The following is a 57,671-nucleotide window of genomic DNA, read 5'->3' as shown; positions in this document are numbered from 1 at the left end:
AACGCCAATTCCCCGCACCCTCTATATGGCTCTGTCGGGGGTTCGAGAAATGAGTCTAATCACCACACCACCCCCCTCGCGGCGCCCGATTCAAACCCACCTTGCTCCCTATGACCCAGAAACGGTGCGCAGTGCGATTCGCCAAGAATTGGATCGGGGGGGTCAAGTTTTCTATGTTGTGCCGCGGGTTGCGGGAATTGAGGAGGTGGCGGCAAAGCTGCAAGGGATGGTGCCCAGTGCCCGTATTCTCATTGCTCACGGCCAGATGGCAGAAGGAGAACTGGAATCCACGATGCTTGCCTTTAGCAATGGTGAAGCCAATATTCTGGTGTGTACGACCATCATTGAGTCCGGCTTAGATATTCCCCGTGTGAATACGATTTTGGTGGAGGATGCGCAGCGGTTTGGCTTGGCACAGCTTTATCAACTGCGGGGTCGGGTTGGCCGAGCGGGCATTCAAGCCCATGCGTGGTTGTTTTATCCCCGTCAAGAGGTGCTGACTGAGGCGGCACGCCAACGGCTGCGGGCTATTCAGGAGTTTACCCAACTGGGATCGGGCTACCAACTGGCAATGCGAGACATGGAAATTCGCGGTGTGGGCAATCTCCTAGGGGCGGAGCAGCACGGTCAACTGGACAGTGTTGGCTTTGATTTGTACGTGGAACTGCTCGAGGAGGCGATCGCTGAAATTCGTGGCCAAGAGATTCCCGCCGTTGACGATACCCAAGTGGATCTCAATGTCACTGCCTTTATTCCCGCTGACTATATGCCCGATTTGGAGCAAAAGATGGCCGCCTACCGCGCGGTGTCCGCTGCAACGACAAAAGAAGACTTGAGGCAATTGGCAGCAGAGTGGAGCGATCGCTATGGGGCATTGCCCAAATCAGTTCAGCAACTGCTGCGGGTTGTGGAACTCAAACAACTGGCGCGCCAGTGTGGCATTAGCCGCATTCGTCCGGAAGGCAAGCAACATGTGATCTTGGAAACTCCGATGGCTGAACCCGCATGGAAACTGCTCCTAGAGCAACTGCCCACGCATCTCCAAAGTCGGTTTGTCTACAGTCAGGGCAAAATTACCGTGCGGGGTCTAGGGACGCAACCGGTGGAGAAACAACTGGAGCAACTCATTGACTGGTTCAGCCAAATGAAAACAACCGTTGCGACACCCCCCTAAAGCACGGATTGCGGATCTAGTTGGTCTAAAAGGGGCTGAAGAACCGCTTCCCATGAGGGGAGGGAAGTCCCCAAAACCGCCTCCAACTTCTCGCAGGTCAGGGTAGAAAAGGCGGGTCGCTTGGCCGGTGTCGGATACTCACTGCTGGGAATCGCCTCTAGGGTGGCAGTTGCATAGCCTTTGGCACGCAGGTGATCAAAAATTTTTACCGCAAAGCCATACCAACTGGTACTGCCGCGGGGCGTCAGGTGATAGAGACCGCTCAGGGAGGGATCCGCCTGCCAGCGTTCCAACAGTTGATAGGTGACTTGGGCAATGAAGGGGGCAGCCGTGGGCGTGCCGATTTGATCGGCAACGACCCGAACGAGAGGACGGGTTTGGGCAAGGCGAACCATGGTGCGCAAAAAGTTCTTGCCCCGCAGGTCATACACCCAACTGGTGCGCAAGATTAGATGGGCGGGGTGATGGGTGGCGATCGCCTGCTCTCCTAGCCACTTACTATAGCCATAGGCATTGAGGGGGGCAGGGGCATCGGTTTCGCGATAGGGTCGCGATTGAGTACCAGCAAACACATAATCCGTCGAGTAGTGAATCAACAGCCCACCCAAGGCGGCCATCGTTTCTGCCAAAAGACCCACGGCAGTGCCATTCATCCGCTGTGCCCGTTCCGGTTCCTGTTCCGCCTGATCTACAGCAGTGTAGGCCGCCGCATTGATGACCACATCGGGGCAAAGGGTTTTTACCAGGTTGGGAATGGCCTCTAAATCTTCCAAGTCCAGCGTTACGGCAGTGCCTTGGCGAGCAATGGGAATGACTTCAACGCCGGGGGGTGCCTGCTGCACCAATTGCCAGCCCACCTGCCCCGTTGCCCCCAAAATGACTAGGCGCATTTTCCGCCCTCCTTGAGGATGAACTGATTGTTAAAATACTTTAAGAGTTTGCGCGACTGCCCATGAATACGGCAATTGTCCCCAGTGATTCCGCGCCCCAAGAGATTGCGATCGCGGCTGAAACCCTTCCCAATGATCCGGAGACCTTTCAACCCTACGATCCCGTGGCCATTGATGCCTACTATCGGCAGCGGCCTTTACTCGTCTTGAGTCGCTGGTTGCGGATTCTCTGGCCAGTGTTTTGGTTGCTCTTTAACCGTTGGTGGGACAGGGTCACAGGCCAAAGTAAACAAAATCAACACCAGCGAGCGATCGCCCTGCGGGAAACCCTCACCCGCCTTGGCCCTGCCTATATCAAAGTGGGACAAGCCCTCTCCACCCGCCCGGATCTGCTGCCCGCCGTCTATCTGGAGGAATTGACCAAACTCCAAGATCAGTTGCCCCCCTTTCCCAATGAAGTGGCCTTTCAGTTTATTGAGGAGGAATTGGGCGCCCCCCCCAGTGAGCTTTTTGCTGAACTGAGTGATCATCCCATTGCGGCTGCCTCCTTGGGACAGGTGTATCGCGGCAAACTCCACAGTGGCGAAGAGGTGGCCATTAAAGTGCAGCGCCCCGGCTTGGCGGAAAGTATTACCCTAGACATTTATATTCTGCGGGGGGTGGCCTATTGGGCAAAACGCCTGATCAAGGAGATTCGCAGTGATTTAGTGGCCATTCTCGATGAATTTGCTGGTCGCCTCTTTGAGGAAATGGATTATACCCAAGAGGGACGGAATGCCGAACGCTTTGCCCGTCTCTATGGCCACTTAACCGATGTCTATATTCCCAAGATTTACTGGAATTATACGCGGCGGCGGGTGCTCACCATGGAGTGGGTGACGGGGGTGAAACTCAACCAACCGCAGCAAATTCAGGCCTTGGGGATTGATCCGCGCTACATGGTGTATGTGGGGGTGCAGTGCTCCCTGCGGCAGTTGCTCGAACATGGGTTTTTCCATGCTGATCCCCATCCGGGAAATCTGCTGGCCATGCCCAGCGGCAAATTGGCCTATCTCGACTTTGGCATGATGAGTGAGATTGCCCCAGAGCAACGCTATGGCTTGCTGAATGCCATTGTCCACATTGTTAACCGTGAGTACGAAAGCCTTGCCTACGACTATGTTCATTTAGGGTTCCTAACCCCCGATACAGATCTGGAACCAATTATTCCGGCGCTGGCCTTGGTCTTTGAGGATGCCTTGGGGGCAAGTGTCTCGGAACTAAATATCCAACGCATTTTCGATCGCCTGTCAGAGGTGATGTATGAGTATCCTTTTCAGGTGCCCGCCTATTATGCCTTGATTGTGCGATCGCTCCTGACCATGGAAGGGATTGCCATGGGCGTTGACCCCAACTTTAAGGTACTCAGTGCCGCCTATCCTTACATTGCCAAACGACTGCTCACGGATCCTGCCCCAGAGCTGCGCACGAGTCTCACGAACCTGCTCCTCAAGGATGGTCAATTTCGCTGGACGCGCCTAGAAAATCTGCTGCGCAATGCCCGCGAGAGCCGTGACTATGACTTTAATGTGGTGCTGGAGCAGGCTTTAGATTTTCTCTTTTCGGAGCGGGGAGCGGAGTATCGCGATCGCCTAGCGGATGAAATTGTCAAGAGCCTTGATACTTGGGCACGGACAACAATGGGGCAATGGAACCTTGTGCAACTCTTACCCCTCGTCACCCGTCCCGTACCGGCAACGCCAAGTTCCAGCATCGTCAGTGAAGCCAATGCCCTAGAGCATTTGCGCCGCATTTTCAGCATTTTGCAGGATACCCCCGGCTTTGACTGGGGCAAGGTGATTCCGGCAATCTTGCGGATCATTGTGCGGCCAGAGGTGCAGCAAATGGGTCAGCGTATTGTCAATGGCCTCCTGCAACGGGCGATCGCCCGCTTTATTCGGGAGATGTTGCTGGCGGACTCGCAGCCGGCGCTTCAGACGACGAGTTTGTCTCGCTAGGTTCTGGGGATACGGGCAGTGGCGCTTCTTCAGTGGGTGTGGGTGCTGGTGAGGCTTCACTCGCAGGGGATGGTCTAGCCTCTGGTTTTGGTGTTGGTAGTGGTGTTGCCGGTGCTGGCGTGGCAGGCTGTGGTCTTGGGGTGGCAGCAGGTTGCTGACCTCGGCATACTTCGGGCCGATACTCAAAAGCAAAGGTGAGCGCTAGGGCTTGGTACTGCCCTGTGGCCTCAAAGGATTGCTGACGTACCCGTTCTAGAGCCGCTTGATCCAAGAGTGCCGAGCCACTGCTGCGAATAATTTGGGGATTGCGAGTGAGCAAGCCAGTTTCTGGGGCGGCATTGGCAGGCAGCAATTGCCCTTGGGGAGTGACCACCACCGCAACGGTTGTTTCCCCCTGCAGGCGATCGCCACAGGCCTCTTGGGGATAAAAGTCCGTGATCCGCTGGGCTAAATTCACTTGTAGATTCGTCGTATTGAGGGTCAACCGCGTTTGATTAAACCACCGCGATAACGCTGCCGCTGCTTCCCCCTCTGTGGTTGCTAAGGGTTCTTCAGGGGTGGGTTCAGGCGTAGGTGTCGGTGAGACGAGTTCCGGCGCAATGGCCACATCCTCATTCGGGGTTGTCGGGATAACAGGTAAGGGGCGGGCGGGCGGGGGCAATTGCCATAGCGGCGGCAAAGGTTGCAGCGGTACTGGATTGGGTAGGGGCGGCAGTTCCGTCAGCGGCGGCAAGGGGGGCAGGGGTGCCAAGGGGGCAAAGGAAAGGGGGGGTGGCTCAATGCCTGTAAACGGTAGAGGCGGTGGTGTGGTCGTGGCAAGGGGCGGCAGTTCCGTGGGCAAGAGCGGTTCAATAGAGGGTAAATCCGCTTCTAGTTCGGGAGAAAGGCTGACCAAGGGCACCAGTTGATCACTGGCCAACTCTGGCGGTATGGGTTCGGGCACACGCACAAGGGAAAGAATCACAGCGTGCAGCAGAATTGAACTGGCGATCGCCACCCGTGTTGGTTCCCACACGGGCCACTGGGAAACCCTTTGCCAAATCGGTTGAATTGGTAGCCGCAGCACCCCAGATCCTCCACACCGATATTCATGACAATTGTATCTCGGCTGCTTAAATTTGTAACAAGACTTGCTATAATCATCCACATTTACATTCCCTGTAAATCATGTTCGCCCAATTTCCAGAAGTTGAAGTTATACTCAATCGTTTTTTTGTGAAAAATCTGACTCAACAGGATTTCAAATTTTATGAATACCAATGCCAATTTACTCAAGTGCCAGAACAAGGGAGCGAGCAAAAAGCCCTTTCCAGCGTTTGCTACAAACTAGGCGTAACTGCTGTTCGACTAGGGAGCCTCATTATTACAAGGGAGCGCATTGATACTAGTAGGAGGCAAACTCAGGATTGGCAGTTACAAGAAATAGGATGTAGAGAGCTGAGTTGTCAAAAAGATCACGAAAGGCAAGCACTGGAATCCTTTGAACGCAAAATCCTAGAGTGCAAATTAAAAGAAAAATTTAAGAAAACCAGATTTGAAAAAGATTACGAAGTCGGATTGATTTGGTGGATTTTTGACCAAAAAGGGCTGGAAAAAAGCGGCCATGGCTGGGAAGTACATAGAGGTGGATCAATCAACGTTAGAATTGAGCCAGATGGAAAATTATACTTGGAAATTGATATTCATCATCGCTTTTATACTCCATTTACACTTGAATGGTGGCTCAATGAATATCCCGATATTCAGATCAAGTACGTCAGGAATACCTACAAAGATAAAAACGGAAATCAACAAGTTTGGATTCTTAAAAATTTTTCGAATGAAAATCCAAATGATGTAGAAATAAAAGAACTCGGAATCAGTTTAGCGGCTTACCACCGTCAAAACGGTGCATCTGAGCAAGATATCAATGAGTCACGCGTTGTAACTGTTGAAAAAACTAGTGACTATAAACCTAAGACAGTATATCATCTATCTCAAAGACTATCACCAGTTCTCACAATGGAAATGTTGGCACAAATTGCTGAACAAGGCAGAGAAAAAAGTGAAATTCAAGGTGTGTTTGACTGCATTAGGAAAAACATTAACCTGCGTTTGTCGGAATCCCAAAAAACAGCCGAACTCATTTTCAAACACATCTATAATCTTAGTCGTCAACCAGAGTTGATCAAAGTTAACGGGTTTGTCATGCCTCGCGCAAAACTATTAGCTTGCGATAATAAAGAAATTGACAAAACAGCTAAAATTAGCTCCTTTGGCTGTGCAAAAATTGGTGAAAAGAAATTTGGTTGTCTTAATCTTTTTGATGATAAAACTCAATACCCAGAAAAAGTACGCGAATGCTTACTGCAAATAGCAAAAAGTAGTGACACGCAGATACAAATAGACTCCTATTTTACAAAAAGTGAATATCCGAAAGATGATCTGGATCAACAAACATTCTGGCAGCAATGGGCTAATCAAGGAACTAAAACTGTCTTAGTAGTGATGCCTTGGTCGCCCAATGAAGAAAAACAAAAATTGCGAAATCAAGCATTAAAAGCAGGTATAGCAACTCAGTTTATGGTGCCAGTTAATGTAAATAATTATAAATCTCTCAATGTTTGCCTAGGGCTGCTGTGTAAAGCCAAGTGGCAGCCTGTCTACCTAAAACCATTAGATCATTCTGAAGCTGCTGACTTGGTTATCGGTTTTGACACAGGTACAAATGGAAGACTGTACTATGGTACTTCTGCTTTTGCAGTCTTGGCCAATGGTCAAAGCTTGGGTTGGGAGTTACCAGATGTGCAACGGGGAGAAACTATCTCTGGCCAAGTAATTTGGCAAGTTGTGTCTAGTTTAGTTTTTAAGTTTCAAGTTAAATTTAACCGCTACCCTAAAAAGATATTAATTATGCGCGACGGCCTTATTCAAAAAGGGGAATTTGAGCAAACAATCGAAGAACTAAATAAAAAAGATATTGCTGTCGATATTCTCAGTGTCCGTAAAAGCGGCTCAGGCAGAATGGGACGTGAGATTCGTTCAACTGATAGCAAAGTAACCTATCAGGATGCTGCAGTGGGTACTGTTGTCTTTTTCGAGGAAACGAAATCGTTTATTTTACAAAGTAGCGAGGAGGCAAGCAAGAAAAAATATGGAGGCAGTGCTAGACCGTTGCGCGTTGTGCACACCCATGGCAAGACCCCTTTAGAGCTACTGGCTTTACAGACCTATCATTTGACTCAATTGCATCCTGCTAGCGGATTTTGCTCTTCTCGACTGCCTTGGGTACTGCACCTCGCCGATAAAAGTAGCAAAGAGTTTCAGCGCATCGGTTCGATCAGCGTTTTACAGAGTATTGATCGAGAAAAGTTAATTGCTGTTTGATGAAACAATAGATTTTAGTCTAGCAAAATACGGAGTAGCATTGAAATACTCTATGCAGTCTGCCCAAACGCAGGCGGCTCCCTCTTAATCGAGTAATCGGTCTATGAGAAGATAACTGGTTTTAGATAAAATTCTATGGATTAAGCGATTCGTATTGACGTGTCTTGGGTTGAAAGGGGTGTCAAGGGCTTAGAATTAGATTTGATAATATGAGAAACTAGAAAAGATTATCAATCATTATATTGTCAAAAGAAACCCCTCACCCTATGCTTGTTTTAGAGATAAAAAGACGGTGATTAACGTCACGATAACAATCGACTATCCCGTCATTATTTTCTGTAGCGATCGCTCTGATTGCAACTCTAGCTTTTGTACTGCTTACCCTTATTCTAATTAGGAGAGCTTACTCATGCCAATTGCTGTGGGAATGATTGAAACGCGCGGATTCCCCGCCGTCGTCGAAGCAGCAGACGCAATGGTAAAAGCCGCTCGGGTCACCCTTGTGGGCTACGAAAAAATTGGGAGTGGTCGGGTCACTGTGATTGTGCGGGGTGATGTCTCCGAAGTACAAGCCTCAGTGGCTGCTGGGGTTGATTCTGCCAAACGTGTCAATGGCGGCGAGGTTCTGTCTACGCACATCATTGCTCGTCCCCACGAAAACCTTGAGTACGTATTGCCCATTCGCTATACCGAGGCAGTGGAGCAATTCCGAAACTAAAGGGTTGGGCAGTTTGGTGGAGTTTTCAGTTGCATCGCTTATCGATCCTCTAGTTCTTTTAGTTCTTTACTTGTTTGACGTTTAGGAGTTATTACAATGGCAATTGCCGTCGGTATGATTGAAACCCTTGGTTTCCCCGCAGTGGTGGAAGCCGCAGACGCAATGGTGAAAGCCGCTCGCGTTACCCTCGTGGGCTACGAGAAAATCGGCAGTGGTCGGGTGACCGTAATTGTCCGTGGTGATGTGTCTGAAGTGCAGGCTTCGGTGGCGGCGGGGGTCGAAAACGTGAAGCGTGTGAATGGGGGTCAAGTGCTTTCCACCCACATCATTGCACGTCCCCACGAAAACCTCGAATACGTCCTACCCATTCGCTACACCGAAGCGGTGGAACAATTCCGCGAAAGCGTTAGCGGTATCCGCCCGATGGGTCGCCCATAGTGAAAATCGCGCGAGTGTGCGGCACCGTTACCAGTACTCAAAAAGAAGACACCTTAACGGGAGTCAAGTTTCTCGTCTTGCAATATTTGGGTGAGGACGGCGAATTTTTACCCGACTACGAAGTGGCTGCGGATACGGTTGGTGCAGGACAGGATGAGTGGGTATTGGTAAGCCGAGGCAGTGCCGCCCGCTGTATTATCAATGGCACCGACAAACCCATTGACGCAGCCGTTGTCGCCATTATTGACACCGTAAGTCGGGATAATTATTTGCTCTACAGCAAACGTACCCAGTATTAGCATTGGAGACTTCTCCCTATGGCGGTTCAAAGCTATGCGGCACCTCCGACGCCGTGGTCTAGGGATTTAGCGGAGCCAGAGATTGCCCCCACGGCTTACGTCCACTCCTTTAGTAACCTCATCGGCGATGTCCGCATCAAAGATTATGTTCACATCGCACCCGGCACGTCCATTCGTGCCGATGAAGGAACGCCCTTCCACATTGGCTCCCGCACCAACATTCAAGATGGCGTTGTCATCCACGGCCTCCAGCAGGGACGGGTGATTGGCGATGATGGCCAAGAGTATTCTGTCTGGATTGGTGATAATGCCTCAATTACCCACATGGCCTTGATCCACGGCCCTGCCTACATTGGCGATGGCTGTTTCATTGGCTTTCGTTCGACGGTCTTTAATGCTCGGATTGGCGCAGGCTGTGTGGTGATGATGCATGTCCTCATTCAGGATGTGGAGATTCCACCGGGAAAATATGTGCCTTCAGGAATGGTGATCACGACGCAGCAGCAAGCCGATCGCCTGCCGAATGTGGAAGAGTCGGATATTCACTTTGCCCAGCACGTGGTTGGCATCAATGAAGCACTGCTATCGGGGTACCAGTGTGCTGAGAATATTGCCTGTATTGCCCCGATTCGGAATGAACTCCAGCGTCAAGAAGACCCACTCATCCTACACGTTGAAACGCTCACCGGGGAAAAGAACACCATGACCGCAGATTATGGGACTCATGTCCGCCAATTGTTGCAGCAGGGATACCAAATCAGCTTGGAATATGCCGATGCGCGGCGGTATCGCACTAGCTCTTGGCAGAGTTGCCCGACGTTGACGGGACGGCAGGAGTCTCAAGTGATGGCGGCGATCGCCCAACTCCTCAAGGAACACGAGGGCGAGTATGTGCGCCTGATCGGCGTCGATCCCAAAGCCAAGCGCCGCGTTTTTGAAGAGATCATTCAACGCCCCGGTCAAGCTCCTGTGACCAGTACCAGTCCCTATCGTCCCAGTGCAACCGTGAGTGCAGCCCCAGTGGGTTCCCTCGATGCTTCCGTTGTGGCTCAGGTGCGGCAGTTGCTCCAGCAGGGCTATCAAATTGGCACAGAGCACGCCGATGCCCGCCGCTATCGCACCAGCTCTTGGACCAGTTGTGCTCCGATTCAAGCAAAGCAGGAACGGGAAGTGCTCGCCGCCCTTGAAGCCTGCCTCCAAGAACATGCAGGGGAATATGTGCGCTTGATTGGTATTGATCAAAAGCAAAAGCGGCGCGTCCTTGAGCAAATTATTCAGCGGCCCGATAGCGCGGTGGCGATCGCCACAAAAGCAGCAACCCCAGCGGCTACTAGCCCTGTCTCCGTCAGTTCGGCCAGCAATGAAACCGTTCTCAGTGCCGATCTCCTGAACCAAATTCAAGACCTGTTGCGCCAAGGCTGCCAAGTCACCACCGAGTATGCCGACCAGCGTCGCTTCCGTACGAGTTCTTGGCAAAGCGGCATCAAAATTACCTCAGCGCAGCAGCTCAATGACCTCAGTGCCTTCCTTGCCGAGCACCAGCGGGACTATGTCCGCCTCGTAGGTGTCAATCCCCAAGCCAAACAGCGGGTACTGGAAACGATTATTCACCGCCCCAATAGTAAAGCCGCCAGCAATGGCAGTAGCACCCGTGGTCAAGGGTTCGCACCGCGCCCAACCGCCTCTAGTCAAGGGAGCACTAGCAGCCACAACCTCAGTCAAGAGGTCGTCGAACAAGTACGGCAACTGCTACAACAGGGCTATACCCTCGGCCTAGAACACGTGGATGCCCGTCGCTACCGCACCAACTCTTGGCAAAGTGGCCCCCGCATTGAGGCCAAAAATCTCAATGAAGCCCTTGCTGCGATTCAGGCTTGCCTCCAAGAATACAGTGGCGAGTACGTGCGGCTGATTGGCATTAATCCTGCCGGTAAGCAGCGGGTGGCCGAAATCCTGCTCCAACAGGCTGCTAAGTAGCCCTCCCTGTGAGGTGCCCCAATGCCCCTGCCGCCTTTAGCCCTGCCCCCTTCACCTGCGGTTCGCATTGTTGGTGATGTGGTGGTGGATCCCCAAGCCGTTTTGGCACCCGGGGTGTTGCTTTGGGCAGAAGCAGGGGCTTCAATTCGCATTGCCGCAGGTGTCTGTATTGGTATGGGCAGCGTCATTCATGCCCACGGCGGCACCATTGAAATTGGCGAAGGGGTCAACATTGGCGCGGGCGTGCTGCTGATTGGGGCAGTGACCGTTGAACCCCATGCCTGTATTGGCGCCAGTACCACCGTGATGCAAACAACGATTCCGGCTGGTGCTGTGGTGGCTGCTGGTTCGCTTCTTGGTGATAGTAGTCGCCGTTGGCAGCCCCCCGCAGAAACGAGTCCCCCCCAAGAGAGTGCCGTTTCCTCTGAGGATCCTTGGCAAGAGCCATCAACAACTGCCGATACTGCAGAGAATGCCCCGCCAGAGCAGCAGGAGTCTACAGCCTCTCCCTCTAGCCATCAGGAAAGTCCAGCCGCCGCGCCACCAGAGACAAGCACTTCGCCAACACCTAAGACCAGCGTAGTCTATGGCCAAGCCTACGTTAGCAAGATGTTTGCCAAAATATTTCGCGTAGAGCCCATCCAACCCACTGGGGAGAATCCTGCCCTAGGAAGTAGTCAGTAAAGCAACCGTTTCTACATGGGCTGTTTGCGGAAACATATCGAGGGGCTGAATTTTGGTTAGTTGATAGGCACCGGTAGCGCAGAGGTGAGCCAAATCCCGTGCCAAGGTGGCAGGGTGACAACTGACATAGAGAATGCGCGGCGGACGGTGGCGGAGAATCGCCTCAAGAAGGGGGCGATCGCACCCTTTGCGCGGTGGATCAAGAATTAGCACATCCACGGCCTGATCGGACTGGGGTAGCCACTCTTCTGCTCTGGCGCAGAGAAAGTGAGCATTGTGAATACCATTGTGCTGGGCGTTGGCGATCGCCTGTTGTACCGAGGCAGGATGCACTTCCACACCAATCACTTCAGCGACAGCGCCGGCAAGGGGTAGGCTCAGTGTCCCGACTCCACAGTAGAGATCCAGCAGTCGTTCGTGACCCGTTGGGGCAATCCACTCTCGCAGGGTGCTAACCAGTTGCTCCGCTTGCGCCGTGTTGACTTGAAAAAAGGTGGTCGAGGCAATCTGAAACCTCACCCCTGCCATCTCTTCCCAAAGGTACGATCGCCCCGCCAATACCTGCGTCTCGTCACCAAAGATGCGATTGCCCACTTGATGATTGAAGTTGACACAGACCCCCACCACCCCTTGAAACTGCTGTAACCAACCTTCTGTCTCTGCCTGCAAGCCAGCGGGCAATGTCCCCGCAAGCACGAGGGTAATGAGCTGCTCCCCGGTACGCTGACCAATGCGCAAGCCCAAGTGGCGCAACCCCGGTTCATGGGTCTGCTCGTTGTATATCGGCCAAGGTTGTAACGCTTGCTTCAGGGCAGCCAAGAGCGGATTGAGGCGCGGATCTTGCACGGGACATTGATTCAGGTTCACTAGGTGATGGGAGCCTTTTTGGTAATAGCCCGCAACCACGGTACCATGGCGGCGACCGAGGGGATAGGTTACTTTATTGCGATAGCCAAAGGGGTTAGGGGCAGCCACAATGGGCAGAAAGGTTTGCGGCTCTAGATGAGCAATGCGGGCGATCGCGTCCTTCACCAGTTGTTCTTTGGCCGCCAATTGCGCCCCATAGGCCACCCGCTGCCACTGACAGCCGCCACACTTATCAGCGACAATACAGCTTGGCCGCACCCGCTGTTCTGAGGGCTGCACCACCTCCAAGACCTTGCCGTGGGCATATTGCCGCTTGACATGGGTCAGTCGCACCCGCAGGCGATCGCCCGGAACTGTATCCGCCACAAAGACCACCCGATCCTGCCAGCGTCCTACCCCCTCCCCCGTGTGGCTCAAGGAGTCAATTGTTAGCTGAATGGTGGCACCCTGCTGCCAAACGCTCATCAATTTACGTCTAAGCCTACTAAACGTTAGGGATAAGTTAAGGAGAGCCAGCAAGCTCTATTTTCGCTGCTATACTGCTAGCGGTGCAATCCGACGTTTGTACTGAAGTGATTTTGGAGTCGATCCCCTATGCTGAAGCGTCTTTCGCCTTGGTTACTGGCTCTGGCACTACCCGTGGGTGCCCTTTTCACCACCCCTGCCAAAGCAGCTAACTTTGTCTCCCTCACCTATGGTCCTTTTCAGCGCTCCTTCCCAATGTCGGAGCTAGAGGAATTTGTGTCCACCCAAGAAGCCACGGGAGAATTGCGAGCATTGATGCGGTTCGTTCCCAAAGAAGACCAAGCCAAGCTCCTTGAATTCTTGGGTATGCGGCTGCCCTTCAATGTTGTGCAAACCGATAAAATTTTGGGTAGCCCCATTGGCAAAGATTTACTCAAACAATTTTCTCAGGTCACGATTCGCCGCGATAAAGCCGGTGAAGTGGCTCTCCGTGGTGCCATGCTCACTGCCGCTGCTTCTCCGGAAGGGTTGAGCATGATGTCGTTTTTGAAAAACTATCCTGCTGAAACCATCAACCTTGATTTGCGCAAGCTCAACCAAATGCTCAAGAAACAAGATGGCATTATGAGCATGCTCGGGAAACTGCGCCCATAGTGCTAGACGATTGACGAAGAGTTAAAATTAACGATTCCAGTGCAGGGGCACAGAGGCTCCTGCATTTTTTGGCAATCTACTCCTGCTGTCGCAACCACGTCCACCAGCGATTCAAGGGGGCATAGAGCAAGGGTGCCCAAAGACTACTCATAATGGCTGAACTAAGCGCGACTTGCCGATGGTGCTGCCAAATCTCCTCGAGGGGAAAGCCACTGCCAAGGCTCATTTGGATTGCGATGACCGTTTGTTGCAGGATGGCCATTGCAAAAGTAATCAGGGCAACCGAAATAAAATCCTCAGAAACAAAGCGCTGCTTTTGCATCAGGGCGGTCAACCCCCCCACCAAAGCTAAGCTGACTGCGTGGCTAGGATGAGCACTGACCAAGCCATCTTGAATCCAACCGAGGGCAATACCCGCCAGTATCCCTTGCCCCCACGATCGCTTGACACTCCACACCACCACCCAGATTAAAAACCAGTCTGGCACCAATAGATGCAGGTTGGGTAAGTGAATAAAGCTCAGCAGGGCACAAAGTCCCACAGAGCCAATGGTAATCAGCCCGTTGAGGCTAGTTCGGTGTAAATGTGTCTGTCGGTTCAGCATAGGGAATGACGGTGACCCACTCAAGGCGATCAATCGGTGCGCCCAGAATAACAGTGGCATGGGGGCGGGTGGGATCGCTCAGTTCCACCGATTGCACCTCACCAATGGGAATGCCTGCCGGATAGAGACTACTCAGGGCTGAGGTATAGAGGACATCCCTGGGCTGCACCTTCGGGTCTTTCTCTAAAAACTCGACAATCACCTGCTGGTTGAGTTGTCCCCGCAAAATCCCCATCTGCCGCGTCCGACCCACCACAACCCCCACTCGACTGGCGGGATCCGTGAGCAACATTACCCGACTGGTATTGGGAGTAATGCTTGTAATGCGCCCCACAAGGCCCCCGTTGCCCACCACGACTGAACCAATGGTGAGACCCTGACGACTGCCTTCCCCCAAGAGGAGCGATCGCCACCACTGATCGGAACTGCGACCAATCACCGGAACAATGCGGCCATTCAAATTAGGCAGCATCGGTGCATTCAGCATTTGCCGCAACCGCCGGTTTTCCGCTTGGACGGCGGCCAGTTGCTGCTCCAGTTGCCATGTGCGGGCTTGAATCAGAGCTTGCTGATCCTCCACTGCGCCTTGAAAGGGCAAACTAAGAAGGCGGTACAGCTCGCGAATCGCTGCCCCATTGGTCTCGCGCAAAATCCAAGCACTTGTGAGTACCAAAGCAACAAGGACTAGGCCGCCGGCATATCGTCCCCACCAGCGCAGCAGAAAAGCCATAGCTGCTCATCCTTAACCAATCACTGCTGGTTGTGTGGAAAAGACACGGGCGAGGTCTTTGAAGTTTTCCAGTACCCGACCGGTACCCATGACCACACACCGCAGGGGATCCGCTGCCACGTGAACAACAATGCCCGTTTCATGGCTAATCAGGGTATCGAGACCCCGTAGCAGGGCACCGCCGCCAGCCAGCATAATCCCGCGATCGACAATGTCTGCGGCCAGTTCCGGAGGCGTCCGCTCAAGGGTGCGTTTAATGGCTTCAATAATCGCCGAGAGGGGTTCAGCCATGCTTTCGCGAATCTCTTCTGCTTTGACCACGACTGTGCGTGGTAGGCCAGAGAGTTGGTGCAGCCCCCGCACTTCCATGGATTCGGAGTCATAGCTGTCGTTGGGGTAGGCAGAGCCAATGCGAATCTTGATCTCCTCAGCCGTGCGTTCACCAATGATCAGGTTGTGTACTTTTTTCAAATACTGGACGATCGCCTCAGAAATTTCATCGCCAGCAACGCGGACGGATTCACTCAAAACGGTGCCCTGCAAACTGAGAACCGCCACTTCGGTCGTGCCACCGCCAATGTCCACAATCATGTTGCCCGTCGGTTCTTCCACGGGTAAACCCGCACCAAAGGCGGCGGCGACGGGTTCATCAATCAAATACACTTCCCGTGCCCCAGCACCCCGCGCAGCATCCTCAATGGCACGGCGTTCGACACCGGTCACGCCACTAGGAATCCCAATCACCACACGGGGGGCAAACAAATTCTTACCGCCGTGCACTTGGCGCATAAAGTGCTTGAGCATCAGTTCCGCACGTTCAAAATCAGCAATCACACCATCCCGCAGGGGACGCACGGCCACCACATTGCCCGGTGTCCGCCCCAGCATTCGCTTTGCTTCAACACCAACGGCAAGGGGTTGTTTGGTATTTTGGTCAATAGCAACAACGGAGGGTTCCTCTAAAACCACACCCCGCCCAGACACGTAAACTAGGGTGTTGGCTGTGCCCAAATCAATGCCGATGTCTCGTGATAGGCGACTAAATACTCCCACGATGGTGTACCCCTTCTTTGAATCCTGTTGGTTGTAACAGTGCTGTTACCAAAAAACGTGATGGCAAGATTGTATTACGTTTTGTTTGGAAAATCTCGGTGGGTTCTCCCTCGGTCGAGATTGTTTGATAAAGGGATAACTCCTCATTATCTTGGCTCATAATTTCTTGGCTCATGACCCACCGCAGGCTATTGATTGACAGCATCCTCTTCATCAGGGTCACTCAAGGCCATGCCATTGGCTTCGCGCCGAAAGGTTTGCCGCTGCTGCTGGGTGACTTCGATACCGACGGCGATCGCTTCCTTGAGCCGTTCTAAGGTGGCTTGCCAGCGTTCTTGGGTGGTTTCTGAGAGGCGATCGCGATGTTGCTCAAAACTCGCAGTAATGTCTTCGAGCAGTTCGGGCAGGGCATCAGCGGATTTGCGCAGGAGTTGTCGGGTTTCCTTGCCAGAGCGGGGAGCCATCAGCAGCCCCACGACTGTCCCGATCGCGCTCCCTAGGAGCAGCCCCCCCCAAAAAGCACCACCGCCACCCTGTTGCTGACTCATCGCTTTCTCCTTTGCAGGCGGACACCATATCGCCCTATCCAGCTTATCAAGGTTAAAAACAGACGGAGATTGCGCTGTTGTCGCCGCCATTTGGGCAATTGCGATCGCAAGCCGGCCACCCCCCGCTGGCCAATGATAATCACCTCAGGGGCACCGCCTAAAACCCCGTGGGTACTCCGCTCCGCATCTAGGAGCGCACGGGACACCCCCCGCAGAATCTGGCGCAGCTTGACCAACTGCCACGCCGACCATAATGCAATCAGCGCAATCAGGCAATTGCAGCTAATCACAATCCAGACCATTCGTGGCATAGGGGGCATTGGTGTTCACAATTATTGGTTCATCTTTTCATAGATTGCCACAGCGGAGGGCGATGTGGGGGTGAGGTCGTTAATGCGATTTCCTGAAGCGCGATCGCCCCTCGGTAGCACCCAGTTGCCACTGCTGCATCCAAGACCACCACATACTTAATAAGAATGGGGTTGTACTCCCTAGTTTACTGTGGAGATTGGAGAGCGGGGTTGCTGGCTGGAATTGCAAATTATGGTTAAATCACTCCCAAAACGAAAGCAGCGGCGAGGCATACGGCCTTGGCTGGTGTCGCTGTTGTTGGCGGCACTGATTGTTGGCGGTGGGCTGTTCAGTTGGTACCATTGGCGATCGCCTTCGCCCCTTTACACGCTGACTGTTGAAGCGCCGCCCCAAAGTCCGCAAGAGTTAAAGCAATGGGCAGAGTCTGCGGATCCCCTCAAGCGCGATCGCGCCCGCTATCTTTTGGCCGTAGAAAGCCTGAGTCAACAGCAACCCCAAGCTGCCCTGCAGTGGCTCCAAGATCTTGAGCAGACTTACCGTCCCATGGCCGCACCCATTCTCCTGCTGCGAGCGGAGGCCTATCGCCAACAGGGGGACAACCGCAGGGCCAAGGAAACGTGGGAACAGTTGCTGCGGGAGTATGGCAGTGAACCTGAAGCGGCAGTGGCACTCCTGAGCCTCAATCAACCGCAAAAGGCGATCGAACGCTTTCCACAGCATCCTGCCGTTGTCAACTATGTGGCGCAACAGTTAGAGAAAAATCCCGATCAAGTGCCCTACCTGAAGTTGGTGGCACGCCACGGCCTCTTTCTTAAGGAATACGGCACCTACCTTGAAATTTTGCGGCAGCGCTACGCCGATCAACTGACGCCCGCCGATTGGGAAGCGATCGCCTTTGGCTATTGGGAGAAAATGCAGTATGCTCCGGCAGCAGCGGCCTATGCCAAGGCACCACCAACCCCCTTGAATCTCTATCGGGTGGGCCGGGGACGTCAATTGAGTGAGGACACCTCTGGGGCGATCGCCGCCTATCAAGCCCTGATCAACCGCTTTCCCCAAAGTTCAGAAGCAGCCCTTGCCCAACTGCGCCTTGCCCGTTTAGCCAAAATGCCGGCGGAGCGTCTCCCTTTGCTGGCCAAGTGTCTTCAGTTAGCGAGGCAAAATCAAGCACCCGCGATCGCTGCCGATGCCCTTCTGGCACAGTACCAAGCTTATCAGGAACTAGGCAATACCAAGGGGGCACAACAGAGCCAACAACAACTCTTCAAGACCTATCCCCAAAGCAGCGCCGCAGCGGAACTGCGCTGGCAACTGGCCCAAGGGGCTGCCCAAAAACGGCAGTGGTCTCAGGCACAACAGTGGGTTAGCGAAATTCTCAAATTGAACCCTGAGAGTGAGCTGGCACCGCGAGCCGCCTTTTGGCAAGGAAAATGGCAAGGGGAAGCAGGACAACCCCAAGGGCAACGCCAAACTTGGCAACTGGTCATCGAGCGCTATCCCCACACCTACTATGCTTGGCGAGCCGCCAGTCTGCTCAAGAAACCCGTGGGCACCTTTACAACGCTGCGACAACAGCGACCCTCGGTAGCGAGCGATCGCAAGACCCTCCTCCCCTTGGCCACAGGGAGTGCCACCCTACGTGAACTGTACCTGCTGCGGCAATCTCAGGAGGCTTGGCAGCGCTGGCAGTGGGAGTTCCAAAATCGGGTGACGCCGACAGCGGCAGAACAACTCACTGATGGCCTGATTCGCCTTGGCGTCGGAGAATACCTCGATGGCATCTTTATGCTGCAAAACTTGTTTACGCGGGCCGCCAGTGAACCCGAGGTGGCAACGTTCTTTGCGCCTATTCGCCGCGATGTCCGCTTCTGGTATGCCCTTTACCCCCTGCCCTACTGGGAATTAGTGGAAAAGTGGTCTTTGGCACGCAACTTAAATCCTCTATTGGTGATGGCCTTGATTCGCCAAGAATCTCGCTTTGAAAAGGAGATCCGCTCAGTGGTGGGGGCAACGGGGTTGATGCAGTTGATGCCAGAGACGGCTGCTTGGATTGCCGAAAAGTTGAACCTAGAGAGCTATTCCCTTGTGGATCCAGAGGACAATATCCGCTTGGGCACATGGTACGTTGACTACACCCACAATCAGTACAATCAAAACACGCTCTTAGCCTTGGCCAGTTACAATGCAGGTCCTGGCAATGTCAGTCAGTGGTTAGAGCGGTTCGATATTGGCGATAGCGATCGCTTTGTGGAATCGATTCCCTTTCCTGAGACCTATGGCTATGTCAAGAGTGTCTTGGAGAACTACTGGAACTACTGGCAACTCTATGCCCAGCCCTAGGAAAAATCGTCTATTCTCATAAAAAGGCACGGGACTGCGTCATGGATCAAGATATTCCTGTTGCGGAGCGGCTACAACCAATCACTCAGGGCAAAGCGGCACCTCGGCGAGGGGGGTGGGCGATCGCCCTTGTCCTTGTGGGGCTAATGGGCGTGGGAGCTGTGTGGTTCCTCAATCGTGCCACGGAATCACCAACGGCTACGGAAACGGAGCCAACGCTAACGCCAACGGAAAATCTGCTGGGACATCTGCCCTATGAAGAGGCTCCCCTATCAGAGCTTGAACCAGTGAGTGCCGATGGCCAAATTAAGTTACGGCGAGCCGCAGCAGAGCGGTTTCGTGCCATGGTGGCAGCAGCGCAGCAGGAAGGAGTGGTATTGGTGCCCCTATCGGGTTTTCGCTCCAAGCAGGATCAGGATTATCTCTTTTTTGAGGTCAAGGAGCAGCGGGCACAACGGGCAAGTGAGCGGGCATTGGTGAGTGCGCCCCCCGGCTATAGCGAACACCATACGGGCTATGCCATTGACATTGGCGATGGCGCCCGGCCAGACACCCATCTCAGTGAGGCTTTTGAGGACACCCCCGCCTTTCGCTGGCTGGAAAAAAATGCAGCGCGTTTTAGTTTTGAACTGTCCTTTCCCCGTCATAACCCGCAGGGGGTGAGCTATGAGCCTTGGCACTGGCGATTCGTTGGCGATCGCCACAGTTTGCAAACCTTCTATAGAGCACGACAACTGACACCGAGGAACGAACCATGAGGGGATTTGCCCATCGCGCGGTTTTAGTGACAGGGGGCACAGGCGGACTCGGTCAAGGGGTAGTGCCAGTTCTTCTCAGTCAAGGCTATACGCTGACAATTCCCTATATTGATGCAGCGGCTCGTGAAGCCCTAGAGAAACAACTGGCTGCGGCTGAATTGGCCAATGTGCGGTTTGTACCCGCCGACTTGAACAATGAAAGTGAGGTGGCTGCGCTGGTCAGTCGCATGCCGCAATTGGATGCCGTGGTTCACCTCGTGGGGGGCTTTAGTAGGGGGGCAACGGCACAATTTGCCCTCAGCGATTGGCAGCAGAGTTTTCGCCTCAATGTCGAGACCACCTTCTTGGTTTGTAAGCACGCCCTCAAACGTATGCAGGCCCAGCAATATGGGCGCATTGTCACCATTGGCTCACGGGGTGCAGTTGAACCAGCGGCTGAACTGGCTGCCTATTGTGCTGCTAAAGCCGCAGTCATGGCCTTCACGCGGGCGATCGCCGCCGAAACCAAAGGCAAAAACATTACCGCCAATGTCATCCTTCCCAGCATTATCGATACTCCTGCCAATCGGGCAGCGATGGGTGAAGCGCAAGCGGTCAATTGGGTGAGTCCTCGGGCGATCGGTGATCTAATTGCCTATCTCATTTCTGAGGGAGCGGCTGCCATCAGTGGTGCCGTGATTCCTATCTATGGCAATGTCTAGAGCGAGTTGCCATGTTCTTTATCATTTTGCTCATTCTTCTTTGTACGGTCACCCATCTCTTTACGGAGGTGCTAGTTTTAACTCCCCTAGAGGTGTTGCGCTCCATTCATATTCCTGCAATTGTCCTTTGGGGCGGCCTGATCCTACTCTTGGCATGGATCATGGGCGATTAGCGCCCGACACCTGAACGACCGTTTGGCTAAATTCGGCAATTTGGGCAGCCGCCACTTCTAAACAGGGGCGATCGCGCACGAGGGCAAAGCGCACATAACCCTCTCCCCCTTCCCCAAAACCCGATCCGGGAGCTGCGGCAATCCCAGTTGCCTTGACAAGAGCTTGACAAAAGCCAAGGGAATCCCCGTGCCAAGGTTCCGGCAGTTGCGCCCACACATACATCGTTGCTGGCGGGAGGGGCACTGGCCAGCCATGATCGCCGAGGGCTTGGACAAAGGTATCACGGCGCTGGCGAAAGATCTGCCGCGTTTGCTGGACACAGGTTTGATCTCCCGTGAGGGCGGCAATGGCACCCCGCAGGATGCCAGCGTATTGGTTGAAATCAATCACCGATTTAATTTGGCGCAGGGCAGCAATGATGTCGGCACGGCCAATGGCAAAGCCAATGCGAAACCCACCCATGTTGTAGGACTTAGACAGGCTATAGAATTCAATGCCCACTTGGCGATCGCGATCCACTTCAAAGATCGAGGGTGCCCGCTCCGCATCAAAGACGAGATCAATGTAGGGAAAATCATGCACCAGTAAAATCCCGTGGCGATCGCAAAACTCAACCGCTGCCTTGAAAAAGTCCAAGGGCGCAACCGCCGTGGTGGGATTGTGGGGATAGCTGAGAATCAGTAGTTTTGCCTGCTCTCGCACTGGCAGCGGAATGGCCGCTAAATCCGGCAAAAAGTGATTTGCTGCCCGCAAGCGCAAGGGATACAGTTGTCCCCCTGCAAGATACACCCCCCCCGCATGGGAGGGATACCCCGGATCAAGCACTAGCGCATACTCTTGGGGATTCATCACCGCAAGGGGCAAGTGCGCTGTCCCCTCCTGTGAACCAATCAGCGTCAGCACTTCCCGCTCGGGATCCACCCTGAGGCCAAAGCGGCGTTCAAACCAAGTGGCCACTGCCTGTCGAAAGGCCGCCGTACTGGCAAAGAGTTGATAGCCATAGGTACTTGCATCGCGCACCGACGCTTCAATAGCCGCAAGAATGTGATCGGCGACGGGCAAATCCGCAGAGCCGAGGGAGAGATCCACAATCGGCTGCCCAGTGGCCGCCACCGCCGCCTTCGCCCGATCCATGGCGTCAAAGACATTGCCTTGGAAATACCGCAGGCGATCGGCCAGCTTCATGCTGCCACCTCCACCTCACTGGAGAGCAAGGCCTCGACAAATTCAAAACTGGAAAAGGGGCGCAGATCCTTAATGCCCTCGCCCGCACCAATGAAGCGAATCGGTAGTCCCAATTCCTGCACTACCGCCAAGGCCACTCCCCCTTTGGCTGTCCCGTCCAGCTTGGTTAAAATCACCCCAGTGAGTTGCGCCGCTTCTGCAAACACCTGTGCTTGGCGCAAGCCATTTTGGCCGAGGGTGGCATCGAGAACCAGTAGCGATTCAATTTGAGCATCACCCGCTTTTTTATCAATGATGCGACGGATTTTCTTGAGTTCCTCCATCAGGTTGGCCTTGTTTTGCAAGCGGCCAGCGGTATCCACTAGCAGCAATTCTGTGCCTCGGGCTTGGGCAGCGCCAATGGCATCAAAGACCACAGCAGCAGGATCGGTATTTTTGCCGGGGTTGGCAATCACCTCGACATCGGAGCGCTGTCCCCAAATTTTCACCTGCTCCGTGGCGGCTGCCCGAAAGGTATCTGCCGCTGCAATCAGACAGCGATAGCCTGACTGGGTGGCAATGTGGGCCAGTTTACCAATGGTGGTGGTTTTGCCAACGCCGTTGACACCGGCAATCAACCAGATATTCAGCGTGCCTTTTTTCGGAGCAAAGTCGCGGCGGTAGCCGGCTTCAAAGGGGCGATCGAGAATGTCCCGCAGAATTTCCTTCAGGTAGGCGATCGCCTGATCGGCAGGGAGTGTTTCTTGGCGAATTTTTGTTTGCAGCGCCGCAATAATCTGATCCGTGGCCTTGACCCCCACATCCGACTGCAACAGCAGCATCTCAATTTCTTCGACGGCATCCCGACTTAAGGGGCCTTGGCCGACGATCGCCCGCAGTTGATGCACTAGGCCACGACGGGTTTTGCCCAGACCTTGGCGCAGACGTTGCAACCAAGTAATTTCCTCAATATCCACCTCCTCTGGGCGCCGGCCTTGGGCGGCAAGCACCTCCGCCGACCACAAAAAGCCTTCATCAAGGACAAGGGAGGAGTCTACGGGCTCAGCTTCCCCAACGGGCTGGACAGGGGCAGGTTCAGCAACAGGGGGCTTTTCAGACTCGATAGAAACGGGAACGGGGGCATCATCGGCAGGCGGTGTTTCTTGAGTTTCTTCAGCGGTTTCAATGGTTTCAATCGTCGCGGCACTCTCCGATTGCTGTCGCGCTTGAATCGACTGGAGTGCCGTTTTTGCCCAGTTGAGGATGCTGGGGGAAGCAGTGGATTCAGTTGTAGATTGCGGGGATTCTGCGGATGGCGCTGCCGTTGGGGTTTCTGCAGGGGGCGATGGCTCCTCACCACTGCCACCAAACTTGCGTCGAAACCAATTAAAAACCATGGCCTATCCTCTGTGCGACTGAACTTGCCTATTTTCCAGAATAGCCTTGATTTTCCTGTAAAAAGGCTTGCAGGCGATCGCCCACCGTGCGACTCAAAGCTGGATGACACACCACCAAGGGCGGCCAATGCTGCACATCGGCGCGATTGTAGCGGGGCAACTCACCATTGGCATAGGTAAAGGCTCCCCCCGCCTCCTGCATGATCAAATCCGGTGCCGCTAAATCCCAGTCCTTCGGGGCACTGCGCCCTGTGAGATTGACGTACAGATCTGCATCCCCTTGGCAAATACTCGCCGTTTTACAGCCCATACTCCCCATGGGAATTAGCTGTACGCATCCTAGGGTTCTTAAAAAGGCCTGTAGGCGCTCTCCGCCGTGGCTCCGACTCATCACCACCCGCAACGACTGCCCCGCCCTAGGGGGTTGTACCCGCAGTCGCGTCGCACCTTGGCGCGTCTCTCGATAGGTACCGGCGCCGGCAATGGCAGTGTAGATCACCTCCTGCTCTGGCCAGACGACAGCGGCTAAACAAGGGCGATGTTCATGGACAAGGGCAACGTGAATCGCATACTCCCCCGTTTGCTGCAAAAAGTCGTAGGTGCCATCGAGGGGGTCAATGATCCACTGGTAGGGCTGGGGCAAGGGCTGCCCTAGGGTGTAGGTCTCTTCGGTTAAATAACCAAACTGCGTCGGCGGAAAATGAGCTTGGAGGGCGTGGCGCAAAAAGCAATCAACCGTTTCATCGGCAAGGGTGACAGGATCACCGCCTTTGTCCTGCACCGCTAGATCCTGCACCTGACGGTAAAACTGGCGCAGTTGCTCAAGGGCTTGCCAAAGAAGCGGGCGCAGGGTGGCAAGGGTATTCTCAAGATCAAGGGCGGGGGACATCTAGGCTGCCTCAAGGGAAAGACCACGGGGAATCGCGGCAATTAGCGTGCGAGTATAGTCGTGCTGTGGCTGTTGGTAAACGGTTTCCGCGTCACCCATTTCCACAATTTCGCCATTGTACATAACCATGAGGCGATCGCTCATGAATTTCACCACACTGAGATCGTGGGAAATAAAGAGGTAGGTCAGTTGAAACTCCCGCTGGAGTTCTTTAAGCAAATTCAGGACTTGCGCCTGCACCGACACATCCAAGGCCGACACTGATTCATCACAAACGACAAACTCAGGATTCAAGGCCAAGGCACGGGCAATACAAATTCGCTGCCGCTGCCCCCCGGAAAATTCATGGGGATAGCGATTCTGGGCTTGGGGGTCAATGCCCACCCGTTCAAGGAGATAGGCCACCCGCTCTTGGTGTTGCCGTTGCGACTGATGACGGCGGTGAATCCGCAGGGGTTCTGCCACCAACTCGCCAATGGTCATGCGGGGATCTAGGGAACTATAGGGGTCTTGGAAGATGAGTTGCATCCGTTGCCGCAGGGGACGCAATTGGCGAGGCGATAAATGGCTGATGTCGCGATCGCCAAAGATAATTTTTCCCTGTGCGGGTTCTAGGAGGCGCAAGAGGGTCCGTCCCAGTGTTGTTTTGCCACAGCCCGATTCCCCCACTAAGCCAAGGGTCTCCCCGGCGCGAATCGTAAACGAGACATCCCTGACGGCAGTGACAAAGCGCTGCTTGCCCGCCACGGGATACTTGACCCAGAGATGTTCAACCCGCACCAAGGGGGGTTGGCTCGCCAAATGCGCCAAGCGTTCCTGCTGCTGCGCTGCGGAAATCACTTCTAATCGCGGGGGAGTGGCCGCTAGAAAATCCGCCACTGTTGGCAAAATGGCCAAGGTCTGATCCAAGCGAGGACGACAGGCCAGTAGCCCCTTGGTATAGGGATGTTGGGGGTGACGAAAGACCTGCTGAACTGTCCCCGATTCAACAATTTGCCCTTGGTACATGACAACGACCTGATCCGCCAATTCCCCAATCAGATTCAGATCATGGGTGACAAAAATCAATGAGAGAGGGTACTGCTGCTGCAACTCCCGCAAAAGCCGTAGGATCGCTGCTTGGACAGTGACATCGAGGGCAGTGGTGGGTTCATCGGCAATTAAAAGCGCTGGCGAAGCGGCCATGGCTATGGCAATCATGACCCGCTGAATTTGTCCCCCGGAAAGTTGGTGCGGATAGCGACGGAGAAACCGCTTTTTCTCCTCAAGGGGGTCTGCCGGTTTGAGAAGATGCACCTGTTCAAGGAGAGCGATCGCCCGCTGTTGACATTGCCCTTGGGGCAGTCGTTGCTGTGGATCAATGGCCTCTGCCAGTTGAAAGCCAATGGAATAGACCGGATTGAGAGAACTCATCGGCTCTTGGAAGACCATACTGATTTGGCGACCCCGAATCTGTTGCATTTGGCGGGGGGTGCAGCGCAGCAAGTCAATGGCCTCCCCCTCTGGCTCTGGCTGAAACCACGCTTCGCCGTGGCTGATCTGTCCCGGCGGCAACAGCAACTGCAACAGAGCCAAGCAGGTGACTGACTTTCCCGATCCCGACTCGCCAACAATGCCAAGGGTCTGACCCCGCTCCAAGCGAAAGGAAATGCCATCCACTGCCCGTAGGGTTTGATCGGTTTGGCGAAAGTCAACGGTAAGTGCTTCCACACGCAAAAGGGGTGATGACATCACAGGGCAAACCAACTCGGAATAATCCTAGAATAGAGGCGATTCTGGCACTTAGGCATGGAGTTGATCTTTTTTGGGGTTGGCCTGCTGTTGGGGCTAATGGTCTGGTTCTGGCAGTGGCAGCAAGTGCGACACGCTTTGGAGACGCTCCTTGAGCAGTACGCGGCTCGCCCCTTCAAATCCTCACCGTGGCAACGCTTGCGAACCCTACTCAGCCACCAGCTTCAGGAACAGGAACGCTGCCGTCAGAAAATGTTGCGCTGTCAAACGCTCCTTGAATATGCCCCCATTGCCTATTTGGAGGTGGATGAGACCAATTGCGTGGTCTGCTGTAACGAGGCAGCGCGATTGCTCCTTGGTTTAGGGCATGCCGAAGGCCGCCTTTTTTTGGAATTGGTGCGCTCCTATGAATTGGACTGTCTCATCGAAGAGGTGCGCCAAGAGGAAACGATGCGGGAGCAAGAATGGCTCTATGCCTACCTCACACCGACGGGGCAAACCAAGCGCAAACCCCTGCGGGCACGGGGACTCTGCCTTGGCGAGGGGCATGTGGGTGTATTTATTGAGGACTGCGAAGAGGTGGTGCGGCTGCGGGATGAGCGCGATCGCTGGGCAGCGGATGTCGCCCATGAACTGAAAACCCCCTTGACCTCCCTGCGCTTGGTGACTGAAACCCTACAACAACGGGTACCGGAGTCCTTACGGGATTGGGTCGATCGCCTCCTTGAGGAAATTATTCGCCTCAGCCTCCTTGTTCAAGAACTCCTAGAGTTAAACCGCCTGAGTCACACTCCCGCCGATAGCCTTGAGCGGCATCCCGTTGACCTTGTCCAACTCATTGATACTGCGTGGCAATCCCTCGCCCCCCTCGCTGCGGCTAAAAACATTCACCACGAGTACACAGGCCCAGAGCAATTTTCCTACTGCGGCAATGAATCGCAACTGTTTCGGCTCCTGGTCAATCTTTACGACAACGCCATTAAATACGGCCCTGTGGGTGGTCAAGTGCTGACGCGGCTGCTGAGCGATCGCGAGGGGGGCTATCTGTGTCTCGAAGTCATTGATAGCGGCAGTGGCTTTCCCCCCAAGGACTTGCCCTATGTGTTTGAGCGGTTTTATCGGGCCCAAGCCCGGCGGCATCGCTTTGTCATTCCCACCGATTCTGAAGGGCGGATGCCCCCCGTCGGTAGCGGTAGCGGTTTGGGATTGGCCATTGCCCGCCAAATTGTTGAATGCCATGGCGGCTACATGCAGGCTGCCAATCATCCTGACTATGGGGGAGCGTGGCTGCGAATTTACCTGCCCTTAACTGCGCTATAGCTCCTTGGCCACCCAGCGATCGCGCCCAAGGGTCTTCGCCTCGTAGAGACACTGATCCGCCAGATGCAACAACATGGCTGTCTCATGCTCTGGAGTGGGCAGCGTCGTTGCAATCCCAAAGCTGGCCGTTAGCCTTGGCCCAACGGTACTTTTAGCATGGGTGATATTAGCCTCCGCCAGCGCTGCCTGAATCTTCTCAACAATATGGATAGCTCCCCTTTGGTCGGTACTGGGCAGCAGCAAGGCAAACTCTTCCCCACCAAAGCGCGTGGCCAAATCCCCTGCCCGCTGCAGATGGCTTTCTAAAATTTCCGCTACCTGCTTGAGAATTTGATCGCCCTGCAAATGGCCGTAGTGATCGTTGTAGGCTTTGAAGCAATCAATATCCAGCATCACTAAACTTAACGGTTGTTGCTCCCGCTGACAGCGCCGCCACTCCTTCGCAAACAGTTCATCAAAACAGCGCCGATTGCCAATATCCGTCAGACTGTCGATATACACCATCTGCTGCAGATTGGCATTGGCAGCTTCCAATGCGGCATACATCTCCGCCTGCTGCAGTGCCACTGTTAGGGGTTCAGCAATCCGTTGCAGTAGGAACAACTCCTCCCGCTGCCAGAGGCGAGGGCCACGACACTGGTGGGCAATTAGGAGTCCCCACAAGTCTTGCCCCTGAAGTAGTGGCACCACGAGATTCGCCTGAACTTGCAAGCTACTTAGGAGCTCACGATAGCAATCCTGTAATTGCGCTTGATTGACATCGCTAATGGTCACAGTGCGTCCTTCTAGGAACCGCTGCGCTGTCTCTTTACTAAAACAGGGATCGTGAATCACTTGACCTAGGATTGAATACTGCGGCAACGTGGTGGCTTCCACTTCCACAACGCCACTGCCATCGGCTAAAAAGCGGTAAATCAGCACGCGATCGCTCAAAAGCAGTTGTTGAATACTGGTTACCGCCCGCTGCAAAATCTCCTCTAAGCGAATCGACTGGCGAATATCCTGAATGATCGTGCTGACAATCATTTCCCGCTCTAGGTCAGTTTTCAGCCGCTCTTCTGTGCGCTGTTGCTCCGAGACATCCAAAAGAACGCCATGGAGCATGTGACTGTGGGGGTCAAGCTGGCCGCGATCGCTCAACCAGCGGAAACAACCATCGCGGTGTTGAATGCGATAGGTGGTACTGTAGGCACGCTGCTGCCGAATCGCCTGTTCAATATCCCGTTCTGCCAAGGCCAAATCCGGCGCTGGGATAATCTGGCGCAGATCCGGTAAATCTTGGGGAAAGTAACCCGTGAGGTGATAAATCTGATCGCTAACATAGCTAAACCGCCACAGGCGATCGCGATCGCGCCGATAGATCGCAACGGGCAAATGACTAATCAGAGTGTTATAGCGCTGTTCGCTCTCCGTAATCGCCACCGTAATCGCCTGTTGCCGTGACAGTTGCCAGCGCAGTTCCGCCGTGGCCTTATTGAGCTCTTGGGTTAGCACCTGAATCACCCCTTGAGCTTCCGTAATATCAATGGCCGCCAAAAGATTACTTTGGGTCACAATCCCCACCAGTTGACCTGTCTCATCCACGACCACCACCCGCCGCACTTGGTGCTCCTTGAGGAAATGATTCACCTGCCACAAACTTTGATCGGGCTTCACGGTCAGCACGGGTTGGGACATAATACTGCCAACGGTTCCTGTGAGCACTCCCCCTTGGCCCTGCAGTGCCTCAAAAATATCCTTTTCCGTAATAATGCCGCGCGGCAGCACACCCGAGGCGGATGCCTCAGGAACCACTAAACTGGTGACCCCCCGTTCGGTCATCAGGACAGCGGCCTCCTGTAGCGAAGCTTCCGCCGCAATGGTAGCCACATCGGGTACCATCACCTCCGCCACCCGTTTAATTCGCAGGAGATCCACAGGGCGCAGGCTCTCCCGAAAGGCTTGGCGAGTCAGCAGTCCTTCCACCCGTCCCGATTCATTGACCACGGCAAGGGCATCCACGCCCAAGTAGCGAAAACGCCCTAACACAGCTAGGGGATCATCGAGATCACTGAGGCGCAGGCAATAATCCGATGGCAGCATGATCTGGGCAGCCGTGATCGCCTGTGGCGAGTACCCCTTACCAAGGGCACGGATCACTTCCCGTTGGGTGATCAAGCCCCGAAACTGTCCCTGCTCTTCGACGACTAAACCCAATCCTTGGTTGCTTTGTAATCCTTGGAGAATCTCATTGAAGGAACCCCTTGGAGCGATCGTCACTAACTGAGCCTGTACCAAGGCTTGCAAATTTAAGCCTGAATTCAATTGCTCCATAGTGCCCCTCTTTCGCCAAGATATACTGTTAAAATGATGTCTAAAGTTGCGTCTATCGTTTTTAATCGTTCTGGCAAATAAAAATAAGACTTACAAAAGTTTGTATCACTAATTGTGATCCTTTTTACCCCGAATTAGTTATTCTAATTCTATCTTGATAGTTCGTGGCAACATCAGGGATGTTGACAGGGTTGAATAAGCCCTTGTCTAAAATATGGGATAGGGGATGTGAGTCTCTTCTGTAGGGGCTTTCACCGTTTTGAGTGTGTTCGATCCATCGCCAAAGGGCTGTCACTGGGATATTCCGCTGTTACAGGAGAAAAGCTAGGATAGGGAATTGAATGTATTCTATTCGCTGCTGCTATGGACTAGCGAATTACTGGATCAGAGACGTTGTGCGTACCTGCTGCGGGTGATTGTGACTGCGGCAGCCATCTCAGGATTGAAGCGATGAATCCACCTGCGCCTAATCTCATTTGCCCGGAGTGTGGCACTGCAAATTCTATTCACCAAGTTGAGTGTTGCCACTGTCAGGTGCCACTCCTGAAGCGCTATCTGTGGGCGATCGGTTCTGGTTTGGATCCCTACAGGGTGGGTGAGCTAGTGGGCGATCGCTATCTAGTGCAAGGCAAACACTTGCTCTTAGACCTATTGCCGGGGGAGCCAGCGCCCAGTGTGGACAACACCTCCCAGCTCTACCGTCCCTATCTGCGCCTCTTTCCCAAGCGTCCCCATGTCCCGGAATTATTTGGCGCCCTTTCCCTCCCTGAAGGAGAACTGTTGCTCCTTGAGCATGCCCCCGTCAGTTGCATTGACATTGCCGATGCCAAAGTTGCCCCCGGTCTCACCCATGCCGCTCCCCTCACCACCATCTGGGAGAAAGCCAATTTAGTACGCCGCCTCAACTGGTTATGGCAAATCATCTCCCTTTGGCCAGCCTTGGTGGCAGAAAATGTGGCTCTCACACTGCTCAATCCCCAGCTTTTGCGAGCCGAGGGATCCCTTGTGCGGCTGCTGCAACTGCAAGCAGGCCATAATCCCACCTTGACTGATCTTGGCAAATTCTGGCAAACCCATTTCAGTTTTAGCGACCAAGGGGAAAACTTTCAGCAGGCCTTCACGATTCTGTGTCAACACATGCAGGATCCTCAGGAAACCACCCCTGAATTTATTCGTGACACCCTAGAGACCCTCTTTCAGCAGGCTCTCGATCACCTCGGTTATGAGTACCACTACGATATTGCCAGCCGCTCCGACCAAGGACCTAGTCGGACTCGCAATGAGGACAAATGCTTTCCAGAGCGCGATCTCACGAGCCAATCACAGGTGCTCGCCCTCGTGTGTGATGGCGTCGGGGGGCATGAAGGGGGCGATGTCGCTTCCGGTTTGGCCATTGACATTCTGGAGGAGACGCTAACCCCCCTCAAGCTGCTGGAGATGTCCCCTGCTACAGTTGAACAGGCGATTCAAACCGCTATTCGCCGCACCAATGATGCAATCAATCAACGCAACGATACAGAGCAGCGCCACGAACGCCAGCGCATGGGAACCACGGTTGTCGGTGCCCTGATGGAACACGCCCATCTTTACCTTGCCCACATTGGTGATAGCCGCGCCTACTGGATCAACCGCTGGGGCTGCTACCAGCTCACCCTCGATGACGATGTGGCCAGCCGTGATGTGCGCTTGGGGATGAGTACCTACCATCAAGCCCTTGAGCTGCCCTACGGTGGTTCCTTGGTGCAAGCGTTGGGGATGGCACCCTCCCAGCATCTGCACCCCACAGTAGAACGCTTTTTGCTGGATGAAGAGGGAATTCTTTTGCTGTGTTCCGACGGCCTCAGTGATTTTAATCGTGTCGAAACCTACTGGCCACAGTACCTCCTGCCTGTGCTCCAAGGTCAGCTTGCCCTCACTGCTGCGGCTGAACAACTCATTGATCTTGCCAATCGCCTCAATGGCCATGACAATGTGACGGTGGTGCTCATTCACTGTCGGGTGAAGAATACATCGGGTGTCATTGACTTGGACTACAGCAATATTGTTTGTCAAGGGGAGTTGCCAGAGGTGACAGACATTACAATGGGCTACGTCCCCCCACCCGATCCAGCGGATCTCGACCTGACGGTTTCCCAGATTGTGGAACCCCCTCAACCCCAACCTAAACCGCCGCCAGCCCAAAGGTCTCGTTTCCAAGCGTGGCTGCTACTGCTGGTGGCTGTGGGCGTTGCCACCGCTGCCCTTGGCTTTCTGGCTGTGATGACTTCTATGAATCGCTCTGTGGTAGAGCCATCCCCCTCACCGTTGACCCCACGCCAATAATGCCGAGTTCTGACGATTTTTCCCTCGACGCCTACGACTATCACCTGCCTCCGGAACGGATTGCCCAACAGCCCGTTTCTCCCCGCGATCATTCCCGCCTGATGGTGGTGGCACGGGACACTGCTACCGATCACTACTTCTATGAGCTACCGCAACTGCTGCAACCGGGGGATTTGCTAATACTCAATGACACACGGGTGATTCCGGCACGGCTGATCGGTCAAAAAATCGGCGGCTCTGGCCGCACCGTGGAGGTGTTTCTCCTCGAAGAATTGAGCGATCGCCAGTGGTTGGCCTTGGTCAAGCCCGGTCGAAAATTGCGCCTTGGGGCGGTGATTCAAATCGGCACACTGCAAGCAACGGTACAGGCCATTGATGAGGAGACCCGAGGCCGGGTGATTGAATTCGACCTGCCGCCGGGCGATCGCCTGTGGTCCTATCTTGATCACCTAGGGGAAGTGCCCTTACCTCCCTACATTGACAACCCCATTGAAGATACTGAACAATACCAAACCGTCTATGCTCGCCGTCCCGGTGCTGTGGCTGCGCCAACCGCTGGCTTGCACTTTACCCCCGAACTCTTGAGTAAGTTGGCCTATCACGGCATTGATCATTGTTTTTTGACGCTCCACGTGGGCATTGGCACCTTTCGTCCTGTGGAGGCCAGCGATATTCGCCATCACCATCTCCACGAAGAATGGATTGAGGTACCGGCTGCTACCGTCGAGCGGATTCAGGCCGCCAAAGCTGCCGGAGGACGGATTATTGCCGTCGGCACCACCGTTATTCGCTCCCTAGAAACGGCAGCCCAATCCGGCACCCTTCAGCCCTTTTGTGGCAAGAGTGATCTCTATATCTATCCGGGGTATCAGCCCAAGATAGTCGAGGGCTTCATTACCAACTTTCATCTGCCCCGCTCTAGCTTGATGATGCTCGTCAGTGCTTTTATTGGTCGCGAACGGTTGCTTCAGTTGTACCAACAGGCCATCGATCGCCAGTACCGCTTCTATTCCTTTGGCGATGCCATGCTCATTTTGCCCAGCGCTTGCCACAATACCGTTTGAGTGTGCTATCTTAAAGCCAGCTGTTTTGCAAATTACCGTTCAGGGAGATGGAGGTGATGCCCATGGCAGATAGTAGTAAGCGCTTGGGTCGTCGTTTTGGAGTAGCTCAGCTCTAGGGAAGAGTTGTTCTCCATCTGTTGATTTGAAATCACACCTAGGAGGCCACTTCTCCTAGCAGTTGATACCCACGATAACCACCAGACCGCTCCTAAGGCCTTCCTTGGGGGCGGATGGCTTTTTAGGGGTATGTTGGGGGCGTCTGAGCGATAGTGTAGTTTTGTGACCAGGCATTAAAAAACATTTCAGATGCTGGGTGGCGAATGGGGCAGCGATCTATAGTAGGGGCAACCGGAACGTCGCCATTATTGGCCAGAGAAGACAAATTGAGAGTGAACAACGACTAATGATGGTGGACTCTGGAACTGTTGCGTTCTGAGAGCAGCCATGGCCGTTCAATTCCTACCCCAAAAAACACGGCAAAAAACGCCGCGCTTGCATCCCATTAGTGGTACCAAGCTACTGCTAGTCGTGCTGTTGAACCTCTTTATTGCCGGCTATGTCTTTTGGGCATACCGCACTGCCCATGAGCATCAGCTCCCGACCCAACGCAATCCGATCTTCCGGAACCTGCGTTCTCGCTAGACTTGCCCTAGGCAGATTGCGACGATAGAATGAGGGATTGCTGTCTTTTTTTCAATGGGCATGAAATCCTATCTCGCTGCCGCAGTACAAATGACGAGCCAACCGAATCTTGAGGCAAATCTGGCACAGGCAGAGGAATTGATTGAACTGGCGGTGAGACGGGGTGCAGAACTTGTAGGGTTGCCAGAAAATTTTTCCTTTCTTGGCGATGACCGGGAGAAAGTCGCCCAAGCGGCAACAATCGCTGAGCGGACTGAGGCTTTTTTGAAACGCATGGCGCAGCGATTTCAGATTACCTTGGTGGGGGGTGGCTACCCAGTACCAGCAACCGCAGGCAAAGTCTATAACACAGCCGTCCTCATTGGTCCTAGCGGAGAAGAATTGAGCCGTTACCAAAAGGTGCATTTATTTGATGTCGATTTGCCCGATGGCAATATCTACCACGAATCGGGCACAGTGCTAGCGGGACGGCAGTTACCCTCTGTCTATCCCAGTAAAGATTTGGGGAATATCGGCTTGTCGGTGTGCTACGATGTTCGCTTTCCAGAACTCTACCGCGCGCTCTCCCAAGCAGGGGCAACGGTGCTTTTTGTGCCGGCGGCCTTTACCGCCTTCACGGGTAAGGATCACTGGCAAGTTCTCCTGCAAGCACGGGCCATTGAAAATACCTGCTACGTGATTGCACCGGCTCAGACGGGAATTCACTATGCGCGGCGGCAAACCCATGGCCATGCCATGATTGTGGACCCTTGGGGAACCATTTTGGCGGATGCCGGCGATCGCCCCGGCCTCGCCATTGCAGCCATTGAACCTAGCCGCCTTGAGCAAGTGCGTCAACAAATGCCCTGCTTGCAACACCGTGTCTTTTTCTGATTTGTGAGCCAATTGTGAAATAAATCGTAACATGGCATACAGACGGGGGGAGTTTCCTACGCTATCGTAGAACCATAGGTGAATCCTTGCCCTCACTCCAAACCGACTAGGAGAGTATCTATGGAAAGCGTTACGGTTCCCAATCCGCAAGCCTCCGCCGAGGTTTGGAACTCCCTGAAGCGGGCGATCGCCCACAGTTCAGGTTTTCAGCGTTGGCTGAGCGAAAAGCAGGCCAGTGTTGTCGTCGAGCAGCCTACGGATCTGGATGCTTGCGTTACCGCTTACCTGCGTCAGGCTCTCGAAACCCTTGCCTATTAAAAATTGGTAAGAATTGTAAGCTTTGCCCCTATACTAGGAGCATTCTGACTCCTTAGGTCACATATTACCCCCACGGCGCATTCCATCTGGGGGGTTTTATTTGCGAGGCAGGAGCAACACCATCCTGCAGAGTTCCCTTGGTTATAGTGGAAAGTGCCAGCCCCCAAGGTGCATATGATTGAAGGCCCGTGGATCCATAAGTTTATTGTCTCCAATGGTATCCGTCTCCACTATGTCACCCAAGGAGAAGGGGAGTTGGTGCTGCTGCTCCACGGCTTTCCCGAGTTTTGGTACTCTTGGCGACACCAAATTCCTGTCTTGGCGGAAAAGCACAAAGTCGTTGCCCTAGATTTGCGCGGCTATAATCTCAGCGATAAACCCCAAGATACCGCTAGCTATGTTCTTGACGAGTTAATTCTCGACATTGTCGGTGTCATTGACGGCCTTGGCTATCCTCGCTGTCATTTGGTGGGACATGATTGGGGAGGGATGGTGGCTTGGGGCGTGGCCTATGCGGTGCCGCAGCGGATTCAAACCCTGAGTGTGCTAGCCTGTCCCCATCCTGCTAAGTTTCAACAGTTGAGTTTCGAGCAATGGTTGCGCAGTAGCTATATGCTGCTGTTTCAACTGCCGTGGCTACCAGAGATCCTCTTGGAGTGGGGGGGCTATGGAGCGATCGCCCAAATTTTTCGCTGGGCCGCAGTGAACCAGCAGGCCATTCGACCCGCAGACTTGGCACTTTATCAAGATGCCGCCGCCCACCGCGGTGCCCTCTCGGGAATGCTTAACTACTACCGTGCGGGGTTGCAAAGTCTGTGGAGTCGGGAGTGGGGCATGCTAGACGTACCAACCTTGATGCTCTGGGGGCGCCAAGACCCCACCTTGGGTATGGAACTCACCTACGGCACCGAAGCCTACGTTAAGGAACTGAAAATTCAATACTTGGACTACTGTGGTCACTTTGTGCAGCAGGAGCAACCCGACTTAGTGAATGAGTATCTACTGGAGTGGTTAGAAACCGTTTCTGCTGCCCTAAATTAGACCTAAAACCTAAATTAAACGCCGCAACTGCGTAATTTGGTCAGCGATCGCCAGCAGCGATTCTGGCATTTCAGGTCCTGTCAGCATGACATCGAGAGTACGTGGGCGATTCTGGAGAAAATCCAGTACCTCTGCTTCAGTTAGCACCCCCAGTTGAATGGCCACACTCACCTCATCTAAGACCACCAAGCGATGCTGTCCCCCTTGCACCGTGGTTTGCAGATGCTGCCATAGCTCACGCACTGCGGCTTTTTCTTCGGCAGTGATCGAATCTCCTTGGCCTAAACAGCGTTGCAGCGCCGGTCGCCACCACGTGAGATGCTGACCCAACTGAATCGGATGCGCGATTCCCGTTTGAATCCCCCCCTTGAGGAATTGCACAATCAGGACACCACTGCCTTGAGCAGCTACCCGCAACGCCTGCGCCATGACCGTGGTGAAAAAGTGTCGCTGCGGACAGGTAAACACCTGCACCACTCCCTCAATACCATAGGTTAGGGGCAAGCCTGCCTCAGAAACGGAAACCGCGAGTTGTGCCACCATCGTGTTCCTGTCCAGTTAAAAAGGAGAACGACCCCCTAGGGGTTATACATCTAGTGTAGTGCGCAATGATTTAACCCTAGTGAACACTAGATATACGTGGTCGTCAAGGGGTCAGAAAATTGAGTTATCTTAAAACAATGTGACTGTTACTGAGGATGCCCCCATGCCAGCGACACAGGCTCTTGATGCTGAGGCGCTCTTTCGCGCTGCCTACGAAAATCGTTACACATGGGATGAGAATTTTCCCGGCTTTACGGCCAAGGTCACGCTCATTGAGGGCGATCGCACCTACCAAGGGCAGGTAAAAGTTAGCCGCGACTACGCCGTTGAAGTGAGTGGCATAGAAGACGAACAAGTCCGCGAATCCCTCTACAACCAATTGCGGGATGTGATTGTCCATCGCAAGCGCAACCGTTTTGAAGAGGCCCACGGCAAAAACACCTTCCAAGCTGGGGAAACCGACGCCAGTGGGGCAGTGGAAATCCTCGTTAGCGGTGACGCCATGGGGTCGAACTACAAGGTGCGGGACAATCAAATTGTCTATGTCAGCCGTGTCATGGGGCGAGTTGCCTTTGCCATTACCCACCGTGAAGCCCTTGATACCGGTGCAGGCTACATTTCCACCAACTATGTGGCTATCTTCCGCAATCCGCAAACCAACGAAGTGCTGCGGCAAATGGAGTTTGAGGATACCTATGTGCCCGTCGGCAATTACTACCTGATGAGCCGGCAGGTGGTGCGCACCCATGAAAATGGTCAGACCAGCACCTTTGAAATTCGTTTTGATGACCTGCAACTCCTAGACGACTAAGCGTGGAAATTACATTTCTAGGCACCAGTTCTGGGGTGCCCACCCGCACACGCAATGTTTCCAGTGTGGCTCTGCGGCTGCCCCAGCGCAAGGAAATTTGGCTCTTTGACTGCGGTGAAGCCACCCAGCACCAATTGCTGCGCAGTGACCTGCGAACCAGTCAGATCCGCCGCATTTTCATTACCCACATGCACGGCGATCACATCTTTGGCCTGATGGGCTTGCTTGCCAGTTGCGGCCTTGCAGGAACCGTGACTCAGATTGATATCTATGGCCCGCCAACACTGGATCGCTACATTGCCAGTTGTTTGCGCTGGTCTGTGATGCGGCTCCCCTACAAGTTGCAGGTGCATACGGTGGAGCCGGGGGAAGTCTTTAGTGATGGCGAGTTTACCGTGACCTGTCGGCTGCTGCATCATCGTGTTCCCGCCTTTGGCTACCGCGTCACCGAGAGCGATCGCCCCGGTCGCTTTCATGTGGAAAAAGCCCAAGCCTTGGGAATTCCCTTTGGACCACTGTATGGTCAACTCAAGCAGGGAAAAACAATCGCCCTCGCAGATGGCCGCACCTTTGATGGCCGCGACTTCTGTGATCCACCGCAGCGGGGGCGCAGTATGGTTTATTGCACCGATACAGTCTTTTGTGAAAGCGCGGTTGAATTAGCCCAACAGGCGGATGTCCTCATCCACGAGGCGACATTTTCCCATCAGGAGGCGGATCTGGCTTTTGCACGGCTGCATTCTACATCCACGATGGCGGCTCAGGTGGCGGCCTTTGCCCAAGTGAAATTGCTCTTCCTCACCCACTTTAGTGCCCGCTACGCCCCCGGCAATCCCGTGCAGGTGGAGGATCTGCTTGCGGAAGCACAAGCCATTTTCCCCAATACTCGCTTGGCGCGGGATTTTCTCCATTACGAAATTCCCCGGGACGCGCCCCAAGACAATCCAGCCGTGGCTACTGCGCCAGAGAAAGGGGATATCCTGATCAATCGGGATGAGGAGAAAACGGTTGCTGTTGCTCAGAAAATTGCGCCAGTGATCGCCATCAACCGTGCCACCCGCCAACAAATGCAGCAGAAACTGGGAATTGACGCTGCTACAGCCAATGCGATTTTGGAGCGGCGGCGGCAGCAAAAGTTTACCTGCCTAGAGGAACTCGAATGCCTGTATCCGCAGGTGGCATGGGACACCCTCAACGTGGAGTTCTAAAGAGCAACTATTTTCAGTCTCAAATAGGAACTTGTGATTGAGATCAACGTCTTTGTGTGCTGTTGATCACAGTTAAGCTTTGTGAAGCACTGGCATAGTTGAGACCATACACGCAAATTGCAAGGGGATTGATGTATGACGCTGCTGGAGCTAATCCGCCGTATTCAGGCGACTCGGATCGTAACCCCTGCTCAAGAGCGGCAGATCAATGAATTGTTGTGGCAGCGTTCCCTGAGCGCCACAGAATATCAAGCAATGCAGGAGCTGGTTACAGGGATTATTGCGGGGGAAATTCAAGTCATTTCTCAGATTCAGCGGTTTGGCAGCAAAAAGGAGCTAGGGAATAATCGGTTACAATTGGCTTAAGGGACTGGGTTTTATGACAGTTCCGCCATTGGTTTTTGGGAGCTGCTCCTGCCCATGCAACTGTATTTCGACTATGGTGCAACGACCCCCTGTCGAGCAGAGGCTATTGCAGCGATGGTGGCGGCCTATGAACAGCAGTGGGGCAATCCATCGAGTATTCACGAGTGGGGGCAACGTGCAGCGATCGCCCTTGAACAGGCACGGCTGCAGGTGGCAGGGCTGATTCATGCCCAAGCGGATGAAATCATTTTTACCTCTGGGGGCACAGAAGCGGATAATCTTGCCCTGTGGGGAATTTGCCAACGCTATCGCCAACCTCAGCATCTGATTATTTCGGCGGTCGAGCATTCGGCGGTGGCTCAACCCGCGGCGGCCCTTGAAGCTCAAGGCTGGCAAGTGACCCGCTTAGCGGTGAATCACTGGGGACAGGTGGAACCCGCCCAACTACGGCAGGCTTTGCAGCCGAACACGGTCTTGGTCTCGATCATCTACGGCCAAAGTGAGGTGGGCACGCTGCAACCCATTGCTGAACTCGCAGCCATTTGTCAAGAGGCGGGGGTGCTCTTCCATACGGATGCGGTTCAGGTGGCGGGACGAGTTCCCCTTGACGTACGACGCTTGGGAGTAGATTTACTCTCGCTGTCCAGTCATAAAATTTATGGCCCTCAGGGAGCGGGGGCGCTCTATGTGCGATCGGGGGTACCCCTAGAGCCGCTCTTGCGTGGCGGGGGACAAGAACTGGGCCTCAGGGCGGGAACCCAAGCGGTGCCGACCTTGGTGGGCTTTGGGGTGGCAGCGGAATGGGTCGCCACTGAACTAGCGACAGAACCGATGCGCCTTGCTCAACTGCGCGATCGCCTGTGGCAGCAGTTGCAGGATCATCCCCAAGTGGAACGAACAGGGCATCCATGGCAGCGATTGCCCCATCACTTGAGTTTGATTGTGCGCGATCGCCACGGCCAACCCTTGAATGGCAAAACCTTTGTACGGCAACTCAACCTTGCGGGCATTGGCATTAGTGCGGGATCCGCCTGTCAAAGTGGTCAAACCCAACCCAGTCCCACCCTCTTGGCCATGGGCTACGATCCTGAAACCGCCAAAGCAGGGATACGCATTACCTTGGGGCGAGAGACCACCGCTGCCGATGTCGATTGGTTGGCCATGGTGCTGCGGCAATATCTTGCCGAGGCGATCGCTCCCCCCTTAGCAGTATCTCTTTCCTAGGGTGTATCCATGGTGTGGGCGGCATTATCTGCACAGGGGACTTGGGCACTGGCCAGCTATGGCGTGGTTGCCACCCTGATTCTGCTGTGGACAATTCTGCGATCGCTACAACACCCCTCGCAAAAAGCCGCCCTCGAAGCCGAAGTCGTGCGACTGCAAGATCACTGCAATCAACTCCAGCACCAACTGCAGGCAATAGCCGCCGAAAATCAACAATTACGAGCAGACAGCGATTACTGGCAACAGCAACACCAAGCCCTCAATGCTCAACTCACCACCCTAGAAACCACCTATCACCAACTGGAGATGAACCTTCAACGTCTCGAACAGGAGCGCGATCGCCTGCAACAGGCACTGCAACAGCCCGCCGACTGGTGGCAGGAAATGACGAAAAACTATCAAAGTTGGTGGGAAAGCCTGCCCTTTCTTCCCCATGAGGATACCAGCAGCAAATCCTAGGGCAAGCAATCAATCGGCAATGGCGGATAAAAGAGGTAGCCTTGGCCATAGCGACAACCGAGATCAATCAATTGGGCGGCTTGGGTCGCTGTTTCCACCCCCTCTGCCACCACATCTAAGCGCAGGCTTTTACCGAGGGCAATCACGGCACCAATAATTTCCTGAGCCGCTTGGCTCTGCTCTAAGCTCTGGACAAAGGAGCGATCGATTTTCAGGGCGTGGATCGGCAACTGATGCAACCGACTCAGGGAGGAATAGCCCGTGCCAAAGTCATCAATGTTGAGGGCAACCCCCAGTTGTTGCAGTTCCTCGGCCACCTGCAATGTGGCTTCAAGGTTGCGGATCATGGTCGTTTCCGTGATCTCCAGATGCAACAGATGAGGGGGCAATTGGGCACTGCGCAGCGCCGCCAAAATATCACTAACAAAGTTGGCATCCACCAGTTGTTGAGGCGAGATATTAATGCCCAAGGTCATGGTCTGGCGACGGCTGTCCTGTTGCCGCCACTGGCTGAATTCCTGGATCGCCCGTTCAAAGACCTGTCGGCCAAGGCTGACAATGAGACCTGCTTGCTCCGCAAGGGCAATAAATTCAGCGGCAGGAATTTCACCCTTTTCAGGATCAAACCAACGGCTCAGGGCCTCAAGACCCACGAGCGCCCCGCTCTCCAGCTCAATAATGGGCTGAAAATAGACCTGTAGCTCACTGTTGGCGATCGCCTGATGCAGTTGACTCTCCAGCGTAAAGCAACTCTGGGCTTGGGTGTGCATTTGGGGGTCAAAAATCCGATACTGCCCTAATCCCTGTTTTTTTGCTTGGTACATGGCAATGTCAGCATCCCGCAGGAGGGTAGCGGCAGAGGCAGCGTCGCGATCGCTAAAGGTGACGCCAATGCTGGCACTGAGACTTAACAGATGGCCATCAATGACCAAGGGCTCCTGAATCACCCGCTCTAGATCGGCAACCCGTGCTTCTACCTGAGCCACCATTTGCTCCGGATCCAGATCTTCACACAGCACCACAAACTCATCGCCACTCAGGTGAGCCAAGGTATCCCCCTCTGGCACCACACTTTGCATCCGCTGGGCAAGGGTAATCAGCACCTGATCTCCTGCTTGGTGTCCCAAGCTATCGTTAACCCGCTTAAAGCGATCAATATCAATAAAAACAACGGCAAAGGGGCGATCGCGATGGCGTTGATACTGGCGCCAGCAGTGTTTTAAGCGATCTTGGAGCAGCGTACGGTTGGGGAGTCCTGTCAGGGCATCGTGGAGGGCATCGTGAATTAAGCGATCCTCCATTTCCTTGCGGCGGGTAATGTCGCGTCCCACACATTGATACTCCACACAGCGACCTTGGTGATCAAAAAAAGCGCGGGTTGTCCATTCAAACCAAGCAAAACGTCCTTCACCAAAAGTCACGCCACATTCAATCGTGCTGATGGACTGCGTGGGGGTGAGGGCTTGCAGGTGTTGTTGGAAGCGTTGCTGCGTCAGCGGATCAAAGGGATGCTGGATCACATCGCCAAAATCGCAACTCATCCCTGCTTCAGCCAGATAGCGAAAGAAGGCGGGATTGCCAAAGGTGAGATGTCCCTCAGGGGTACAGCGATAGAGCAATTCTGTCTGTGCCTCAAGAACCCGCCGATAGCGTTCCTTTTCCTGATGGAGGGCACTGACCAATTCGGCGCGGTTGATGCCAAAGCCCAGTTGTTCCCCCAGTTGGCGGATCAGCTCCACCTCGTCAATCGCCCAAGGTCGAGGAGAAGAGCAGTGGTGGCACAGGAGTAATCCCCAGAGACGTTCCTCCTCAATAATCGGTACCACTAAGAGGGCACGCACCTGCAATTGGTTGAGAAAGTCGCGATGACACTGGGTCATTTCAGCGGTGTTAATATCAGCAACCGCCAGTACCCGCCCCTGAAGATAGGCTTCGGCAGACTCACGGTGGAAACAGGGGTCATAGAAGGTGCGGTGCATGAGAGAAAACTGCGGTGCCGCTACCGATTCAGCCACCACCTCACCCCGGCCATCGGCATAGAACTGGAAAATCAGCGTGCGATCGACCCCCAGCAGTTGACGCACTTCCTCAAGGGCGGTTTTAAGAACCGTTTCCAGATCAAGGGAACGGCGAATTTTCAAGGTTAGCCGATGCAGGAGTTCCGCTTGGGTTTGCCGTCGCTGTAACGAAGTAGTGGAGTCCACCTGAAGCGTAATATTCTGGAAGAAAACCGCAAGGCCTCGGCCAGTGGGAAAAGCCCGTACCGCAAACCATTGGTTCAGCCCCTCATAGAAGGCTTCAAATTGGACAGGGGTTTCCTCCGCCATTGCCTGCCGACTTTGGCTTTCAAAAATTGAGTTGCGCTCATCGGGAAAGAGATCCCAGAGGTTTTTCCCCAGCATCTCTGAGGCAGATTTCCCCACTAGACGGCAAAAATTCCCGTTGACATAGATAACTGTGAAGTCGCGATCCACTTCAAAAAAGTGATCCGACATGCTCTCCAAAATATCAGTCACTTGGTTGTAGGCCGCTTGCAGGCGATCGCTAAATTGGCGCTGTTCCGTGACATCCCGCGCTGCGCCATAGATGCGCCCTTGACTGAGCAGGCCTTGCCATTCATACCAGCGGTAGTCTCCCCCTTGGGTGCGCAGGCGAATCGTGTGGTTAGTGATTTGCTCCCCAGCAAGGAGACGTTGCTGCATTTCCCGATGGCGGGGGCGATCGCCGGGGTGGAGAAATTCCTCAAACTTTGCCCCTGCCAACCGATTCAGGTCATAGCCCAGGCAGGTATGCCAGTGTTGATTCACCCGCCGCAGCCGTCCCTCACTATCGGCAATCATAAATAGCTCTAGGGAAGAGCCAAAGAAATACTCTAATTCAGCGGTTTTTTGGGCAATTTCTGCTTGCAGACGCATGCGATCGCTAATGTCCCGCTGCACGCCAAAGTGGCCAATGATTTCCTTATTTTGGTTGTAGAGGCACACATAGTTCCCCTCCACCCAAAAGGAGCTACCATCGCGGCGGTGGAGTTCAATTTCAATGTGAAAATAGCCCAGATCAAAGAGTGCTCGCCACAGCCGTTTGGCGAGTTCCAGATCATCCTTAAAGCAAATGCGCGGCGTCAGGCCAATCAGCTCCTGCGGCGGTAATTGATACTGCTGGGCAAAGGCACTGTTGACACGCGTAATCCGCTGATGATCAAGGACATACTCCAAGATTTCCTCTTTGTTGACTGTGTCATCCCAGCGGATGGGCTGATCCAACATCATGAAGAAGCAGGCCTCAAGGGATTGTTGAAAAAAGGCTTCCAGTAGTTCTTGCTTGGCTTGTAGCTCTAGCTCGAGTTGACGGCGACGGGTAATATCCCGCGATGTGGAGACTAAAAATAAAACATTTCCCCCTGCATCACAAATGGGGTGCGTGAGGGTTTCCAACCAAACATATCCGCCATGCTTTTTGCGGATGCGATAGGTTTCTATCACATTCACACTGCCTTGCAGGGTGAGGGCATGGGCACCACTGCGAATGCGCTCTGCATCTTCAGGATGAAATAATGTGTAGGGACTCTTACCAATCAGTTCTTCAGGAGAATAGCCTAAAAGGGTTTTGCTGGAGGGAGTCACATATAGATAGTTGCCATCCGGTTCGTGCAGGCAAATGAGATCATCGGTGTAGTTGACCAATAATTCAGTAAAATGCTCAAATTCATCTATAATCATTCGCTAGAATCCACAATTTTTATCACGCATTAAGATACTTCTGGACGTTTTACACTATGAAACTTTAAGTAATGATTAACAATTTTAGCGAATGACAGCCCTTTCCTGAAATATCAGCGACATAACGGGAGTGCGGTGCTCTGCCATCGGGGCTTTTAGCGGGTTGAGGGTGTTCGATCGCTGTGAAAAGGGCGATACGACTAGGAATGCCCCACTGCAACGCCCTAGCTGTTCATATGATCCTTGACAAAGACTTGCTCACCCCCTAAAATGCCAAGTGGCAGTTGAAAGATTTCCTAGGCTGCTGGCATTTGTCTATTTTTGGAGATTTTCTTAATGGAGTCTAGTAGGAGTCACTGTAATGTTGCTTCTGCTGACCCCATCTCCGCTAATGAAGATCCCTGCCATAGGTGGAGCCTCTCTCCCCTAAGGATCGCCGAGGTGAATTCAGACTTGTCTGCTGCCTAATGGCTTGAACTTCTGGTTCATCTCCGCGCGTTCCAAGGCAGTTGATCTGCAAATGGAGATGGATCACGAAGCAAATTGTTCAATAGGTCTCAGTCTGGTATCTACCTGAGTCTGCCTAAAGTTGGCTGGTTCAAACCTGTTTGTTGTTGAGAGCGATCGCCCGTAGTCAAGCGTTTTTATTGAACGACTACTTTTCATCGCTCAAGTTGTTGCGTGGCAAAACCATTAGCAACGGAGAGTTTCTATGTTTGAAGTTTGTTTGTTCAGCATGCTGGCCGAAATGCTGGGAATTACCCTTTCGGAAGTGCTGGGTGTTGCCCTTGGCCACCTGATGATTACGGTCATGAGCCAAGCGATCGCCCACTTGGGAGAGTTCTCACCCTTTGAGTTGTCTCGTTAAACCCTAAAACATCCTATTGTCGTTTCTCAATGGAGCTTAGAACCATGATGACCCACGATGCAAAGCAGGCATTAAAGCAGGCATTTCTGTGCCCCTATACCCTTTACCGTGGGCACGTCACCCTAGACGCGCTGACCTTTGATGCCTACCTACAGAAATTTGCTCAACGGGCAGGGTTTATTGCTGCTCTCCATACGAGTGGGCAACTTTCTACATCCGAAGCCTACAACCAGTTGGCTGATCTCTGGCATCAATTGAGCGAAGCCTATGTCCCTGTCTCACCCACCCTAAATTGTCAACCATAGAAGGAGCAATGCGATGGTAATCAATCCCCTCGATGATCTGCTGACCTATCCGCAGGGTCTTGGTGCTGCCAAGCGGACAGCCAACCAACTGACGATTCCTGAGCTAGTGCGTGCCCTGCGCCAAATTGACCCCCACAAGCGGGTATTGGCCTTTCGCCTCCTCGAAAAAGACAAGGCGATCGCAGTCTTTGAAGCCCTGACTCCCGATGAGCAGGCAACCCTCATTGAAGGGATGACGGATCCTGAGATTCTGCATTTTCTAGAAGCCCTTGAGGCCGATCAACGGGTGCGGCTCTTTGAGGAATTACCTGCCAAGGTCACCAAACGGTTGCTCAGCCAGTTAAGCTCAGAATCCCGCGACGCCGTGAACCTGCTGTTGGGCTATCCTGAGGGCACAATTGGTCGGCGCATGAATCTGCGCTACTTGGCGCTGCGGCAAGACTTGACCGTGGAGCAGGCGATCGCCGCTATCCGTGAGAGTTCCTTGGATATTAATGACCTGAGCATTATTTTTGTCATTGATGAACAGCGCTTTTATCGTGGCTTTGTGCAGCCGATTCAGTTGATGAAAGCAAATCCCCACCAGCCGCTTCAAGATTTGGTGCAAGGACAGGAACTGGCGATCGCTGTGACCGCGCCGGAACTATCCGCAGCCAAACTCCTCAAGGAATACGATGTCCCTGCTATTCCTGTGGTGGATCAAGAGGGGCGACTGGTGGGCGATATCACCTTTGATGATGTGATTGACCTGATTGAGGAGGAGGCAACGAGCACCATTTTGGCGCAAGCAGGTGTGGGCAACTTGCTCAACCGCGATCAAGCTTGGAGTGAACGACTGGTGCGCGGTCCCATTCGCTATGCAGTGCAACTGCGGATTATCTGCCTGATCATTACCCTCATTGGCGGTATGATTGTTGGCGGCGTGATTCAGTACTTTGAGGAAGTTCTGGAAGCCGTCGTTGCCGTAGCCATTTTCATTCCTGTGGTCATGGACATGGGAGGCAATGTCGGTACCCAATCCACCACTGTCTTTGCCCGTGGTCTTGCTTGGCAGCACATTGATATTCGTCGCTATGGCGGTTATCTCTTTCGCGAGTTTCGCATTGGTGCGATCATGGGTCTTATCTTGGGAACTGCTGGCGGTCTCATTGCTCTTGTTTGGCAAGGGTTACCCAACGACATTCCCCAACTGGGACTGGCTGTAGGGATTTCACTTTTTGTTGTAATTACCTTCGCGGCGATCTTAGGGGCATTGCTTCCTTGGGTGTTGCTGAAGTTGGGCTTTGACCACGGGCCAGCGGCGGATCCCTTTATCACAACCATCAAGGACTTTACAGGGCTGTTGCTCTACTTCTATCTGGTGAGTGCCTTCCTAGGGCTGTCGTTTTAAGTCATGTCAACCACTGATTTCATTGTGCGTTTGATGGCAGCCTTTGCCCTGGGGGCAGCCCTCGGCTTGGAGCGACAATGGCGGCAACGCATGGCCGGTCTGCGCACAAATACCCTCGTGGCAACGGGGGCAGCACTATTTGTCATGCTCTCGGCTTTGACGCCGGGGGAAGCGAGTCCAACGCGGATTGCCGCCCAAATTGTCTCTGGTATTGGGTTTCTCGGCGGGGGCGTGATCCTGCGGGAAGGCCTGTCGGTGCGCGGCTTAAATACGGCAGCCACCCTGTGGTGTGCAGCGGCAGTAGGAGCACTGTGTGGTTCGGGATTACTCTATCAGGCAACCTTAGGAGCAGTGGCAGTGCTCATGGCCAATCTGCTCTTGCGTCCCCTCGGCTATCGCATCAATCAGCAGCCCCTCAAGGGCACCGAAGTGGAGTTGTGCTATCGCTGTGATATTGTCTGCCGCGCCGATGCTGAGGCTCATTTGCGCGCACTCTTGTTACAGTCGCTGGCGGGCAGTCGGCTGAAGTTGCGATCGCTCCTCAGCGAGGATATTGAAGACACCCCCGATCGCGTCCATATTGAAGCAGAACTCCTCAGTCAAGAGCGCAATGATGATTTTGTTGAAGGCTTGGTCAGCCGCTTGAGTTTAGAGCCAAGTGTTCTTTCGGCGCGCTGGCGCATTACAGAGCAGGAGTATGGTTGATTTCTCTAGGGATAGAGGCGCATATTCAGCCGAGCGGTGCTGCCTGCTTGGGGACATTGCAGACGCGGCGTATAAGTACCGCCAACTCGCCACACGGAAATATAGCGATTATCCCGTACCCATTGAATCGTTACTTCGCCACTACAGCCAAAATTACCCCCCAGATCGCGATCGCTAAAAAAGCCGCGCACGAAGCCATTGCCGCTTGCCGTGACGTTAATGGTGCCCTCATAAACTCGTCCATTGACTTTGGTGGTGTAGGGCAAGATATCTCCCGGCAAGGGGCTAAGCTGGTAGCCGTAAATTTCAGTCAGCCCGCTATCAGAAACTAGCGTCTCAGCAGCAGCAGGCAAAATAGAGGCCATACCCAGAACCACTGCGCCTAGCAAGCCCTGTAACATTTTCATAGACAGCCTCCTTTTGGAAAGATTAGAAACATAAACCGCTCCTCCCCTTGTCTCTATTGTCATTGTCTAGGAGGATAATTTCATACTTTAGGGAATGTGACAGGGCTGATAAAGAACTTGATATCTATTAAGCAGGACATCAAAGAAATGCCCGCACATCTGTAACTTCACCCGTAATCGCTGCGGCGGCCACCATCGCTGGACTCATGAGGAGTGTCCGTCCTGCTGCTGATCCTTGGCGTCCTTTGAAGTTGCGATTGGAAGAGGAGGCACTGATCTGACGCCCTTGCAGCTTGTCGGGATTCATGGCGAGGCACATCGAGCAACCAGGATTGCGCCATTCAAACCCTGCGGCTTGGAAAATGACATCGAGACCCTCCGCTTCGGCTTGCGCTTTCACCCGTTCTGAACCGGGGACAACGAAGGCTTTGACACCGGGTTTGACTTTGCGCCCTTCGACAACTTTGGCAGCCTGCCGCAGATCACTAATGCGACCATTGGTGCAACTGCCAATAAAGCAGACATCAATCTTGGTGCCTTGAATGGGCTGCCCCGGTTGCAGATCCATGTAAGCATAGGCTTCAGCGGCGATCGCCCGTTCTGCCTCGGGCAAACTCTCTAGGGTGGGCAAGGTCTCATCCACCGCAATGCTTTGGCCGGGGGTAATGCCCCAAGTGACCGTCGGTGCAATATCCGCAGCCGCAAATGTGACAACATCATCGTATTCAGCATCGGCATCACTGACGAGCGATCGCCACCACACCAGCGCCTCATCCCAAGCCTTGCCCTGGGGAGCAAAGGGGCGGCCTCGTAAATAGGCAAAGGTGGTTTCATCGGGGTTGACATAACCGCAGCGGGCTCCCCCTTCAATGGCCATATTGCAGACGGTCATCCGCTCTTCCATTGAGAGCTGGGCAAAGGTACTGCCAGCAAACTCATAGGCATAGCCAACACCGCCTTTAACACCAAGGTGGCGAATAATGTGGAGGATGAGATCCTTGGCATAGACCCCAGAGCCAAGGGAGCCATTCACTTCTACTTTGCGAACCTTGAGCTTATTGAGGGCGAGGGTCTGCGTGGCCAACACATCCCGCACTTGACTGGTGCCAATCCCAAAGGCGATCGCCCCAAAGGCACCGTGGGTAGAGGTGTGGCTATCCCCGCAGGCGATCGTCATCCCCGGTTGCGTTAACCCCTGCTCAGGGGCAATCACATGGACAATGCCCTGACGACCGGAGCCAATCCCAAAGAAAGGAATATGGTGAGCACGGCAATTGGCCTCAAGGGCTTGCAGCATCTCTTCAGCGAGGGCATCTTGGAGAGGACGCGCCGCCGTATCTGTCGGCACAATATGATCCACCGTCGCCACAGTTCGCTGCGGATACAACACCGGCAATCCTCGCTCCCGCAGCATGGCGAAGGCTTGGGGACTCGTGACTTCGTGAATCAGGTGCAGGCCAATAAAGAGCTGCGTTTGCCCTGAGGGCAGTGTAGCCACCGTGTGCTGTTCCCAAACCTTATCGAAGAGTGTGCCGCGACTCATAGACTCGTGCAAAAATCCAGTTTATCAATTATAGGCAAAAGGAAGAGATTCAGTACAGTGATTATACAAGGCAAATATCCGTTTTCAGTCGCATCACAGCCATGTTGCAGCTTGGTTTATGATGTTTAACTTTATGAAAAAAGCTTTAATCACTATGATTAAGCCAAAACTCGCGAACCTTTGTAAAGTATTTCAACCGCTCTTCAATTTTGCTAATTTCACGGGGATAGAATTCAGCTAATGCATCACACAACTCAAGCATCCACTGCTTACGGGAGTAGCCACGGTTAATCGTTAAAACATTAGAGTTCGCAATCTGAATTTGCCCCCAACCCAAAGCGCCAATTGTTAAGCAGTCCCACCCCAAAAACTCGATTGGCAAAAATTGAACATTTTCAATACCGATACGAGTTTTTTGAGCCTCATAGGCAATCAGCAAAATTGCAAAAACATTTTCATCTGATTGATAGAAACGAGTGAGGCGTTCTACAGAAATTAAATTGGGCATATTAAACTGTGTACTCAATCTGTGGGTTTTCACGTCAATGACATAGTAAAATCCTTGATCATCCTTGAAAGCGAGATCAGCCATGGCTCTACGGGCAAAATGTGCTGAATAGTTTTTACAAATCTCTTCACCAAGAACCGCCTGTAGATGATTGGCAAGAATTTGCTGAACAGCATCGCCAACAGCTCTTGGACTATTGATTGTCACAGCAGACAAGAAATCTTCCTGTGAGTTTAAGAGTTCTTTGATGTTTTCTTCGATCTGACCAATCTGGTCACCATAGAAAATATGTCTTTTTTCCATTGATTCTTATGTTTCTCCTAGGGAAAAAAGCTCTGGTTGGTGAAATAGTTTTTCGCACTGATACTGCTTTTGCGTAAAACGTCCTTGCTCACTTAATGTGTTTCTTTCCCAAAACACGCCATCAGCATAGCCCTGAATCGAAGCATCTACTTCAGCCATTTCAAGGCGTTTCTCCGCTAGGCAAGCATAAGTCTCATCCAGTTCAACCCCCAAAAAACGTCTACCGAGCTTCTTGGCAACGACAGAGGTTGTTCCCGAGCCGAGGAACGGATCAAAAATAATGTCATCTGGATTGGAGCTAGCTAAAATGACCTTAGCCAGTAGTTTCTCGGGCTTTTGGGTGGGATGATCTGTATTTTCTGGCATTGACCAAAAGGGCACAGTTAAGTCTGTCCACAGGTTAGAAGGATGCGTTAGGCGGTAATTACCTTCTTCGGTAGGTTCCCAATCTTTGGGATGTCCATTGACTCTATAGGGAGCGATGACTTTACGCTTGAGCTTAACAGCCTCAACATTAAAGGTGTACTCATTAGAAACAGTGCAGAACCATATATCCTCAGAGGCATTTTTCCAATTCTTGCTTGCTCCTCGTCCTTTCTCGCGCTCCCATGTAATTCGGTTGCGGATTTGAAAACGGTCTTTAATGACTTCAAATACAGCAGTTGAGGATTCCCAATCAGAGCAAATGTAAATAGATGCAGTTGGTTTTAGAATTTTTTCAAGACTCGACAAGCAAGACTCTAGCCAGTTGATGTAATCCTCTAAACTTTTTTTCTTGAAGCTAATTGAGTTAAATACTTTATTCAGGTTGTAAGGTGGATCAATAAACAGCAAATCAACAAATTGACTTGGGAGAAACTTGATGACCTCAAAGATATCTTGATGGATGGTGCGGTTAATGATTTCTGATAGGCTCACAGGATGACTCAACCGTAGGAGTCGCTGCCGATACTTCGCTTGTTCTTGCTCGGTCAACGTAATTGTTCTATTTCTGGGGGCGCGTTCTTTGCTGTGAACCATATCGCTTTATCAAAACTTGATTACTGGTTTGAATCACATCCCCTGAGTGGCTAAGCATGACTCAATGTTAACCTAATAGCCAAGCCATCACCTGTTGACCAAGGCAAGTCCCATTGAGGCGATCGATCTCGCGAACACCGGTGGGGCTAGTGACATTCACTTCTGTCAAATAGCCACCAATGACATCAATCCCCACAAAATAGAGGCCATCGCGCTGGAGGGCAGGAGCCAAGGTTTGACAAATCTGGCGATCGCGCTCGGTAATTTCCACTGCTGCCACCCGTCCGCCGGTGGCCATATTGCCCCGAAATTCATCCCCTGTGGGAATCCGATTCACAGCACCAATGGGTTCCCCATTGAGGAGAATGATTCGTTTATCGCCTTCCTTGGCCGCGGGTAGATACTCTTGCACCATCACGGGCAGTTGTCCGCGTTGGGTACTGATTTCAATCATGGAATTGAGGTTGCGATCGCCCGCCTGTAAAAAGAGAATGCCTTCTCCGGCTTTGCCCCCCAAGGGCTTGAGAACGGCCATGCCCTGCTGCTGCACAAATTCCCGAATACGCTGCTTGTCTCCAGTCACAATGGTCTTGGGAATCACACTGGGAAATTGCAGGGCATACATCTTTTCATTGGCATGGCGCAACCCTGCGGGCGAGTTGAGAACAAGGGTGGTTTGAGGATCCACTAAATCCAGACAGTAGGTGGCATAGAGGTAGGCGGTATTGACTGGGGGATCTTTGCGCATCCACACCGCTCGAAAGGTGTTGAGGGGTCGCCATTCCACTGCCCCCGTCTGAAACCAAGGTTGGGGAATCTGCCACTGGCTGGCCACTAGTTGCACGGGCGATAACTGGATCGGGGTGAGCGCCGCCCATACCTGACCTTCGCGGATCAGCAGTTGGGAAATTTCCGTGATCCACACCTGAACCCCTGCGGCTTGAGCCGCTTCCATCAAGGCCACACTGGTATCGTGGCCGGGGTCAAGGCTGGCGATCGGGTCAATAATAAAGGCAATATCCACGGCCATTCCGCTAGGCTGCCGCTTGCAGGAGCCTATCCAAGATGCCTTGCGCCTCTAGGGCATAGAGATCATCGCAGCCGCCAATGTGCTCGTTGTTAATGAAAATTTGCGGGAGCGATCGCCGACCATGGGCACGTTGGGCCATTGCAGCACGAGCCGCTTCATCGCCATCAATGACGTACTCGGTAAATTTCACCCCTTTGCGTGTCAGCAATTGCTTTGCTCGAATACAAAAAGGACAACGAGACCACGTATAGATTTCGACGTTGGCCACGGCTTTACCTCGTTACAAAAATTCACTTTGATTCCAGCCTAGCAAAAAGGGAGAAGAGACACACCCCCTCTCCCTAATGTCCTGTCCTACAACTCCCTACAAATAATTGGGATCTTGGACATTGCGGATTTTGCAGGCTTCAGCAATGCCGTACTGCGGTCGCAAAAAGCGATCCATCTGAGCCACAAAGAAACGCCGGTTGGCCATGAGATGCTCCGGCTTGGGATCATCCAAGGGGTAGTAGAAGGCGGCACGGGTTGCTTGCAAAACAGCGGAGGTCACCGTGTACATGGCGTGCTGGAAGGCAATTCCCAACTGCACCAAAATATCATCCTCACCGCGACAGTGCTGGTGGAAGTAATCCTTCAGGTATTGGGGGAGGAAGTGATACATGTCTTGGTGGAGCAACGTAGGTGGAATCCCCGCCGTCCCCACAGGGAATTTATCGGCAAAGAGAATGCCATAGTGGAAGTCCACCTGATCAGTGGGTACCTGATTGGCTTGGGCATTGTAGGACTTGGTTCCCCGGAAGGGCGCCGTGCGGTAAAAGACCGCTTCCACATAGGGGAAGGCCGCTTCATAGAGCCACATAAAGCCCTTTTCCTTGGGCACAAGGACATGCACCTCGCCATCAATATAGACATGGTGGTAAATCGGGCGACCGGCCATGGCAAAAATTCCATTGACCAAGAAGTTCATGGCATCCTTGACGCTGGTAATGCTGCCCTCGTCATAGCGATCGCTCATCTCGAAGAAGACGGGTGCCATCACTTCCCAAAATAGCCCCAGTACGTTCATGTAGGTGGCTTGGCGAGCCTGCTCCAAGAAGAGGTCGGGAAAGAGCTTGTACAGCCCGAGCATCAGCGGGTTGCCTTTGAAGTAGGCGCGGATTGCCCTATCGGCGGCAGCTTTGTACTCTTCAGAGTCAAGGTAGATATCCAGCTGCCCCCCCATGCGATGCCACATCATTGAGCGCGCCAAGCTTTCGGAAAACTCCATGTTGATGCGGTCGTGCCAAAGGTGGTGGAGCAGACGCGGCATTTTCCCTGTTTCCCCCTTTGCAATAAATTCCATCAGTTCGGGGTGGGCATGGGCAGGGCCACGCCAAATCCGCAGATCAGCAGTCTCCCCTGCATAGTGATTGGCCAACTCAAAGTAGTCCTTGGTTGGAAAATACTTGAAGAAGGGAAAGGGATGGATAAACACCCGCTCGCCGAGGTAGAGCAAATTCCGCCAGTAAAAGTCCATCGGAATGGCGTAGGCCTTGTACATACCGATGATCTTCATCAGGTTCACTGGCGTGTCGGGAATGAGGGCACCCCCCGCCTCGAGGCGGTAAATAATGTCGGCTAGGGGATGATCCAAGGGGGGAAGTTTGGCAGAACTGGGACGCTCAATTGTTTCAACCATGGTTTCCTCTCTGAGCTATTGGGGTAAACTGGCAATGGTTTCGGTGGCAGTAGGGATAGCGGCAACCAGCTGCGCACTGGTGGTCTCACTCCAACGCACCAGCCATGTTGGTTGGATGCCCAAAACCAGAATCAGCAGTGTCAGTACCATAGCGGGGAACTTCTCTGACCAAACCACCTGTGGGTAGTAGGCAGTGGCATTGTCAAGACGGCCAAAGCAGGTGCGGTTAATCAAAATCACAAAATAAACAGCCGTGAGGCCGGTGCCCACCACCGCAATTAGAGTTGGCATCGGGAAGGTACCATAGCTGCCTTGGAAGATGAGAAATTCCGCCACAAACCCCACTAATCCTGGAATACCGGCACTGGCCATCCCCCCCAAAATGAGGAGAGCACTGGTGGTCGGTAACCCCCGCAGAGGATTGAGCAAGCCATTGAGCACATTGAGTTCGCGGGTGCCAACTTTCGTTTCAATGACGCCGACCAAATAGAACAGCAATGCCAAAATCAGGCCATGGCTAATCATTTGGGCAATGGCGCCGACGATGCTGAGGTGGGTATGGGCTGCTGCCGCCAACAATACGTAGCTCATGTGACCAATGGAGCTATAGGCCACCATGCGTTTAATGTCCTTTTGGGCGATCGCAGCCAGTGCCCCATAGCTAATGCCAAGAGCCGCCACAAGGGCCAGCAGGCCAGAAAACTGCCCCCAAGTCTCTGGAAAACAGCCTAAGGCAAACCGCACTAGGCCATAGGCACCCAGCTTAGCTAGGATTCCCCCAAGGAGAATGGCGGTTGGCATTGAGGCTTCCACATAGGCATCGGGCAACCAACTGTGGAGGGGCACCAAGGGCATTTTGATGCCAAAACCTAGGATCAACAGCAGCAGCAGAATCCCTTGGGTCGTGGGTGCTAAGCCGGCAACGCGAATATCTTGATAGTCAAAGCTAGGAGCATGGGTGAGCCAGCCCATCCCCAAAAAGGCAGCTAGCACGAGAATTCCTGAGACTGCCGTATAGATAAGAAACTTGATCGCTGCCTGCTCGCGACGCTGCCCGCCCCAGATCAAAATCAACAGGTAAAAGGGCACCAACTCAACTTCGTAAAAGAGAATAAACAGCAGCAGATTTTGTGCTGCTAACGCCCCGGTAATTCCCGCATTGGCCAAAAGAACAAGGGCATAGAAGAGCCGATGGGCACTTTTTTCACCCGTGAACACGACCACAAGGGTCAAGAAGGTTCCCAAAACAATCAGGGGCAGCGATAGACCATCCACGCCAAGGGAATAGTTCAATCCCAAGGGCGACAGCCACGGCACAAATTCCGTAAATTGTAGTGCGGTCTGCTGGACATCAAACTGCGTCAGCATCCAGAGAGACAGGGCAAAGGTGACACCGGCGCTCACCAAAGCAACCGAACGCAGGGATCGCTCTGGCAGCAGCGGCATCAGCAGCGCACCGATGACAGGCAAAACAATTAACAGCGTCAGCATAGGCCAAGAACCTCAATAGTCGAGCATTAAGCCAGTAGTGGCCAACAAATGGCAATCACCAGAAGGGCCACCCCCATCAAAATGGTGAGGATATAGGCTTGGGATTGACCGGTTGTACTGTACTTCAGGCGATCGCCCCCCAACAGGGTTGCCCCGCCAAAGGCATTGCCAGTGCCATCCACCAACGTGCGATCAAACCAAGCAGTCATGCGGGAAATCATATCCACTGCTCCCACCACGGTGGCTTTGTAGAGCTTGGGCGTATAGAAATCGTAGGCCAGCAGATCCTGTACCGACGGTAGGGGAAACTGCACCGGCTTGGGAATGGCTTTGCCGAGATAGACCCATGCGGCTGCACCCCAGCCCAAGATAGCGGTTACCGTCAGGGCAGCTGCTGTGGTTAAGGAAGGATCTGTCCAAATCACCCAATCAAAGCGCCCCATGAGAATGGGCAAGTGCAGCACCAGACCCAGATCAACGGTCATCGGCAAAATCATCGGCCAAAAGACCTCGGGCGATCGCGCCGTCATCGGTTTGACTTCACCGCCCCAAATCAGGCAGAACGTGCGACCAAGACTAAAGGCAGCAAACGCATTCATCAATAGAAGCACCACCCCCACCCAAGGCAGTTGAGCAAAGGCCGTATCCAGCAATTCTGCCTGTGGGAAAAAGCTGGCCAAGGGGGGAAGCGCCAGCAACCCTGCAGAACCAACGAGAAACGAAATACCGGAAATGGGGCGCCGCGACCACAGCCCACCCAGCAGGCGCAGATCTTGGGTAATGCTATTCCAAATGATGCTGCCAATACTCATCATCAACAGTGCCATTGCTACCCCATAGGTGAGGATAAAGACAAAAGCTAAGCCCGGCTCCTTGAGACCAACGGCAATAAACACCCAGCCCATATAGGCGCTGACCAAATAGGAGAGGGCGCGTTTAATGTCCACTTGGGCAATGGCAATCAGGGTTCCTCCCAAGGCAGTGACGCTACCAATGACCAGCAAACCTGTTAGAGCGACAGAGGAAAGGCTCAGCACCGGCGTCAGCTTCACCAGCACCCATGCCCCCGTGCCCACAACAATGGCATTCCGCAGAATAGAGGCAGGCACAGGGCCTTCCATGGCCTCATCCAACCACAGATGCAATGGGAATTGGGCACATTTCCCCATTGGCCCAGCAATCAGCGCCAAACAAATTAGGGTAATGAGGGTGGGATCCACCTGAGCCGTAGCTGCCCAAGCCGCTAAATCGTCGTAGTTCCAAGAGCCAGCAAGGGGATAAATCGCCAACACCCCCATCAGCAGCACCAAGTCTCCCACCCGCTTGGTGAGGAAGGCATCGCGGGCACCGGTCACCACCAGCGGTTGGTTAAACCAGAAGCCAATGAGCAAATAGGTCGCTAGGGTCAGAATTTCGAGCATGACATAGTTAAAAAACAGAGAATCCAGCAGCACCAGTGCCCCCATCCCCCCTTCAAACAGAGCCAATAGGGCAAAAAAGCGCGCCCAGCCCCAATCCATCTCCATGTAGCCGATGGCAAAGATCTGAGCCATGAGGTTCAAACCCGTAATCAGCATCAGGGCGGTGGTGGTCAAGATGGAAATTTCCACCGGAACGTCAAAGTGCAGACCCGCCACATCCAGCCACGTCCAGTGCAAAGACTGCGGCGGCTGGTTGGCGATCGCTACCGTGGCCAACAGTGCATGAACAAAGGAGAAAAACGTGAGCAAGAGATTCAAATAGCCCGCTGGCCGAGGTCCCGTTTTCCGAGTCATCCCCGGTGACCAAATCAAGGAGAGCACCATTCCCGCCAGCGAGTAAAAGGGAATGAGCCACACCGTGTCTGCAAACGATTGCAACATAAACCCTGCTTGTGCCTATGGACAAAACTAATTAGATTTAATCTTATCTATGAATGGCACCAGACCTCCTAGGGCTAAGTGCAAAGTTGCATCAATATCTCTTATCGCCCAGATAAAAGGCAACTATGAAGGATTGAGCATTGTTTAGGATAGCTATAAAAGCTTAGGGGGAAATTTGAAAGGTCACCCGTGCGGTGTAGCCCACATAACAGAAATTGCCTTCGCCCCAGTCTTGATCAGCGTCTAATTCAACGCGCACTTGGCTTTGACGCGGATAGTTTTCGGGAATGGGAATGACCTGATCGTCGCCGGGGTTGAGGCGACCCAAGCCAGAGCGAATGTTGGTGACTGTGCCCCAAAGCACCTTGCCTTTGCTGCCATAGAGTTCAATTTTGGCCTTGGTACCGG

The 57,671-nt window shown here is 53.4% G+C and carries 54 protein-coding genes (2 of these 54 only partly in view); 29 read left to right on the top strand and 25 right to left on the bottom strand.

The features are described from left to right. Positions 1–1,174: the 3' end of a transcription-repair coupling factor gene (mfd, locus tag M0646_RS01375; protein WP_286649787.1), read on the top strand. It extends 2,255 nt beyond the left edge of the window; only the last 1,174 of its 3,429 coding nucleotides appear in the window; the start codon falls outside the window, past its left edge; its stop codon occupies positions 1,172–1,174. On the opposite strand, the gene rfbD is transcribed toward mfd, so the two are convergent. Then, complete coding sequence (rfbD, locus tag M0646_RS01370) at positions 1,171–2,064, bottom strand: dTDP-4-dehydrorhamnose reductase (protein WP_286626272.1); 894 nt, start codon at positions 2,062–2,064, stop codon at positions 1,171–1,173. The genes mfd and rfbD overlap by 4 nt on opposite strands. 62 nt (positions 2,065–2,126) lie before the next feature. Between rfbD and M0646_RS01365 the strand changes: the two genes are divergently transcribed. Further along, positions 2,127–4,061, top strand: coding sequence for an AarF/ABC1/UbiB kinase family protein (locus tag M0646_RS01365; protein ID WP_286626271.1), 1,935 nt, complete (start codon positions 2,127–2,129; stop codon positions 4,059–4,061). Here M0646_RS01365 and M0646_RS01360 read toward each other — a convergent pair. After that, positions 3,997–5,127, bottom strand: a complete 1,131-nt coding sequence (locus tag M0646_RS01360) for a hypothetical protein (protein WP_286649786.1) — start codon at positions 5,125–5,127, stop codon at positions 3,997–3,999. The genes M0646_RS01365 and M0646_RS01360 overlap by 65 nt on opposite strands. A gap of 101 nt (positions 5,128–5,228) precedes the next feature. On the opposite strand from M0646_RS01360, the gene M0646_RS01355 reads away from it, so the two are divergent. The 6 genes from M0646_RS01355 to M0646_RS01330 all read left to right on the top strand — a co-directional run bounded on the left by M0646_RS01355 (position 5,229) and on the right by M0646_RS01330 (position 11,543). Continuing rightward, the gene (locus M0646_RS01355; protein ID WP_286649785.1) at positions 5,229–7,427 is read left to right on the top strand and encodes an argonaute PAZ domain-containing protein; all 2,199 of its coding nucleotides are present in this window, start codon (positions 5,229–5,231) and stop codon (positions 7,425–7,427) included. A 409-nt stretch (positions 7,428–7,836) separates the two neighbouring features. After that, positions 7,837–8,145 (top strand): carbon dioxide-concentrating mechanism protein CcmK, encoded by a 309-nt coding sequence (locus M0646_RS01350; RefSeq protein ID WP_011056791.1) that lies wholly within the window; start codon positions 7,837–7,839, stop codon positions 8,143–8,145. Positions 8,146–8,241: 96 nt separating this feature from the next. Further along, the gene (locus M0646_RS01345; protein ID WP_011056790.1) at positions 8,242–8,583 is read left to right on the top strand and encodes a carbon dioxide-concentrating mechanism protein CcmK; all 342 of its coding nucleotides are present in this window, start codon (positions 8,242–8,244) and stop codon (positions 8,581–8,583) included. Beyond that, a complete protein-coding gene (locus M0646_RS01340) occupies positions 8,583–8,882 on the top strand; it encodes a EutN/CcmL family microcompartment protein (protein ID WP_149817455.1) in 300 nt (99 codons plus the stop codon). The genes M0646_RS01345 and M0646_RS01340 overlap by 1 nt, the downstream gene beginning before the upstream one ends. A gap of 18 nt (positions 8,883–8,900) precedes the next feature. Next, positions 8,901–10,859, top strand: coding sequence for a ribulose bisphosphate carboxylase small subunit (locus tag M0646_RS01335; protein WP_149817453.1), 1,959 nt, complete (start codon positions 8,901–8,903; stop codon positions 10,857–10,859). A gap of 21 nt (positions 10,860–10,880) precedes the next feature. Beyond that, positions 10,881–11,543 carry a transferase gene (locus M0646_RS01330; protein WP_149817451.1) on the top strand — a complete coding sequence of 221 codons (663 nt, stop codon included), beginning with the start codon at positions 10,881–10,883 and terminating at the stop codon, positions 11,541–11,543. Here the strand turns inward: M0646_RS01330 and rlmD are convergent. Further along, entirely contained in the window at positions 11,526–12,875 is a 1,350-nt protein-coding gene (gene rlmD, locus M0646_RS01325; protein WP_286649784.1) for a 23S rRNA (uracil(1939)-C(5))-methyltransferase RlmD, read from the bottom strand. The genes M0646_RS01330 and rlmD overlap by 18 nt on opposite strands. A 129-nt stretch (positions 12,876–13,004) precedes the next feature. Between rlmD and M0646_RS01320 the strand changes: the two genes are divergently transcribed. Next, a complete protein-coding gene (locus M0646_RS01320; RefSeq protein WP_286626263.1) occupies positions 13,005–13,529 on the top strand; it encodes an alpha/beta hydrolase in 525 nt (174 codons plus the stop codon). A gap of 76 nt (positions 13,530–13,605) precedes the next feature. On the opposite strand, the gene mreD is transcribed toward M0646_RS01320, so the two are convergent. The 5 genes from mreD to M0646_RS01295 form a co-directional block, all read right to left on the bottom strand. After that, on the bottom strand, positions 13,606–14,133 hold the full coding sequence (mreD, locus tag M0646_RS01315; protein ID WP_149817445.1) for a rod shape-determining protein MreD: 528 nt from the start codon (positions 14,131–14,133) through the stop codon (positions 13,606–13,608). Continuing rightward, the gene (mreC, locus tag M0646_RS01310; RefSeq protein WP_149817442.1) at positions 14,099–14,863 is read right to left on the bottom strand and encodes a rod shape-determining protein MreC; all 765 of its coding nucleotides are present in this window, start codon (positions 14,861–14,863) and stop codon (positions 14,099–14,101) included. Before mreC ends, mreD begins: the two co-directional genes overlap by 35 nt. A gap of 12 nt (positions 14,864–14,875) precedes the next feature. Next, a complete protein-coding gene (locus M0646_RS01305; protein WP_149817440.1) occupies positions 14,876–15,916 on the bottom strand; it encodes a rod shape-determining protein in 1,041 nt (346 codons plus the stop codon). Between the two features lie 188 nt (positions 15,917–16,104). After that, on the bottom strand, positions 16,105–16,464 hold the full coding sequence (locus M0646_RS01300) for a YtxH domain-containing protein (RefSeq protein WP_190278147.1): 360 nt from the start codon (positions 16,462–16,464) through the stop codon (positions 16,105–16,107). Beyond that, a complete protein-coding gene (locus M0646_RS01295; protein WP_286626259.1) occupies positions 16,461–16,775 on the bottom strand; it encodes a hypothetical protein in 315 nt (104 codons plus the stop codon). Before M0646_RS01295 ends, M0646_RS01300 begins: the two co-directional genes overlap by 4 nt. A 232-nt stretch (positions 16,776–17,007) precedes the next feature. Here M0646_RS01295 and M0646_RS01290 point away from each other — a divergent pair, with 232 nt between their 5' ends. The 4 genes from M0646_RS01290 to M0646_RS01275 are packed head-to-tail and all read left to right on the top strand — an operon-like array spanning position 17,008 to position 20,748. Beyond that, a complete protein-coding gene (locus M0646_RS01290; RefSeq protein WP_286626258.1) occupies positions 17,008–19,116 on the top strand; it encodes a transglycosylase SLT domain-containing protein in 2,109 nt (702 codons plus the stop codon). Between the two features lie 41 nt (positions 19,117–19,157). Beyond that, positions 19,158–19,874 (top strand): D-alanyl-D-alanine carboxypeptidase family protein, encoded by a 717-nt coding sequence (locus M0646_RS01285; RefSeq protein WP_286626256.1) that lies wholly within the window; start codon positions 19,158–19,160, stop codon positions 19,872–19,874. Next, complete coding sequence (fabG, locus tag M0646_RS01280) at positions 19,871–20,575, top strand: 3-oxoacyl-ACP reductase FabG (protein WP_286626254.1); 705 nt, start codon at positions 19,871–19,873, stop codon at positions 20,573–20,575. Before M0646_RS01285 ends, fabG begins: the two co-directional genes overlap by 4 nt. Before the next feature lie 11 nt (positions 20,576–20,586). Further along, a complete protein-coding gene (locus M0646_RS01275; protein WP_190278145.1) occupies positions 20,587–20,748 on the top strand; it encodes a hypothetical protein in 162 nt (53 codons plus the stop codon). Here M0646_RS01275 and M0646_RS01270 read toward each other — a convergent pair. The 4 genes from M0646_RS01270 to M0646_RS01255 are packed head-to-tail and all read right to left on the bottom strand — an operon-like array spanning position 20,735 to position 25,930. Beyond that, positions 20,735–21,934: an LL-diaminopimelate aminotransferase gene (locus tag M0646_RS01270; RefSeq protein WP_286626252.1), complete on the bottom strand. Its 1,200-nt coding sequence runs from the start codon at positions 21,932–21,934 to the stop codon at positions 20,735–20,737. The genes M0646_RS01275 and M0646_RS01270 overlap by 14 nt on opposite strands. Beyond that, positions 21,931–23,310 (bottom strand): signal recognition particle-docking protein FtsY, encoded by a 1,380-nt coding sequence (gene ftsY / locus M0646_RS01265; RefSeq protein ID WP_286626250.1) that lies wholly within the window; start codon positions 23,308–23,310, stop codon positions 21,931–21,933. Before ftsY ends, M0646_RS01270 begins: the two co-directional genes overlap by 4 nt. Before the next feature lie 28 nt (positions 23,311–23,338). Continuing rightward, positions 23,339–24,199 (bottom strand): 3'(2'),5'-bisphosphate nucleotidase CysQ, encoded by an 861-nt coding sequence (locus M0646_RS01260; protein WP_286626248.1) that lies wholly within the window; start codon positions 24,197–24,199, stop codon positions 23,339–23,341. Beyond that, a complete protein-coding gene (locus M0646_RS01255; RefSeq protein ID WP_286649782.1) occupies positions 24,200–25,930 on the bottom strand; it encodes an ABC transporter ATP-binding protein in 1,731 nt (576 codons plus the stop codon). 57 nt (positions 25,931–25,987) lie between these two features. On the opposite strand from M0646_RS01255, the gene M0646_RS01250 reads away from it, so the two are divergent. Then, positions 25,988–27,250, top strand: a complete 1,263-nt coding sequence (locus tag M0646_RS01250; protein WP_286649781.1) for a cell wall metabolism sensor histidine kinase WalK — start codon at positions 25,988–25,990, stop codon at positions 27,248–27,250. On the opposite strand, the gene M0646_RS01245 is transcribed toward M0646_RS01250, so the two are convergent. Continuing rightward, positions 27,245–29,563, bottom strand: a complete 2,319-nt coding sequence (locus tag M0646_RS01245; protein ID WP_286649780.1) for a diguanylate cyclase domain-containing protein — start codon at positions 29,561–29,563, stop codon at positions 27,245–27,247. The two genes, M0646_RS01250 and M0646_RS01245, sit on opposite strands and share 6 nt — an antisense overlap. Positions 29,564–30,013: 450 nt before the next feature. Here M0646_RS01245 and M0646_RS01240 point away from each other — a divergent pair, with 450 nt between their 5' ends. The 6 genes from M0646_RS01240 to M0646_RS01215 all read left to right on the top strand — a co-directional run bounded on the left by M0646_RS01240 (position 30,014) and on the right by M0646_RS01215 (position 35,823). Beyond that, positions 30,014–31,885, top strand: coding sequence for a PP2C family serine/threonine-protein phosphatase (locus M0646_RS01240; protein WP_286626242.1), 1,872 nt, complete (start codon positions 30,014–30,016; stop codon positions 31,883–31,885). Next, the gene (gene queA / locus M0646_RS01235; RefSeq protein ID WP_286626241.1) at positions 31,885–32,949 is read left to right on the top strand and encodes a tRNA preQ1(34) S-adenosylmethionine ribosyltransferase-isomerase QueA; all 1,065 of its coding nucleotides are present in this window, start codon (positions 31,885–31,887) and stop codon (positions 32,947–32,949) included. Before M0646_RS01240 ends, queA begins: the two co-directional genes overlap by 1 nt. A 444-nt stretch (positions 32,950–33,393) precedes the next feature. Next, a complete protein-coding gene (locus tag M0646_RS01230; RefSeq protein WP_149817414.1) occupies positions 33,394–33,591 on the top strand; it encodes a hypothetical protein in 198 nt (65 codons plus the stop codon). Between the two features lie 60 nt (positions 33,592–33,651). Further along, complete coding sequence (locus M0646_RS01225; protein WP_149817412.1) at positions 33,652–34,464, top strand: carbon-nitrogen hydrolase family protein; 813 nt, start codon at positions 33,652–33,654, stop codon at positions 34,462–34,464. A gap of 120 nt (positions 34,465–34,584) precedes the next feature. Next, positions 34,585–34,782: a hypothetical protein gene (locus tag M0646_RS01220; protein ID WP_149817410.1), complete on the top strand. Its 198-nt coding sequence runs from the start codon at positions 34,585–34,587 to the stop codon at positions 34,780–34,782. Positions 34,783–34,956: 174 nt separating this feature from the next. Continuing rightward, positions 34,957–35,823 (top strand): alpha/beta fold hydrolase, encoded by an 867-nt coding sequence (locus M0646_RS01215; RefSeq protein ID WP_190278143.1) that lies wholly within the window; start codon positions 34,957–34,959, stop codon positions 35,821–35,823. Between the two features lie 9 nt (positions 35,824–35,832). Here M0646_RS01215 and M0646_RS01210 read toward each other — a convergent pair whose 3' ends face one another. Further along, on the bottom strand, positions 35,833–36,366 hold the full coding sequence (locus M0646_RS01210) for a P-loop NTPase family protein (RefSeq protein ID WP_149817406.1): 534 nt from the start codon (positions 36,364–36,366) through the stop codon (positions 35,833–35,835). 163 nt (positions 36,367–36,529) lie between these two features. Here M0646_RS01210 and M0646_RS01205 point away from each other — a divergent pair, with 163 nt between their 5' ends. From M0646_RS01205 to M0646_RS01185, 5 genes are all read left to right on the top strand, one after another. Further along, on the top strand, positions 36,530–37,177 hold the full coding sequence (locus M0646_RS01205; protein WP_286649779.1) for a DUF3386 domain-containing protein: 648 nt from the start codon (positions 36,530–36,532) through the stop codon (positions 37,175–37,177). Between the two features lie 2 nt (positions 37,178–37,179). Continuing rightward, positions 37,180–38,385 (top strand): ribonuclease Z, encoded by a 1,206-nt coding sequence (locus tag M0646_RS01200; protein WP_315863170.1) that lies wholly within the window; start codon positions 37,180–37,182, stop codon positions 38,383–38,385. A gap of 135 nt (positions 38,386–38,520) precedes the next feature. After that, positions 38,521–38,751: a hypothetical protein gene (locus M0646_RS01195; RefSeq protein WP_149817400.1), complete on the top strand. Its 231-nt coding sequence runs from the start codon at positions 38,521–38,523 to the stop codon at positions 38,749–38,751. A gap of 54 nt (positions 38,752–38,805) precedes the next feature. Then, a complete protein-coding gene (locus tag M0646_RS01190) occupies positions 38,806–39,975 on the top strand; it encodes a cysteine desulfurase family protein (RefSeq protein ID WP_149817398.1) in 1,170 nt (389 codons plus the stop codon). A 9-nt stretch (positions 39,976–39,984) separates the two neighbouring features. Further along, complete coding sequence (locus tag M0646_RS01185; protein ID WP_149817396.1) at positions 39,985–40,434, top strand: hypothetical protein; 450 nt, start codon at positions 39,985–39,987, stop codon at positions 40,432–40,434. Here M0646_RS01185 and M0646_RS01180 read toward each other — a convergent pair. Then, positions 40,431–44,153, bottom strand: coding sequence for an EAL domain-containing protein (locus tag M0646_RS01180; RefSeq protein WP_286626232.1), 3,723 nt, complete (start codon positions 44,151–44,153; stop codon positions 40,431–40,433). The genes M0646_RS01185 and M0646_RS01180 overlap by 4 nt on opposite strands. Before the next feature lie 712 nt (positions 44,154–44,865). Between M0646_RS01180 and M0646_RS01175 the strand changes: the two genes are divergently transcribed. From M0646_RS01175 to M0646_RS01160, 4 genes are read left to right on the top strand one after another with little or no spacing between them, the layout of a single operon-like run. Then, on the top strand, positions 44,866–45,021 hold the full coding sequence (locus M0646_RS01175) for a hypothetical protein (RefSeq protein ID WP_190278142.1): 156 nt from the start codon (positions 44,866–44,868) through the stop codon (positions 45,019–45,021). Between the two features lie 44 nt (positions 45,022–45,065). Continuing rightward, positions 45,066–45,326, top strand: coding sequence for a hypothetical protein (locus M0646_RS01170; protein WP_286626231.1), 261 nt, complete (start codon positions 45,066–45,068; stop codon positions 45,324–45,326). A gap of 13 nt (positions 45,327–45,339) precedes the next feature. After that, positions 45,340–46,716, top strand: coding sequence for a magnesium transporter (gene mgtE / locus M0646_RS01165; protein ID WP_286626230.1), 1,377 nt, complete (start codon positions 45,340–45,342; stop codon positions 46,714–46,716). A gap of 3 nt (positions 46,717–46,719) precedes the next feature. Continuing rightward, positions 46,720–47,421 (top strand): MgtC/SapB family protein, encoded by a 702-nt coding sequence (locus M0646_RS01160; RefSeq protein ID WP_286626229.1) that lies wholly within the window; start codon positions 46,720–46,722, stop codon positions 47,419–47,421. Positions 47,422–47,426: 5 nt separating this feature from the next. Here the strand turns inward: M0646_RS01160 and M0646_RS01155 are convergent, their stop codons facing one another. The 10 genes from M0646_RS01155 to M0646_RS01110 form a co-directional block, all read right to left on the bottom strand. Next, positions 47,427–47,828, bottom strand: a complete 402-nt coding sequence (locus M0646_RS01155) for a hypothetical protein (protein WP_149817386.1) — start codon at positions 47,826–47,828, stop codon at positions 47,427–47,429. A 139-nt stretch (positions 47,829–47,967) separates the two neighbouring features. Further along, positions 47,968–49,371, bottom strand: coding sequence for a 3-isopropylmalate dehydratase large subunit (gene leuC, locus M0646_RS01150; RefSeq protein ID WP_286649778.1), 1,404 nt, complete (start codon positions 49,369–49,371; stop codon positions 47,968–47,970). 145 nt (positions 49,372–49,516) lie between these two features. Further along, on the bottom strand, positions 49,517–50,182 hold the full coding sequence (locus tag M0646_RS01145) for a hypothetical protein (protein ID WP_286649777.1): 666 nt from the start codon (positions 50,180–50,182) through the stop codon (positions 49,517–49,519). Positions 50,183–50,188: 6 nt separating this feature from the next. Next, positions 50,189–51,202 (bottom strand): DNA methyltransferase, encoded by a 1,014-nt coding sequence (locus M0646_RS01140; RefSeq protein ID WP_149817379.1) that lies wholly within the window; start codon positions 51,200–51,202, stop codon positions 50,189–50,191. 67 nt (positions 51,203–51,269) lie between these two features. Further along, positions 51,270–52,226 (bottom strand): glutathione synthase, encoded by a 957-nt coding sequence (gene gshB / locus M0646_RS01135; protein ID WP_149817377.1) that lies wholly within the window; start codon positions 52,224–52,226, stop codon positions 51,270–51,272. A 10-nt stretch (positions 52,227–52,236) separates the two neighbouring features. Further along, complete coding sequence (gene grxC, locus M0646_RS01130; protein WP_149817375.1) at positions 52,237–52,500, bottom strand: glutaredoxin 3; 264 nt, start codon at positions 52,498–52,500, stop codon at positions 52,237–52,239. 96 nt (positions 52,501–52,596) lie between these two features. After that, positions 52,597–53,910, bottom strand: coding sequence for a CO2 hydration protein (locus M0646_RS01125; protein WP_286626225.1), 1,314 nt, complete (start codon positions 53,908–53,910; stop codon positions 52,597–52,599). 15 nt (positions 53,911–53,925) lie between these two features. Then, the gene (locus M0646_RS01120) at positions 53,926–55,401 is read right to left on the bottom strand and encodes an NADH-quinone oxidoreductase subunit M (protein ID WP_149817371.1); all 1,476 of its coding nucleotides are present in this window, start codon (positions 55,399–55,401) and stop codon (positions 53,926–53,928) included. 26 nt (positions 55,402–55,427) lie between these two features. Next, positions 55,428–57,263: an NAD(P)H-quinone oxidoreductase subunit F gene (locus tag M0646_RS01115; protein ID WP_286626224.1), complete on the bottom strand. Its 1,836-nt coding sequence runs from the start codon at positions 57,261–57,263 to the stop codon at positions 55,428–55,430. Between the two features lie 163 nt (positions 57,264–57,426). Further along, positions 57,427–57,671: the final stretch of an HlyD family secretion protein gene (locus tag M0646_RS01110; protein WP_286649776.1), read on the bottom strand. 1,081 nt of this gene lie beyond the right edge of the window; the window shows 245 of its 1,326 coding nt (coding positions 1,082–1,326); the start codon falls outside the window, past its right edge; its stop codon occupies positions 57,427–57,429.

Source organism: Thermosynechococcus sp. B3 (assembly GCF_030323045.1).
Classification (GTDB): Bacteria; Cyanobacteriota; Cyanobacteriia; order Thermosynechococcales; family Thermosynechococcaceae; genus Thermosynechococcus.
Note: the sequence above shows the minus strand (reverse complement) of the source record. Positions and strands in the feature narration are given on the sequence as shown.

Bases quoted from the DNA above. Each gene is read 5' to 3' on its own strand.
- M0646_RS01220 (WP_149817410.1), top strand. From the start codon at position 34,585: ATGGAAAGCGTTACGGTTCCCAATCCGCAAGCCTCCGCCGAGGTTTGG.
- M0646_RS01180 (WP_286626232.1), bottom strand. From the start codon at position 44,153: ATGATTATAGATGAATTTGAGCATTTTACTGAATTATTGGTCAACTAC.
- M0646_RS01195 (WP_149817400.1), top strand. From the start codon at position 38,521: ATGACGCTGCTGGAGCTAATCCGCCGTATTCAGGCGACTCGGATCGTA.
- M0646_RS01115 (WP_286626224.1), bottom strand. From the start codon at position 57,263: ATGTTGCAATCGTTTGCAGACACGGTGTGGCTCATTCCCTTTTACTCG.
- queA (WP_286626241.1), top strand. From the start codon at position 31,885: ATGCCGAGTTCTGACGATTTTTCCCTCGACGCCTACGACTATCACCTG.
- M0646_RS01240 (WP_286626242.1), top strand. From the start codon at position 30,014: ATGAATCCACCTGCGCCTAATCTCATTTGCCCGGAGTGTGGCACTGCA.
- M0646_RS01275 (WP_190278145.1), top strand. From the start codon at position 20,587: ATGTTCTTTATCATTTTGCTCATTCTTCTTTGTACGGTCACCCATCTC.
- mreC (WP_149817442.1), bottom strand. From the start codon at position 14,863: ATGGCTTTTCTGCTGCGCTGGTGGGGACGATATGCCGGCGGCCTAGTC.
- fabG (WP_286626254.1), top strand. From the start codon at position 19,871: ATGAGGGGATTTGCCCATCGCGCGGTTTTAGTGACAGGGGGCACAGGC.
- M0646_RS01120 (WP_149817371.1), bottom strand. From the start codon at position 55,401: ATGCTGACGCTGTTAATTGTTTTGCCTGTCATCGGTGCGCTGCTGATG.
- M0646_RS01295 (WP_286626259.1), bottom strand. From the start codon at position 16,775: ATGCCACGAATGGTCTGGATTGTGATTAGCTGCAATTGCCTGATTGCG.
- M0646_RS01160 (WP_286626229.1), top strand. From the start codon at position 46,720: ATGTCAACCACTGATTTCATTGTGCGTTTGATGGCAGCCTTTGCCCTG.
- M0646_RS01335 (WP_149817453.1), top strand. From the start codon at position 8,901: ATGGCGGTTCAAAGCTATGCGGCACCTCCGACGCCGTGGTCTAGGGAT.
- M0646_RS01205 (WP_286649779.1), top strand. From the start codon at position 36,530: ATGCCAGCGACACAGGCTCTTGATGCTGAGGCGCTCTTTCGCGCTGCC.
- M0646_RS01260 (WP_286626248.1), bottom strand. From the start codon at position 24,199: ATGTCCCCCGCCCTTGATCTTGAGAATACCCTTGCCACCCTGCGCCCG.
- M0646_RS01185 (WP_149817396.1), top strand. From the start codon at position 39,985: ATGGTGTGGGCGGCATTATCTGCACAGGGGACTTGGGCACTGGCCAGC.
- M0646_RS01210 (WP_149817406.1), bottom strand. From the start codon at position 36,366: ATGGTGGCACAACTCGCGGTTTCCGTTTCTGAGGCAGGCTTGCCCCTA.
- M0646_RS01290 (WP_286626258.1), top strand. From the start codon at position 17,008: ATGGTTAAATCACTCCCAAAACGAAAGCAGCGGCGAGGCATACGGCCT.
- M0646_RS01145 (WP_286649777.1), bottom strand. From the start codon at position 50,182: ATGGAAAAAAGACATATTTTCTATGGTGACCAGATTGGTCAGATCGAA.
- M0646_RS01190 (WP_149817398.1), top strand. From the start codon at position 38,806: ATGCAACTGTATTTCGACTATGGTGCAACGACCCCCTGTCGAGCAGAG.
- M0646_RS01350 (WP_011056791.1), top strand. From the start codon at position 7,837: ATGCCAATTGCTGTGGGAATGATTGAAACGCGCGGATTCCCCGCCGTC.
- M0646_RS01215 (WP_190278143.1), top strand. From the start codon at position 34,957: ATGATTGAAGGCCCGTGGATCCATAAGTTTATTGTCTCCAATGGTATC.
- M0646_RS01285 (WP_286626256.1), top strand. From the start codon at position 19,158: ATGGATCAAGATATTCCTGTTGCGGAGCGGCTACAACCAATCACTCAG.
- M0646_RS01345 (WP_011056790.1), top strand. From the start codon at position 8,242: ATGGCAATTGCCGTCGGTATGATTGAAACCCTTGGTTTCCCCGCAGTG.
- leuC (WP_286649778.1), bottom strand. From the start codon at position 49,371: ATGAGTCGCGGCACACTCTTCGATAAGGTTTGGGAACAGCACACGGTG.
- M0646_RS01355 (WP_286649785.1), top strand. From the start codon at position 5,229: ATGTTCGCCCAATTTCCAGAAGTTGAAGTTATACTCAATCGTTTTTTT.
- rfbD (WP_286626272.1), bottom strand. From the start codon at position 2,064: ATGCGCCTAGTCATTTTGGGGGCAACGGGGCAGGTGGGCTGGCAATTG.
- M0646_RS01225 (WP_149817412.1), top strand. From the start codon at position 33,652: ATGAAATCCTATCTCGCTGCCGCAGTACAAATGACGAGCCAACCGAAT.
- M0646_RS01320 (WP_286626263.1), top strand. From the start codon at position 13,005: ATGCTGAAGCGTCTTTCGCCTTGGTTACTGGCTCTGGCACTACCCGTG.
- M0646_RS01125 (WP_286626225.1), bottom strand. From the start codon at position 53,910: ATGGTTGAAACAATTGAGCGTCCCAGTTCTGCCAAACTTCCCCCCTTG.
- M0646_RS01170 (WP_286626231.1), top strand. From the start codon at position 45,066: ATGATGACCCACGATGCAAAGCAGGCATTAAAGCAGGCATTTCTGTGC.
- M0646_RS01330 (WP_149817451.1), top strand. From the start codon at position 10,881: ATGCCCCTGCCGCCTTTAGCCCTGCCCCCTTCACCTGCGGTTCGCATT.
- M0646_RS01270 (WP_286626252.1), bottom strand. From the start codon at position 21,934: ATGAAGCTGGCCGATCGCCTGCGGTATTTCCAAGGCAATGTCTTTGAC.
- mgtE (WP_286626230.1), top strand. From the start codon at position 45,340: ATGGTAATCAATCCCCTCGATGATCTGCTGACCTATCCGCAGGGTCTT.
- ftsY (WP_286626250.1), bottom strand. From the start codon at position 23,310: ATGGTTTTTAATTGGTTTCGACGCAAGTTTGGTGGCAGTGGTGAGGAG.
- M0646_RS01230 (WP_149817414.1), top strand. From the start codon at position 33,394: ATGGCCGTTCAATTCCTACCCCAAAAAACACGGCAAAAAACGCCGCGC.
- rlmD (WP_286649784.1), bottom strand. From the start codon at position 12,875: ATGAGCGTTTGGCAGCAGGGTGCCACCATTCAGCTAACAATTGACTCC.
- M0646_RS01365 (WP_286626271.1), top strand. From the start codon at position 2,127: ATGAATACGGCAATTGTCCCCAGTGATTCCGCGCCCCAAGAGATTGCG.
- M0646_RS01175 (WP_190278142.1), top strand. From the start codon at position 44,866: ATGTTTGAAGTTTGTTTGTTCAGCATGCTGGCCGAAATGCTGGGAATT.
- M0646_RS01250 (WP_286649781.1), top strand. From the start codon at position 25,988: ATGGAGTTGATCTTTTTTGGGGTTGGCCTGCTGTTGGGGCTAATGGTC.
- M0646_RS01140 (WP_149817379.1), bottom strand. From the start codon at position 51,202: ATGGTTCACAGCAAAGAACGCGCCCCCAGAAATAGAACAATTACGTTG.
- M0646_RS01255 (WP_286649782.1), bottom strand. From the start codon at position 25,930: ATGTCATCACCCCTTTTGCGTGTGGAAGCACTTACCGTTGACTTTCGC.
- M0646_RS01300 (WP_190278147.1), bottom strand. From the start codon at position 16,464: ATGAGTCAGCAACAGGGTGGCGGTGGTGCTTTTTGGGGGGGGCTGCTC.
- mreD (WP_149817445.1), bottom strand. From the start codon at position 14,133: ATGCTGAACCGACAGACACATTTACACCGAACTAGCCTCAACGGGCTG.
- M0646_RS01155 (WP_149817386.1), bottom strand. From the start codon at position 47,828: ATGAAAATGTTACAGGGCTTGCTAGGCGCAGTGGTTCTGGGTATGGCC.
- M0646_RS01245 (WP_286649780.1), bottom strand. From the start codon at position 29,563: ATGGAGCAATTGAATTCAGGCTTAAATTTGCAAGCCTTGGTACAGGCT.